Origin of the sequence: Paenibacillus sp. Soil766 (genome assembly GCF_001428105.1) — a bacterium.
Lineage (GTDB): Bacteria > Bacillota > Bacilli > Paenibacillales > NBRC-103111 > Paenibacillus_E.
The window spans coordinates 1-57,671 of sequence record NZ_LMSJ01000028.1 but is presented as its reverse complement, the minus strand read 5'-3'; the positions used below and the strand labels follow the sequence as shown (position 1 = coordinate 57,671).

The 57,671-nt window shown below is 43.1% G+C and carries 50 protein-coding genes and 1 pseudogene (1 of these 51 running past the window's edge); 10 read left to right on the top strand and 41 right to left on the bottom strand.

What is annotated here, in order from left to right; genetic code table 11:
• The 6 genes from ASG89_RS21770 to ASG89_RS21745 all read right to left on the bottom strand — a co-directional run.
• Positions 1 to 1,019, bottom strand: the beginning of a protein-coding gene (locus ASG89_RS21770; RefSeq protein ID WP_235549873.1) for an endo-alpha-N-acetylgalactosaminidase family protein. It extends 7,669 nt beyond the left edge of the window; only the first 1,019 of its 8,688 coding nucleotides appear in the window; the start codon lies at positions 1,017 to 1,019; its stop codon lies beyond the left edge, outside the window.
• Positions 1,020 to 1,466: 447 nt separating this feature from the next.
• On the bottom strand, positions 1,467 to 4,580 hold the full coding sequence (locus ASG89_RS21765) for a glycosyl hydrolase family 95 catalytic domain-containing protein (protein WP_057313175.1): 3,114 nt from the start codon (positions 4,578 to 4,580) through the stop codon (positions 1,467 to 1,469).
• Between the two features lie 41 nt (positions 4,581 to 4,621).
• Entirely contained in the window at positions 4,622 to 5,494 is an 873-nt protein-coding gene (locus ASG89_RS21760) for a carbohydrate ABC transporter permease (RefSeq protein ID WP_057313174.1), read from the bottom strand.
• Positions 5,495 to 5,506: 12 nt separating this feature from the next.
• Positions 5,507 to 6,484, bottom strand: coding sequence for an ABC transporter permease (locus ASG89_RS21755; protein ID WP_082593496.1), 978 nt, complete (start codon positions 6,482 to 6,484; stop codon positions 5,507 to 5,509).
• 86 nt (positions 6,485 to 6,570) lie between these two features.
• Complete coding sequence (locus ASG89_RS21750) at positions 6,571 to 8,211, bottom strand: hypothetical protein (protein WP_057313173.1); 1,641 nt, start codon at positions 8,209 to 8,211, stop codon at positions 6,571 to 6,573.
• A gap of 238 nt (positions 8,212 to 8,449) precedes the next feature.
• Positions 8,450 to 10,804 (bottom strand): helix-turn-helix domain-containing protein, encoded by a 2,355-nt coding sequence (locus ASG89_RS21745; RefSeq protein ID WP_057313195.1) that lies wholly within the window; start codon positions 10,802 to 10,804, stop codon positions 8,450 to 8,452.
• A 212-nt stretch (positions 10,805 to 11,016) separates the two neighbouring features.
• On the opposite strand from ASG89_RS21745, the gene ASG89_RS21740 reads away from it, so the two are divergent.
• The gene (locus ASG89_RS21740; RefSeq protein ID WP_057313172.1) at positions 11,017 to 12,009 is read left to right on the top strand and encodes an aldo/keto reductase; all 993 of its coding nucleotides are present in this window, start codon (positions 11,017 to 11,019) and stop codon (positions 12,007 to 12,009) included.
• A gap of 33 nt (positions 12,010 to 12,042) precedes the next feature.
• Here ASG89_RS21740 and ASG89_RS21735 read toward each other — a convergent pair whose 3' ends face one another.
• From ASG89_RS21735 to ASG89_RS21720, 4 genes are all read right to left on the bottom strand, one after another.
• Entirely contained in the window at positions 12,043 to 12,870 is an 828-nt protein-coding gene (locus tag ASG89_RS21735) for an AraC family transcriptional regulator (RefSeq protein ID WP_057313171.1), read from the bottom strand.
• A 45-nt stretch (positions 12,871 to 12,915) separates the two neighbouring features.
• The gene (locus tag ASG89_RS21730; RefSeq protein WP_057313170.1) at positions 12,916 to 13,524 is read right to left on the bottom strand and encodes a pentapeptide repeat-containing protein; all 609 of its coding nucleotides are present in this window, start codon (positions 13,522 to 13,524) and stop codon (positions 12,916 to 12,918) included.
• A gap of 164 nt (positions 13,525 to 13,688) precedes the next feature.
• Positions 13,689 to 14,516 (bottom strand): AraC family transcriptional regulator, encoded by an 828-nt coding sequence (locus ASG89_RS21725; protein WP_057313169.1) that lies wholly within the window; start codon positions 14,514 to 14,516, stop codon positions 13,689 to 13,691.
• Positions 14,513 to 16,801 (bottom strand): helix-turn-helix domain-containing protein, encoded by a 2,289-nt coding sequence (locus tag ASG89_RS21720; RefSeq protein ID WP_057313168.1) that lies wholly within the window; start codon positions 16,799 to 16,801, stop codon positions 14,513 to 14,515. The genes ASG89_RS21725 and ASG89_RS21720 overlap by 4 nt, the downstream gene beginning before the upstream one ends.
• Before the next feature lie 263 nt (positions 16,802 to 17,064).
• Between ASG89_RS21720 and ASG89_RS21715 the strand changes: the two genes are divergently transcribed.
• The 4 genes from ASG89_RS21715 (at position 17,065) to ASG89_RS37810 (ending at position 20,374) form a co-directional block, all read left to right on the top strand.
• Positions 17,065 to 18,033 (top strand): ABC transporter permease, encoded by a 969-nt coding sequence (locus tag ASG89_RS21715; RefSeq protein ID WP_057313167.1) that lies wholly within the window; start codon positions 17,065 to 17,067, stop codon positions 18,031 to 18,033.
• Positions 18,034 to 18,045: 12 nt separating this feature from the next.
• Positions 18,046 to 18,927, top strand: a complete 882-nt coding sequence (locus ASG89_RS21710) for a carbohydrate ABC transporter permease (RefSeq protein WP_057313166.1) — start codon at positions 18,046 to 18,048, stop codon at positions 18,925 to 18,927.
• Positions 18,928 to 19,011: 84 nt separating this feature from the next.
• Positions 19,012 to 19,773 carry an extracellular solute-binding protein gene (locus ASG89_RS37815; RefSeq protein WP_235549870.1) on the top strand — a complete coding sequence of 254 codons (762 nt, stop codon included), beginning with the start codon at positions 19,012 to 19,014 and terminating at the stop codon, positions 19,771 to 19,773.
• On the top strand, positions 19,760 to 20,374 hold the full coding sequence (locus ASG89_RS37810) for a hypothetical protein (protein ID WP_235549869.1): 615 nt from the start codon (positions 19,760 to 19,762) through the stop codon (positions 20,372 to 20,374). Before ASG89_RS37815 ends, ASG89_RS37810 begins: the two co-directional genes overlap by 14 nt.
• 117 nt (positions 20,375 to 20,491) lie before the next feature.
• On the opposite strand, the gene ASG89_RS21700 is transcribed toward ASG89_RS37810, so the two are convergent.
• Positions 20,492 to 21,373 (bottom strand): SDR family oxidoreductase, encoded by an 882-nt coding sequence (locus tag ASG89_RS21700; RefSeq protein ID WP_057313165.1) that lies wholly within the window; start codon positions 21,371 to 21,373, stop codon positions 20,492 to 20,494.
• A gap of 131 nt (positions 21,374 to 21,504) precedes the next feature.
• Between ASG89_RS21700 and ASG89_RS21695 the strand changes: the two genes are divergently transcribed.
• Positions 21,505 to 22,503 (top strand): helix-turn-helix transcriptional regulator, encoded by a 999-nt coding sequence (locus ASG89_RS21695; RefSeq protein WP_057313164.1) that lies wholly within the window; start codon positions 21,505 to 21,507, stop codon positions 22,501 to 22,503.
• A gap of 35 nt (positions 22,504 to 22,538) precedes the next feature.
• On the opposite strand, the gene ASG89_RS21690 is transcribed toward ASG89_RS21695, so the two are convergent.
• From ASG89_RS21690 to ASG89_RS21650, 9 genes are all read right to left on the bottom strand, one after another.
• Positions 22,539 to 22,787, bottom strand: coding sequence for a hypothetical protein (locus ASG89_RS21690; RefSeq protein WP_057313163.1), 249 nt, complete (start codon positions 22,785 to 22,787; stop codon positions 22,539 to 22,541).
• Positions 22,784 to 23,314, bottom strand: a complete 531-nt coding sequence (locus tag ASG89_RS21685) for a GrpB family protein (RefSeq protein ID WP_235549868.1) — start codon at positions 23,312 to 23,314, stop codon at positions 22,784 to 22,786. The genes ASG89_RS21690 and ASG89_RS21685 overlap by 4 nt, the downstream gene beginning before the upstream one ends.
• Before the next feature lie 217 nt (positions 23,315 to 23,531).
• Positions 23,532 to 24,689 carry an acyltransferase domain-containing protein gene (locus ASG89_RS21680; RefSeq protein WP_057313162.1) on the bottom strand — a complete coding sequence of 386 codons (1,158 nt, stop codon included), beginning with the start codon at positions 24,687 to 24,689 and terminating at the stop codon, positions 23,532 to 23,534.
• A gap of 140 nt (positions 24,690 to 24,829) precedes the next feature.
• The gene (locus ASG89_RS21675; protein ID WP_235549867.1) at positions 24,830 to 26,551 is read right to left on the bottom strand and encodes a sensor histidine kinase; all 1,722 of its coding nucleotides are present in this window, start codon (positions 26,549 to 26,551) and stop codon (positions 24,830 to 24,832) included.
• A gap of 92 nt (positions 26,552 to 26,643) precedes the next feature.
• Positions 26,644 to 28,080 carry a response regulator gene (locus ASG89_RS21670; protein ID WP_057313161.1) on the bottom strand — a complete coding sequence of 479 codons (1,437 nt, stop codon included), beginning with the start codon at positions 28,078 to 28,080 and terminating at the stop codon, positions 26,644 to 26,646.
• Positions 28,081 to 28,234: 154 nt separating this feature from the next.
• Positions 28,235 to 29,827, bottom strand: coding sequence for an extracellular solute-binding protein (locus ASG89_RS21665; protein WP_057313160.1), 1,593 nt, complete (start codon positions 29,825 to 29,827; stop codon positions 28,235 to 28,237).
• Between the two features lie 131 nt (positions 29,828 to 29,958).
• The gene (locus tag ASG89_RS21660) at positions 29,959 to 30,819 is read right to left on the bottom strand and encodes a carbohydrate ABC transporter permease (protein WP_057313192.1); all 861 of its coding nucleotides are present in this window, start codon (positions 30,817 to 30,819) and stop codon (positions 29,959 to 29,961) included.
• A gap of 26 nt (positions 30,820 to 30,845) precedes the next feature.
• Positions 30,846 to 31,805, bottom strand: coding sequence for an ABC transporter permease (locus tag ASG89_RS21655; RefSeq protein WP_057313159.1), 960 nt, complete (start codon positions 31,803 to 31,805; stop codon positions 30,846 to 30,848).
• Between the two features lie 214 nt (positions 31,806 to 32,019).
• Positions 32,020 to 33,012, bottom strand: a complete 993-nt coding sequence (locus ASG89_RS21650) for a helix-turn-helix domain-containing protein (RefSeq protein ID WP_082593495.1) — start codon at positions 33,010 to 33,012, stop codon at positions 32,020 to 32,022.
• A 48-nt stretch (positions 33,013 to 33,060) separates the two neighbouring features.
• Between ASG89_RS21650 and ASG89_RS21645 the strand changes: the two genes are divergently transcribed.
• Together ASG89_RS21645 and ASG89_RS21640 are read left to right on the top strand one after the other, a co-directional pair.
• Positions 33,061 to 35,766, top strand: a complete 2,706-nt coding sequence (locus tag ASG89_RS21645) for an MGH1-like glycoside hydrolase domain-containing protein (protein WP_057313157.1) — start codon at positions 33,061 to 33,063, stop codon at positions 35,764 to 35,766.
• 230 nt (positions 35,767 to 35,996) lie between these two features.
• Positions 35,997 to 37,346, top strand: a complete 1,350-nt coding sequence (locus tag ASG89_RS21640; RefSeq protein WP_057313156.1) for an MATE family efflux transporter — start codon at positions 35,997 to 35,999, stop codon at positions 37,344 to 37,346.
• Positions 37,347 to 37,436: 90 nt separating this feature from the next.
• Here ASG89_RS21640 and ASG89_RS21635 read toward each other — a convergent pair whose 3' ends face one another.
• The 4 genes from ASG89_RS21635 to ASG89_RS21620 form a co-directional block, all read right to left on the bottom strand.
• Positions 37,437 to 38,300 (bottom strand): phosphotransferase family protein, encoded by an 864-nt coding sequence (locus ASG89_RS21635; protein WP_057313155.1) that lies wholly within the window; start codon positions 38,298 to 38,300, stop codon positions 37,437 to 37,439.
• Positions 38,301 to 38,339: 39 nt separating this feature from the next.
• Positions 38,340 to 38,663 (bottom strand): GNAT family N-acetyltransferase, encoded by a 324-nt coding sequence (locus ASG89_RS21630; RefSeq protein ID WP_057313154.1) that lies wholly within the window; start codon positions 38,661 to 38,663, stop codon positions 38,340 to 38,342.
• 164 nt (positions 38,664 to 38,827) lie between these two features.
• Positions 38,828 to 39,205, bottom strand: coding sequence for a hypothetical protein (locus ASG89_RS21625; protein ID WP_057313153.1), 378 nt, complete (start codon positions 39,203 to 39,205; stop codon positions 38,828 to 38,830).
• A 68-nt stretch (positions 39,206 to 39,273) separates the two neighbouring features.
• Positions 39,274 to 40,677: a PLP-dependent aminotransferase family protein gene (locus tag ASG89_RS21620; protein ID WP_057313152.1), complete on the bottom strand. Its 1,404-nt coding sequence runs from the start codon at positions 40,675 to 40,677 to the stop codon at positions 39,274 to 39,276.
• A gap of 120 nt (positions 40,678 to 40,797) precedes the next feature.
• Here ASG89_RS21620 and blaOXA point away from each other — a divergent pair, with 120 nt between their 5' ends.
• On the top strand, positions 40,798 to 41,628 hold the full coding sequence (gene blaOXA / locus ASG89_RS21615) for a class D beta-lactamase (RefSeq protein WP_082593494.1): 831 nt from the start codon (positions 40,798 to 40,800) through the stop codon (positions 41,626 to 41,628).
• Positions 41,629 to 41,675: 47 nt separating this feature from the next.
• Here blaOXA and ASG89_RS21610 read toward each other — a convergent pair whose 3' ends face one another.
• The 13 genes from ASG89_RS21610 to ASG89_RS21560 form a co-directional block, all read right to left on the bottom strand.
• Positions 41,676 to 42,638, bottom strand: coding sequence for a helix-turn-helix transcriptional regulator (locus ASG89_RS21610; protein WP_057313151.1), 963 nt, complete (start codon positions 42,636 to 42,638; stop codon positions 41,676 to 41,678).
• Between the two features lie 78 nt (positions 42,639 to 42,716).
• Positions 42,717 to 43,289 carry a dienelactone hydrolase family protein gene (locus ASG89_RS21605; protein ID WP_057313150.1) on the bottom strand — a complete coding sequence of 191 codons (573 nt, stop codon included), beginning with the start codon at positions 43,287 to 43,289 and terminating at the stop codon, positions 42,717 to 42,719.
• Between the two features lie 107 nt (positions 43,290 to 43,396).
• The gene (locus ASG89_RS21600) at positions 43,397 to 44,512 is read right to left on the bottom strand and encodes a hypothetical protein (protein WP_157276757.1); all 1,116 of its coding nucleotides are present in this window, start codon (positions 44,510 to 44,512) and stop codon (positions 43,397 to 43,399) included.
• 20 nt (positions 44,513 to 44,532) lie between these two features.
• Complete coding sequence (locus ASG89_RS21595; protein ID WP_057313148.1) at positions 44,533 to 44,937, bottom strand: hypothetical protein; 405 nt, start codon at positions 44,935 to 44,937, stop codon at positions 44,533 to 44,535.
• A gap of 706 nt (positions 44,938 to 45,643) precedes the next feature.
• Entirely contained in the window at positions 45,644 to 46,036 is a 393-nt protein-coding gene (locus tag ASG89_RS21590) for a VOC family protein (protein ID WP_057313147.1), read from the bottom strand.
• Positions 46,037 to 46,267: 231 nt separating this feature from the next.
• The gene (locus ASG89_RS21585) at positions 46,268 to 46,453 is read right to left on the bottom strand and encodes a hypothetical protein (RefSeq protein WP_057313146.1); all 186 of its coding nucleotides are present in this window, start codon (positions 46,451 to 46,453) and stop codon (positions 46,268 to 46,270) included.
• A 637-nt stretch (positions 46,454 to 47,090) separates the two neighbouring features.
• The gene (locus ASG89_RS21580; protein ID WP_057313145.1) at positions 47,091 to 47,594 is read right to left on the bottom strand and encodes a hypothetical protein; all 504 of its coding nucleotides are present in this window, start codon (positions 47,592 to 47,594) and stop codon (positions 47,091 to 47,093) included.
• Positions 47,595 to 47,770: 176 nt separating this feature from the next.
• Positions 47,771 to 48,361 carry a hypothetical protein gene (locus tag ASG89_RS21575; RefSeq protein ID WP_057313144.1) on the bottom strand — a complete coding sequence of 197 codons (591 nt, stop codon included), beginning with the start codon at positions 48,359 to 48,361 and terminating at the stop codon, positions 47,771 to 47,773.
• 404 nt (positions 48,362 to 48,765) lie between these two features.
• Positions 48,766 to 48,930, bottom strand: coding sequence for a hypothetical protein (locus ASG89_RS37805; RefSeq protein ID WP_235549865.1), 165 nt, complete (start codon positions 48,928 to 48,930; stop codon positions 48,766 to 48,768).
• Between the two features lie 88 nt (positions 48,931 to 49,018).
• Positions 49,019 to 49,651: a hypothetical protein gene (locus ASG89_RS36575; protein ID WP_157276756.1), complete on the bottom strand. Its 633-nt coding sequence runs from the start codon at positions 49,649 to 49,651 to the stop codon at positions 49,019 to 49,021.
• Between the two features lie 138 nt (positions 49,652 to 49,789).
• Positions 49,790 to 50,011, bottom strand: a complete 222-nt coding sequence (locus ASG89_RS37800; protein ID WP_157276755.1) for a hypothetical protein — start codon at positions 50,009 to 50,011, stop codon at positions 49,790 to 49,792.
• A gap of 132 nt (positions 50,012 to 50,143) precedes the next feature.
• Positions 50,144 to 50,611: a GNAT family N-acetyltransferase gene (locus ASG89_RS21565; RefSeq protein ID WP_235549871.1), complete on the bottom strand. Its 468-nt coding sequence runs from the start codon at positions 50,609 to 50,611 to the stop codon at positions 50,144 to 50,146.
• A 152-nt stretch (positions 50,612 to 50,763) separates the two neighbouring features.
• Complete coding sequence (locus ASG89_RS21560; protein ID WP_057313141.1) at positions 50,764 to 51,264, bottom strand: YcxB family protein; 501 nt, start codon at positions 51,262 to 51,264, stop codon at positions 50,764 to 50,766.
• 360 nt (positions 51,265 to 51,624) lie between these two features.
• Here ASG89_RS21560 and ASG89_RS21555 point away from each other — a divergent pair.
• A pseudogene (locus tag ASG89_RS21555) lies at positions 51,625 to 52,828 on the top strand (IS110 family transposase).
• 222 nt (positions 52,829 to 53,050) lie between these two features.
• Here the strand turns inward: ASG89_RS21555 and ASG89_RS21550 are convergent.
• The 4 genes from ASG89_RS21550 to ASG89_RS21535 form a co-directional block, all read right to left on the bottom strand.
• Complete coding sequence (locus ASG89_RS21550; protein WP_057313140.1) at positions 53,051 to 53,806, bottom strand: hypothetical protein; 756 nt, start codon at positions 53,804 to 53,806, stop codon at positions 53,051 to 53,053.
• Between the two features lie 273 nt (positions 53,807 to 54,079).
• Positions 54,080 to 55,297, bottom strand: a complete 1,218-nt coding sequence (locus tag ASG89_RS21545) for a PIN-like domain-containing protein (protein ID WP_057313139.1) — start codon at positions 55,295 to 55,297, stop codon at positions 54,080 to 54,082.
• Between the two features lie 215 nt (positions 55,298 to 55,512).
• On the bottom strand, positions 55,513 to 55,899 hold the full coding sequence (locus ASG89_RS21540; protein WP_057313138.1) for a VOC family protein: 387 nt from the start codon (positions 55,897 to 55,899) through the stop codon (positions 55,513 to 55,515).
• A gap of 183 nt (positions 55,900 to 56,082) precedes the next feature.
• Entirely contained in the window at positions 56,083 to 56,475 is a 393-nt protein-coding gene (locus ASG89_RS21535) for a VOC family protein (RefSeq protein WP_057313137.1), read from the bottom strand.
• Positions 56,476 to 57,671 lie beyond the last annotated feature (1,196 nt).

Here is a 57,671-nt window from a genome sequence, read left to right as displayed (position 1 = left end):
ACTGTCATTTGTCCACTAGTCAAAACCTCTGGCAGCGTATAGTATGCTTTAGCAGCATTTGCGCTGTTTCTGCCCGCAGCGTACAACCTCAGACTTCCCTTCACGATGCAGAGCACATCAACCTTTCTGTTCAGATTGTTAATTGTGAGCGTGTCAGTGATTTGATTGTTTGCGCCGTCACCGCTCCATTGGTACGCATATCCGGCTTCGAGCACGTCCGGCGGCGATGACATCGCACCCCGGCCTTCGGCGGTAATCACCAGCGTTTTGCCACCGAGAACCACAGCTCCGCTGGCAATGAAGTTGTCGTTGTATTTAGCGATGATCGCCGAGCCATTGGACGCACCTGCATCCTCTGCGCTGAATTCAACCGTGTAGTAGTTGAGCGTTTTGACAGCAATTCCAGATACAGCAACTGTTTCGCCGGTGTCTTCGCTGCCGTCAAAAATGTTATATGTGCCGTCATAAACGTCAAATGTAACCGTGCCTCCAACGTCGGAACCGTTACCAATTATTTCCCCATTCTGCCGCAGCGTGAACGTTTTACTGTGCCCGTTAAACGGCTGATCATCTTTGTTGATGGTAAACGTTACATTGTGAACGCTTACAGAGAGCGGTTGTGTTACGGTTAAATTCACTGTTATATGATAATGTTTTACATCCGATTCATCTTGCGTGGTGACTTTGATGTAAACATCGTTCTCACCCGCATGGAGAGAAATTGCTTGCAGGTCTATAGTGAAATTAGAGTTATCGTACAACTCGACCATCGCAGTGGAAGAAGCAACGATATCATCCGTTGTAATCTGAGGTTTCACAACGCTGACGTTGCCGGTGATCGGATTGCTTTGGTTTCCGTCTCCTCCGCCTGGTTCGAGCGTCACCCCCGCCACGCTGATTAGTTCAGCCTCGGATCCATGCGGGTCGGCAGCAAATGCTGTCAATGGCGCAAGGTTGTTGCCGATTAACGACAGCATCATGACGAAAACCAATACCATGCTCAGAATCCTGCATTTCATTTTGCTCAAAGTTTTTCCCTCCCAATTAATAGTAAACGCGCTGGATCACGTTCAGCTTTGTACGGTACCAACAATTGTTGCCCGAGTACCTGCTCCAAGTATGCTTCACCGGTTAGAGCTTGAATACTGCTTAGTTCTCAGTTCCATTATATTTAAGTATGAAATATTGGCATGCAGAGAATAAATCAGTCCATCTTAGAAATCGTTAGTAGCTATTTCTGAACACCGAAGCCATTTCCCCTGAAAAGGATGCTCTTTTGCATGTCTGCCACCTGTGCACCGAACATAAATCAGGGGTAAGCTTCGCTTACCCCCAAAGATGCTTCCCTTTAAGGATCTGAGCCAGCGCCAAGTTCCTGTCACCAAACACTACTCCTTGATTAACAAGGAATATTAGAATGGTTAATGATTGGGTCCATTTCACTTTCTTTTTAGCAGAAAACCCTTCTACAAATACGTATAATTTTTATTGATAATCAACGCATTCACTCGCCATTGCAAGCCTTCACAGGTGCGAAATCGAATGTTGACATAACCATCCTTTCTCTGTGTGATAGGCAGAATCTCCGTGGCAAATTGCCCTGCTTTCAGCACCCAATCGGGCTTCCACGTAAATTGCCCCACGATTTCAACCTCTGTGTAGGAGGGCTGTTCGTTATCGCCACTTACGAAGAGCACATCATAGCGCCCCTTCGGAAGCTCCACGATGAAGGCAGCATCACTCGTGCCTCCGATGAAATCCCTGCGCAGCTCGTCAGGCTCTCCTCGATCCATCGCAAAGAGATTCTTGCCTTCCCATCCGAGCCCGGCATAAGGGGTAAACCTCATATCCGGCGATATTTCACGGAACGTTTGCCCGAGAACACCGTCCATGTGCACCTGCCTAGGTAGTACTTGGGTGTAGTCCTTGTACAGCGATTCCCCTCCTATGCCAAAATCGAGTCGATAGGCGGCCAACCTGGATTCCCGATAATTACCGGAGTAATAGTCAAAAGTAAAATGATCAAGCGTTCTGTAGTGATGCGTGTCTTGGTTTTTGCCAAGGAATACTCGCCGATGAGTGTGGGCTTCATGAACCAAGGGATAGTTCAACTCACTCGCAAAAGTATCCGAAACTCCTGCATGCAGCTTAGACTCCAAGACTTCCGTGTGCGGATACATGGTGTACTCCCCATCCGGCTCAGTCGCAAATGAAATGCGCTCATTGTCCTGCACAAATTCCACTGCGTGCCACGATGAACCCACTTTACTGGAGACATTCACTTTTACACCCGCTTCAAAAGGATTGCGTACCACCACCTTGTTCCCTGCCTTGCTGCGGATCGTAACCCACGTCGTGCGACCCTTTTTCCGCTCCGCATTCACTTCAAACGCGCCAACAGCCAACAAGCCCTGAAAGGAGCAGTCGCTCCATTTCTCATAATGCTTTACGCTTGAATCCACCGCATGGTCATACAAACCAATCTTTCGTTCCTGCTCAGGCTCGCCGGAAGGCAGCGCTGGGAACACTTCGATCACGCCATCATAGCTGTGCAGCAGCATTTCGTTCACTGCCGCCACCATTTCCCCCGAAGCCTCCATCATGTGGGGATGGTATAACGGTTCGTTCGTGATGTTGCAGTAATTCATCCAACGTTCGGTTTCTTCCGCAAACAGTCCGTTACATCGAAGTGATAAGTCGATCCCTTGCTCATACAGCAGTCGAAGCGCCGTATTGCCCTTGCCCAATCTAGCAGCAGCAGAGGAAAGCCACCCAAACTGAAACATGCCGTATTCCGTCTGATTTTCCGCATAACGGAGCGTATTCTCTGCTCTCAGCCTCCATGCAGCTTCGCTATATTTGTTGATTTCTCCAATCGGATAAATCGGCATAAGCAGCGAAGGATGCCGTAAATGCAAATCAACAGGTGCCCATTCGGAATCCCGCAGGACATCCCCATACCGTTTGGAATCCGCCGTTGGATACGGTGCTAAATGATCTGCAAGCTGCTCCCACTTCAGCTGATCTGCCTCCGCTTCACCAAGCAACCTGTTCGCTTCGATGGCGATCTTCAAGGCATATTTAACCGCAGACAGGCTGCAGGTTGAGTTACGAGTCAAAGGACCCTGCTCCGGCGAAATATCCGGGAAGATTTCATAGCGTCCTGACTCCGGATTCACCTGCAAGTAACCTTCGAAGAATTTGGCAATCTGCTTAAACAGCGGATACGCCTTCTCGCGCAGGAATTCGTGGTCCATACTATAACGATAGTAGTCCCACAGAAATTGCGCGCACCACGGCCAAATGCTCACATACAGCGCATGTGGATAATCTCCTGCTACGCCTTCCAAACCGTAAAACTGCTTCGCCATCTGTGATGCTAGATCCACGTAGGATAACAGCCCATCATTGAACGCTTCGGCAACTTCAAGGTGATTCGCCGTATAAAGCGGCCAAAATGCCGCTTGAATGTTCACATCCCAGTACCACATGCTGCCCCATTTGGTCGGCTGTTTAATATCCCACAGCCCGTTCAATCCGCAGGCTTGCTCGCGCATCCTGCCGCCCTTTCCACTGGAGCAGGCGATTGCGTATAAATTGATATACCACAATTCCTCAATCATTTTATCCGGCAACGTAATGGAGGAATGCGACCAGAAGCTGCGCCAATGTGCTTCATGATGCGCGACCAGAAGCTCTACTTGGGATGACGCCTGGTTCAGTCTACTCAACGCCGTCGGAAGCAGCTCCTTCGTTTCCTCCTCCGTGACGACCGTTGTCAGCAGCGTGATGTTGGCTTCCGCATCCTGAAGCACAATGTGGTGACATTCGTCGTTGGAACCCGCATGGATGCGTCCTTTGGCCCCGATCATCCTCATCATCACAATGAACGTGAACGGTTCATACTGCTCCTGATCCTCCCCATCTGGATAAAAGCTGCCTAGGTAGTAGAAGGTCTTCTCATCCAGTTCGTGATACGTCACCTGCATATCGACATATCGCCGCTGAGGAACAGACATTGTGACAGAGGACAGCAAGGATGAGGCGGTTTGCCAAATCTCGGTGATGACAAAGTCGCCGTCCTGAGCGATTCTCGTCTTCACATCCAGCTGCTGGTGATCCTTGGTCACATGCAGGTGAACTACAGCCCTTTTAACATCAAGACTTAAGGAATATCCATCAGGTTCTACCAGCTCCTCAGAGGGGAAAAGTCCAATCTCTCCCGTCGGATAATGCGATGTTCCGCCTGAAGATTTGCCATATTTCCTATACATACTGTTCGCAGACAACGCATCGCCATATAGCATAACTGGCTCCTGCTCAGGATCTCGATACCGTTCTGCAGCCAATGCGCGCAGCTCCTCAAACGTCCGTCCATATTGCAGCGTGAAATCCTGCCTTTCCCCATTTCGAGCCTTCTGACTGTACCGATGGAGTTTGTGATAATAAACCTCATAATGATTCAACGCTAATGTCAGCTTATGATCCTCAAAATACGCCATACCGCCAAAATGTCCATTGCCAATCGGTAAAGCCTCATTCCAGCTGCTCGGAGCATTCTCGAATGTTACGCCTCTCACACGTATCTCTCCTTCTGTCTTTAGTAGTGATTTAGCGCTGGCTACTCCTTAATGGCCCCAATCATGACACCTTGAACGAAATATTTCTGAAGAAACGGATACAAACAGATGATGGGAAGCGTCGAGACCATGATCGCCGCATACTTAATCGTTTCCCCGATCGCATATTTGTCATCGCCTCCTCCGGCCATCATTGAATCCGTGTTGTTAGAAATTAAAATTTCACGGAGCACAAGCTGGAGGGGGTAAGCTTCCCTATTCCGCAAATAAACCAGCGCACTAAAGTAAGAATTCCAATGCCCTACCGCATACCACAAAATCATAACGGCGATGACCGGCATCGAAAGCGGAAGGATAATTCGGAAAAGGATTTTCCAATCGCCTGCGCCATCCATTCTAGCGGATTCCTCCAGGCTGACTGGGATGCTCTGAAAAGAAGTCCGCATAATAATCATATTAAACGTATTTATGGCCCCAGGAATGAGAACAGCCCACATCGTATTCATCATGCCAAGATCGTTCACAAGCAGGTAACTCGGAATGAGTCCACCATGGAACACCATCGTTACGACGATAAAAAACATGATGATATTTTTAAAATAAAGATTCGGCCGAGACAAGACATAAGCCCCTATCGCTGTCATGAACAGATTGATCGTTGTGCCGAGTACGACATAGAGCAGCGTATTCTGATACCCTTTCACGATCATTGGATTCTTGAACACAGCTTTGTAAGCGTCCAGATCAAAGCCTGCTGGCCCTAGCATAATCCCGCGATGCTGCAGCAAAGATGTCGCATCGCTAATGGAAGCTAGTGCCACGTACAGGAACGGATATAAAGTGACCGCGCAAAGCACGAGCATTATTAATAGGTTAAAGTAGCCAAATGTGCGCTCTCCACGTGTTAGTTTCATGTGCAAATCTCCTTACCACAGTTTGTTCTCGCTGATCCGCTTAACAAAGCTATTGGCTGCCACGATCAGAGCAAAGCTGATCACCGAGTTGAACAGACCGACAGCCGCTGTAAAGCTATAACTTGCTTCCAATACCCCTTTGCGATAGACATAGGTCGATATCACGTCCGCTGTTCCGTAGGTAAGTGGATTGTACAACAGGAGCACTTTCTCACTGCCAACCGTCAGCATATTCCCCATTTGCAAAATAAATAAGATAACGATCGTCGGCATAATGCCCGGAATCGTAATATGCAGCGTCTGCTTCCAGCGGTTAGCGCCATCCATCCTAGCTGCTTCATACAACGTTGGATCGATGGTAGACATCGCCGCCAAATAAACAATGGAGCCCCAGCCGATGCCTTGCCAAATACCGGAGGATACGAACAGAAAGCGGAACCAACCTTCTTTTTGCAGGAAATCAATAGGTTCAATGCCAAAGGTGCCAATAATTTGATTTATAAGACCATTGCGGCTTAGAAAGTCTATCATCATCCCCGCCACAACAACAATCGAAATAAAATGCGGCAAATAGGAGATCGATTGCACGACTCTTTTGAACACGCTTTGACGGATTTCGTTAAGCAATAACGCAAGAATGATAGCTGCCGGGAAGCCGAACAGCAGATCATAAAGGTTAATTAAGATGGTATTCTTGATCAATCGCCAGAAGTAAATACCGTTAAAGAAGCTGTCAAAATGCTTAAATCCCACCCACGTACTTCCCAAAATCCCTTTCGCCGGGGAGAAGTCTTTAAAAGCAATTTGCAATCCGTACATCGGTCCATAATGAAAAATCAAGTAATAGGCAATCACGGGAAGGGCCATTACATAAATGGACCAATGCCGTCTCAAATCCCCGCGTATGGTTTCCAGAACAGTCGGATTCCGATAGGTTTTCTTGGTAATTACGGCCTGTGCGGCCTCAACAGGTGCATGGCTTTGCCTCATCGTCACCCCTACCCTTTCCTTCAAAGTTTCTATATGAGAAAAGGGGATCAACCATCTGCTCTGTTCATCCCCCGCTCTTCTCTCCCTTAGCGTTTATTAAAACGCTCCAAAGCTCCTTGCTGGATTTTGGTCGCATCATCAATCCCCATGCTCTTAATCTTTTTCACATAGGAATCAAAGTTATCAATCGGCTCAACGCCCATGATGAATTTCAAAAGCATTTCATCTTGATACGTTTGGATATCCGTCACGATGGATGCGAATTTGCTGCTTTCATCCTGCGTTGGAGAAACGAGTGGTATTTTACGCTCAGCCGTTGGCTTCGACCACACTTCCAAGGCTTTCTTCTGCTGCGGCAGCGCCAAATATTGCAATTGGAAATTATCGCTGAGCACGAATGGCGCACTCCACGTCGCACGATTATATTTGGCAATCGATTGCTGAATGCTCGTTCCCGCTGGCGGGTTTAAAATTTCTGGCAAGAACGTTGCTTTGCCGTTTTCCATCTTGTAGCTCGTACCTTCTACACCGTAGTTGAACAGCAGATCGCCCTTTTCCCCGTAAGCGTAATCGAGCCATTTCACCGTTTCGATTGGGTTTTTATTCACTGCCGAAATCGCTGCCCCCACACCGTTATAAGCAAAATCCTTTTGCCCCCAGATCGCTTTGTCACCGGCTTTCAATACCGGATATGGAGCCGCTTCCAAATCGAATTTAGGATCTTTGTCCTTCATAAGACCGGCATACTTCCCAATGCCTCCTCCATTAAAGGAAGCCGTTGCACCCAAGAGGCTTGTCGTCATTTTGTTATCAAATAGTTTGTCGTTCGGAGCTGCGAAATCCTTATCCAGCAAGCCTTCTTTATACCACTTGTTCATGGTTGTCAGGAATTCCTTATATTCCGGCTGAATCGGACCGTATTTGACTGTGCCGCCATCTTGATAGAAGCTGTAGTTAATACCCCATGCCCCAAGGAAAGGAGCGTCTGTTGAGAATAGATTTTTATCCAGATAAATTGGAATTTCATCCGCTTTCCCATTGCCATTGGGATCTTTTTCTTTAAAAGCTTTCAGCACGGTGTACCATTCATCGATGGTCGTCGGCATCTTGAGGCCCAATTTATCCAGCCAATCTTGACGGATCGATGGTCCGAAGAACACTCTGACTTTATCGTCACCGCGTAAGAACGGGAACGCATAGATGCTTCCTTCATCTGTTGAGATCTGCTTTTTCCAATCCGGATGAGCGGCAAGCAACTTCTTCAAGTTCGGAGCATATTTGTCGATGAGATCGTTCAGTTTAATAATTTTCTTATCTAAAATCGCTTTTTCCGGTCCGCCAGGGTAACGAATGACCGCCCCGCTTGTTGCCCCCCAACTCGCTTCAATGACATCTGGCAGCTCGTTCGTAGCGATCATTAAGTTAAATTGTTCTTGCGCTTGCGGCACTTCGAGTGGAGGATGCTGGAACTCAACCTTGACCCCAGTAGCTTTTTCGAGTTCCTTATACATGCCCATTTCAGCGTATGTTTTCATTTGACCTGAGGCTGCAGAGTGATTAGCTACCCAATACGATAGCTTCGTCAACTTTGGCGGCTGCGCCTCGCTACTTGCCTGCGGTGCTGCCGATGAGCTCGTGCTTTCCGTATCATTACCACATGCGGTTACTGAAACTACGAGTGCAGAAAGTAATACGACAGATCCTACTTGTTTTAATCTTCTCTTCATTGTTCAAGCCTCCCTTTATAATGAGTAACGCTTCGTTTGATTGGCACCGATTATTGTTTCGTCCTCGTCAGCACCTGTTCCCAAGTATGCTTCTCCAGCCAGCATATGAATACTGTCTAGTTCTCATTTCCATTGTATTTTCCTAAGAAATACGGGCTTTGTGAGAAATCATCAGTCCGTATTAGAAATCGTCAGTAGCTATTTTTGTCAAAAAGAAAGCAGCCCTACAGGCTGCTCTTTAAGTGTTTGAGCTGGTAGTCTCTACTAAGCTCGTTTCACGATATTTTCCTGGTGTTACACCCTCAACCTTCTTGAAAGCCCGGATGAAAACGACGTCATTATTGTAACCGATCTTCTGAGCGATCTGGACGATGGTCAGTTCTTTGTTCTGCATAAGCAGCTTCGATTGCTGAATCCGTTTCGTCGTGATGTAATCGAGCAGATTCTGTCCTTGGTGTTTTTTGAAAAAGGTGGACAAATACTGCGGTGTCATCTGGATACGTTCCGCAATCTGTGCAACCCCTAGACTCGAGTCACCAAGATTATCGTGCACGATACCGACGATTTCTTGAAGTCTACTCAAGCTGTGATCAGAACGGTCAAGATTAAACGAACGGGTAAGTGTCTCGTAAAGCTCCTTCGTTTTCGTATACATGCCCTGTGCAGTTGGATAACTGAATACCTCTTTGATCGGATCAAAGTCTGCACCAAGCACTTCCTCCTGATTCGTATTCGTGGAGTTCATAATTTTCAAGAGCGTACTCGTCACATTGAAAAACAAGGCTTTACCTAGCTCTGGTGTGATCTGATTGGCGTCGAAATTCATCGCATACATTTTATCGAGCAATTTCCCTACATTATCGGCATCGCCGCTGCGAACAAAATTAATCAATTGAATCTCGATTTCCAATGGGTAATAATAATGCTGCTTTACATCGACAATTTCTTGAAAATATATAATGGCATGTTTACCCTGAATAAGTCGATATTCAAGCGCCGCCAGTGCTTCTGGATACGAATCGCGAATGGCTTTAGGGCCTTCATGAATCCCGCCGACGGCAATGGTTAGGCCGATTTGGAACCGTTGCGACGTGATCGTGAAGAGCGATTCGGCGATTTCCTTTATGTCCGATTCCGCGATTTTCTGCCGACCAGCTGAAAGGTTAATGAGAAGTGCAAGTCGATCACGGTCGAGCTCCAGCGAGAATCCTCGATGATGAGCCGCGATGAGATCCGCACCAATATTCGATACGATGAATCTGGCATGGGCCCACTGCTGTTCATCTTCTCCGAAAAGATGGATATCCTCGATTTTTACGATGAGAACCGCGAATTGATCACTTACGAATTTCAGATCCATAAATTGAAGCGAATCTCCATTTGCTGCCGAGATATCCACATCCATGTGACCATTCAGAAGACGGGACAAGTAATTGGCACGAATGAAAGGCGTTTGTTGTGCCAAGGTACTTCGCAGATGCTTCTCCTCATGGATGGAGCCTTCTACGGTTAACCTGATAAACTCGTATTCATTCGAGAAAGGACGCTTGATCAACTCTTTTCCTGACATAATCGCATTTACCGTTTTTTGAAGAGGTTTATACGTACGATATACACCGACACTAACGGCAATGAGTCCAGCAAACAAACAAAGGATGAATAGACCGACTGACCAACTCTTGATTTGATTCACCTGCTGCATGAACACGTCGTTCGGCATAATCGACACGTACTTCCAACCTGCTTTTTGTGAAGCCGAAACCGACACCACTTGATCTACACTCGCCATGCGGTAATCAAATGGTTCTGTGCTGCCATGGATACGATTCAGCAAGTCTGACGGAAACGGTGTCTCACTGTTACTCATAATCGTTTTGCCTGCATCATCAATGATGTAGACTAAGCTATGGCTTGCCGATTCCATCTGTGCAAACAATTGCTTAACCTGATCGACGTCAATCAATACGATAAAGCTTCCCAGATTTTGAGATTGTGAATGCACAGGAAGTGACTGTATATAAGTAATCACATCCTTTGGTGGTTGATCGGCCCCATTGGATACCGAACTGAGCGGCATGTACGACATCCGATGCTCCTGATCCAAAAGCTGACGCCAACCTTCGTACGACATGTTCTTATATGAGTAATAGAGGGAATAGAAGGTACGAGAATCCGTCACCAAATCCGATTTGACAATCGAATCACTGCTTGCGAAATACACATAGTAATCTAAAATGAAGCTGCTGGTCATGCTCTGATACTTACTCATCTTGTCCCGCATGAATTGGATAAACTCGTATTTGTCCGTATCCGTTGAGTTTGCAGGAATTCTAAGCATATAATCCAGCTTCGGATCAAACACGACTTGGCGCATTAACGTATCCACTTCCGATAATTTGTTATCGAGTGACAGTTTCAACTGCTCAAGCATGGCCACATTGGATCTCGTTGAGCTCTTCTCCAGGCTTTGTTCCACCTTCGCGTACAGAAATAGCCCCATTGCAAGCGGTATCAATAAAATAAATAAATTGGAGGCGATGATCGTTGAAAGTGCACTTTTGCGACTATTGAAAAGACGTATAATGAAAGGCATTTTCAAAACAAGCTCACCATCCAGTCCGAGAATGAATTTACTAAAAATTGTAGCCTCTCTTCATCAAAGTTGCAATATAGCATTTATGTTGTAAACAAGTGGTGAGCCCCTGCTATCGGACATTAGGACATAAATAACATCCTTGTGAACATTGTCTTATGAATCAAATCTCTCTAGAATGAAACTTATTCACACCATTAGGAGGTTCAAAGATGAGTTATTCAGCTAGTACATCCAGATATGATTCCATGACTTATAACCGGAGTGGTCGCAGCGGGCTGTTGCTGCCTGCCATTTCGTTAGGACTGTGGCATAATTTTGGCGGGATTAACACGTTTGAGGATGGGAGAACGATGCTCAAGAGTGCGTTTGATTTGGGAATTACGCACTTCGACTTAGCGAATAATTACGGGCCGCCGCCGGGTTCAGCAGAAGAAATGTTCGGGAAGATGATCAAAGGTGATCTTGCAGCCTATCGAGACGAACTTATAGTTTCGACGAAAGCAGGTTACTACATGTGGCCGGGGCCTTATGGGGAATGGGGTTCCAAGAAGAACTTGATTGCCAGCTTGGATCAAAGCTTGAAGCGACTGCAAATGGATTATGTTGATATCTTTTATCATCACCGTCCAGATCCGAATACACCTCTTGAAGAAACGATGGCTGCCCTGCATCAGATCGTTCAACAAGGCAAAGCGCTCTACGTTGGTATTTCTAATTATAAGCCTGAAGAAACGAAAGAAGCCTCCCGTATCTTGAAACGACTTGGGACGCCTTGTGTGATTCATCAACCGAGTTATTCCATGATGAACCGTTGGATTGAGGATGGCCTTCAAGATGTGTTGGAGGAAGAAGGAATCGGTTCGATTGCCTTTTCACCTTTGTTTAAAGGGATTCTTACAGATCGTTATTTGAACGGTATCGCCCCTGATTCACGAGCTGCAAGCTCCAGCGTATTCCTTAAAGAATCCGATATTAATGAAGAAAGAATTTCGAAAGTTAGGCAATTAAACACACTCGCAGCTGAACGTGGCCAGAAAATGTCACAGATGGCACTTGCGTGGGTGCTGCGCGGTGGTCGTGTCACATCAGCTCTTATCGGTGCGAGTAAAGTCAGTCAAATTGAAGATGCAGTTCATGCATTGAAGGCGCCTGCATTTACCCAAGAAGAATTAGATCAGATCGATGGGATATTGAATTCATAAGTTGACGTAAACTTCGGCGAATCAAGCATTCTGTTACTTCTGACTTCGAAATTGTTTAGGGGATACGCCTTTGACCCGCTTAAACATTTTGGAGAAGATCAATTGATCTTGATACCCGACTGAGTTGGCAATTTCCCCAATGGCATAGTTGCTCTTCTCCAGTAATTCACTTGCTTTATTCATCCGATATTGCAGGAGATATTGCTGGGGGGGCAGCCCTGTCGCCTCTTTGAAAATCGCCGAAAAATATTTACGATCCAGCTTAAGAAGTGCAGCTAGCCCCTCGATCGAAATCGGCTCATTATAATGAGCATGAATAAATTCCATCCCTTGGATCATATAACTATCCCATTTATTAGGAAGTACATCCCCAACTGAAGAGGCTGGAGCCGCTTCAAGGAGTGCCGTCATAAATTCATACATAATAACTTTCAACTGTAAGTCAGCACTATGGGTATGGACACTCGCTTCCGTTAATTGATCGAACATCGTCGGCATGACTTTCCGATCCATCGGAAAAACGGGCTGTTCCGGCGATAATCTTGTTCGAGATAAGATGGATTCCACTTGCGCCCCTTGAAAACCAATCCATGAATACGTCCAAGGCTCTGCCTCATCCGCTTCATAATAGCTAATGACATGCGGATAAATAAGAAATCCCTGCCCCGGATTTAGCTGATGTGTTTCATTAGCGATTCGGACAGTACCCTTGCCTTTATGAATCCAATGAATCTTGTACAAATCACGAACCCCTGGCCCTACGGTATGTCCTGGTTTACACTCCTCTTTGCCCCAATACAACACATGTAGATCCGGATCCTTCCGATATGAACGTTCCTGATTGTAATGAAAGATCGCCATTCGTCATCCCCCCTCCTCCTGCACAGACATTATACCATAAAGTGATCATCCATTAATCTTGGCACCATGAGAAAGCGTAAATAAGACAGCTTGCTCTCGATCCATTCGCATGCCTGTGATGGAGAATGTTTTGAAATCTACACCTGCCATTTGGGCACCTCTGACATCAGCGCTTTGCAGATTGGCTTTGGCGAGGATGGCCATAGTCAGATCACTGTCTCTTAAATCCGCCTTTTCCAAGTTGGTTCCAGAGAAGTCGGCTTCATGGAATTTAATCCCGCGTAAATCCTGTCTAACTAAACGACTATGTCTCAAATTCGTGTAGGACCAATCCCCTCGGTAAATCGTAATGCCATCCAAATTCGCGTTCGAGAAATCCGATCCCATCATTTTACAGTTATCGAATTTGGTCACGAACAGATTGGCACCGCTAAAGCTGCAATTTTCAAATGCTGATTCTTTATGTAGGGAGCCGTTTAACGAAGCTCCGCGAAAGTCACATGCAATGAAGCGGCAATGACTGGTATTAATTTCCTCTAAAGAACCGTTCGCGAACGAGCATCCATCAAATGTGCAGCTGAACAGCTCACCGTATCTTAGATCTTGTGTACTAAAGTTAACGCCGGAATACGTCTGATTCATTTGCTGAAACATGAGTTGCCTCCTAGGTGTAGTTTCTTTAATATAGCACATGGCAGTCAAGTACCTGCACACCACCAAATGAAAGTCAATAACTTTATTTTTTCATGAGAAAAAGCGCCATTCTGGCTTCAACATGAAGCTTCCAATGTCGCTCTATTCATTGTGAATCAGCTGCACTATGCGTTTCTGTAGTCACGTGGGTTCATTCCTGTATCTCTCGAGAAAATGCGTGAGAAGTAGAAGGAGTCCGTAAAACCGCAGTCCTCTGCGATTTGTTTAACTGGCAGTTTCGTACTTTTCAGCAAGAATTTCGCCCGATCCAACCTAATTTTGGTTACATATTCTATCAGACTTAATCCCGTATGCTTTTTAAACGTAATGGATAAATAACCTGGAGATAATGAAACATACTCCGCAATTATTTCCCGGGTGATATTTTCTTGATAGTTGGCTCGTATATAAGCTGAAGCTTTCTCAATCATACTCGCTGTTGAACTCTGTTCTAGTTCCCTGCTAGCAAGCTCATTCACGGCCTGCACGTTATTTAGAAACTCTAGCTTAACCAGCCATTCATAGTTCCTGCTTTTGGACTGCCACAGATGGAATGCCTTGCGAAAAGACTCTTCAATATTAATTTGTCCTATTGGGAAAACATCTCCACAAATCGGCAACTTCGCCATCGTGTCTACGGAAAGCATTCTCCCATTTTCCCATCGTACTAATCGGTACAGAAAATGAAACGAAATAAAACAAGAAGGAGACGTGGGATTCGTAGTGATTCGCATGTTTACGCCGGGGCGTACTTGAAACAAATGCCCAGCCTGAAGTTGGTACTTCTCCCCGTCTAGCTCAATTGTTCCTGCACCTTGGTACACGTAGGATAGGGTATGCAGCTTCGTCTTTTCACGATGCAATAGGTAGTTAAAATCCTCCCAATACGCTGGATTCCGCTCTACTACATCAATAATTCTAGGTGTGAATCCTGTCAAAAATTCATCACTCATAGCTGATCCGCCTTTTCGCGGTATTGACCTGGCGTTATACCCTCATATTTCTTGAATAACCGATTGAAATAGGGAGGCTGGTAGCCAACTTGCATCGCAATATCATTAATTTTTTCATCTGTTTCCACTAACAGCTTTTTGGCCTGATTGAGTCTGAACTGGGTTAAATAATCGATGAACGTCTGCCCGGTTACTTGTTTAAAGCCAATACTTAGTTTCTTGGAATACGTACCATGGAGATCAGCGCATCCCTCAAGCGAAATATCTGTGGCATACTTCGTATGAATCGTTTGAAGCACATTCTCAACGAGCTGTTTCAGCTGCATATCTTGCGTGCTGTGCAACCGCGACACATAAGGTTCAATAATATGCTGCTTCATCCAAGCAAGCACCGCTTCCGGCTCCCGCACTTCGGCGAGCTGTTCCCACATATCCAGCCCTTCATTCAACGCAAGCGGATTATAACCAGAAATCATAATCGTATTCAGCATATTGCTGCACAATTGAAGCAGCCCTTGTCGAACACCAAGTTCAATAACAGATTGATCCTTCAATAGGTGAAGAAACTCATCTAACCGCTGTGTTAACTCGTCTTCATTTCCTGAGCGCAAAGCCTTAAGGAGTAGACTCTCTTCTTCGAAAGGGTACAGGATGGCATCATGGCCACCTGGAATGAGTTCATTCACATCGAGAATCTGCTGTTCCTCTCCGATTTTCCGATAATTCAACGCACTGCGAGCGTCATCGAACAGAACTGGAAGTCTTCGTAACTCCGATGTGCGTGTACCAACACTTACAGTCACTTCCAATTTAAGCAAGCTATTCAAGGTATGTGCAAGCTCATCTGCCAAATGAAATAGACTTGACTGCATGCCTTCTACGGACATATTCGCAGGTTGGCGAATGAGTATCCCGAGCGTCATATCATGAAAATTAACCGTGTTCGCCTCCATACCCTTCCCCTTCGTTAACTCCTGGGTAATGTTTACAGCGGCAAACGTCACGAGTTGTTCATCACCTTGCGAGAACTTGCCTTCCGATCGATAAATTCCATGCATCTGTACGGCTAACACGGCAAATACGCGATCTGCCACCTCCCACCCATACTGCGCCATGCGATCTGCTAATTCGCCTTCGCTCAGAAAGGAAAGATGCCCTTGTAACAGTTGGAGGAGGAAATTCTCCCGCAGGGATGGCAGCTGTTGATCAATCCGCTCCTGCAAAATCTGACTCTCGCGCGAAAGATGCTTCCACTCATCCGCGATGGTTGCGAACTCGTCTGTGGTAACGGCTGCCCTGCCTGGTAAAAGCTGCTGCATCAGTCGTTGAACAGGTTGATACATATGGCGGTACGAATACCAAGAAAGGAACAAAGCCATCAGGATTCCGAGGCCGCCAGTCATAATCATAACACGCGACACCGTCTGGACAGGTTTCGTCAATTGTTCTAAAGGTGTCGCGGCGGCTATGATCCACATATTCTCAATACGCTTCATCTGACCGTAGGAAACCGAATACGCTTCGCCATCCCAAGATTCTACAGAGGAAGCATGCTCTTCCTTATGCCCTTTAACCGATTTCATCAATGTTTGATCTAGTGTGGTTGGATGATGAATATCCGTTGCTCCTAACGAAACAATTCCCCCATCTTGCTGCATGAGTAAGGTCGCCCCAGTCCCTTCTGAGTCTAATTCAGCGATTAACGCATTTAAATGTTTAGCGCTTACATCAATGATTAACGCTGCATCCGTTTCTACAAGCCCCCCCGGAATACGGACAACTAACGTATAGGGGACGTTCTCCTTGCGTGGCGATAACCGATTCGTCCAATAAACATCCCGTTGATAGGAAGCCAATGCACGGTACAACTGCTGCTCTTCCTTGGATTCGATGTCCACAATACCTGTACTTTCTTTGATCAGCACTTGCTGCTTGTCCAGATAAAGAGTTACTTCCTGAATGAGTGGGTCTGACGATTTGATCCAGGATAGCGCTTGATAAATCGAACGTGTACTCCGGTAATCTTTGTACAGATCCAAATCCTTATAACTGCTGCTTAAATTTAAATTAAATGACCACTGAGCCATGATCGATTCCAAATGGTTTAAATTTTCATTAATACGCTCCGTTGCGTAGGCAACTTGATTCCAGTGAGTTTTCTGCCCCTCAGCCTCAATCTGCTGTGTACCCACCACATAAAGAATCATCCCGATAATCGCTGCTGGTAGACAAGCACTTATAATGGCGATCAGAAATCCCTTTCGTTGATAATGCTGTCTCCGCATGCTGATTACCCCTCCTTGTCCACATTCGATGAATGTCTTTCATCCGCTGTTCATCCATCATATAAGAAAAAAAAGCCATCTGCAAAAGAAAAAACATCAAAACTAGGCCAAGAATGAATGTGCAAGCGCAGGAAATGACCTTTACTGAAAAGTGAAACGCTAGGAAATATCCAAGAAAAACTGTCTAATTGTCGGAAATTAGCGGCATCCCTATAGTAAAGCCAAGAGACCGAAACTACTTCTATTGGGAAAGGTGAAAAACGATGAAAACTGAAACAACACACGCAGCTCTTTCTCATGAAAGGCAACCCGCATCTCTCTCACAAAGCAGGCGTGTATGGAAGGGCTTAAAACGAGATCGCATGCTATACCTCATCGCTTCTCCCATGTTGGCCTACTTCCTTATCTTTAAGTATCTGCCAATGTGGGGCGTTCTGATCGCCTTCAAAGATTACTCGCCTTATCTGGGTTTCTGGAACAGTCCATGGGTCGGGTTCCAGCATTTCGAACGTTTTTTCTCGAATGACAGCTTCTTCCTTTTATTACGCAATACGCTCGCTATTAATTTATTGAACTTGATCTTCTTCTTCCCCTTACCGATCGTACTCGCACTTATGCTCAATGAGGTACGCAAAGAATGGGTGAAACGCATCATTCAATCCGTTATTTATTTGCCGCATTTCCTATCGTGGGTGGTCATTGTTGGGATAACGTACTTGATGCTCTCAACTTCAAGCGGTTTCGCGAATAAATTTCTGGAATCTCTTGGGTATGATAAAATCAATTTCTTAACAAGTCAGGGCATGTTCTGGGCCTTACTTACCTTGCAGTCCATCTGGAAAGAAGTCGGCTGGGGTACCGTTATTTTCTTGGCTGCCATTGCATCTGTAGATACCCAGCTCTTCGAAGCAGCTCGCATGGATGGAGCAGGGCGACTTCGCCAAATATGGCACGTCACACTTCCAGCAATTCGCAATGTCATTATTATTCTGCTCATTCTGCGTATCGGCCATATGATGGATGTCGGGTTTGAACAGGTTTATCTTATGATGAACGGCGCTGTTTCAGATGTCGCAGATGTGTTCGATACGTATGTGTACCGCAGCGGCATTCAACAAGCACAGTTCAGCTTCAGCACAGCTGTTGGCTTGTTTAAATCCATTGTCGGTGTTATTTTGGTAGTTTTAACGAACCGGCTTGCCAAGAAATTCGGCGATGACGGCATCTTTTAGGAGGGCTCACCTATGAATCAACGTACAACGTCCGACAAGTGGTTTGAGGGAAGTATTTTAGCTGCATTGATCCTAGTAGCTCTAGTCATGTTATTTCCTTTCTACTATATAACTGCTGTCTCCTTCACATCACCGATTGAATACTTACAGAAAACCATCGTCATTTTCCCGGAAAAATGGACACTGGACTCGTATCGCTATCTGTTTTCCAATAATGTATTTATCCAGGCTGCTGGTGTCAGCACCATTCTGGCAACTGTCGGTACCGCGCTAAGCTTGATCGTTACGTCTGCTGGTGCATATGCCTTGTCTAGAAAACGACTTCAAGGTCGAAGAGTGCTGCTCATCTTAATCTTAATGACAACGTTATTCAACCCAGGGATCATTCCCCCTTATCTTGTTGTGAGAGATGTACATCTGATTAATACCATCTGGGCGCTTATTCTACCCGTTTTGACTAGTGGTTGGTATGTCATTTTAATGAAAGGCTTCTTTGACAGCATCCCCGATGAGCTTGAAGAAGCAGCCAAGATCGATGGCGCATCGGATATGGGCGTATGGTTCCGAATTATTTTACCCTTATCCCTTCCCTCTCTTGCAGCCTTTGGACTCTTCTATGCCGTCGCGTATTGGAACACATTTTTCTCTGCCGTGCTGTATATTACGAAGCCTGATCTTCGTCCCTTGCAAATTGTGCTTCAACAGCTCCTTATCGATTCCTCATCCTCTTCATCTGGAGAGATTGCCAATAGCATGGTCGGGGAAATTGCCATTCCGACAGATACGCTGAAGATGGCTGCAGTTGTCATCGCGACAGTTCCTATTCTACTCGTGTACCCGCTGCTTCAGAAACATTTTGCTAAAGGGGTGATGGTCGGTTCTATTAAGGGGTAGAAGATTGCGGGAACGTATCTCGATTTCAGACCGGTTTATAAGTTCAATGAGAAATTGTATGATAACCATGGGAGGTTGATTCATTTGTACACAAACAAACACGTATTTACGAAGGGCACCGTTATCGGCATGATCGCTGCCTTAACTCTTACAGCTTGCAGCGCTGGACAAGAAGCAACAACAGATAAGAAAGCCGAAGCTACTAGTAACGAGCCTGTCAAGATTTCCATGTTCACGAATCAACAGGGTGCTCAGGCTGTTGACCCGTCGAATCCTATTCTGCAAGAGATCGAGAAGAAAACCAATACGAAGTTGAATATCACATGGGTACCCGTAAATACTTACTCGGAGAAAACGAAGGTCATGCTGGCTTCCGGCGACTTATCCGATCTTAGTCTAGTGATGAATGTCTTTGATTCACAGGTTGTCCAAATGGCGACATCCGGCGCTTTCTGGGACATTACGCCATATATTAAAGATTATAAAACCTTAAGTGCGATGCCCGCTGTTGTTTGGGACAATGCCAAAATTAAAGGGAAAAACTACGGAATCCCTCGTCCTCGTCCCTTAGAAAGTTCTTGGGGCGTACATGTCCGTAAAGATTGGTTAGATAAGCTTGGTATGAAAGCACCTGAAACGATGGATGAGATGTATGCTGTGCTGAAAGCTTTCACCGAAAAAGATCCCGATGGCAACGGCAAAAACGATACAATCGGGATTACAGGACAAGTTGATGCGGAAGGCATGGGCTTGTACGGATGGGTTGAAGATGGGTGGCAAGGCTGGTGTACTCGGTTCTGCCCTCAACCCACAGTGGCTCTACACAGATGCTATGCGCAAAATTGATCCGAAAGCAGATTCATTGCCACTTACTTATTTGATGACGCCAGACGGAAATAAATTTGCGGCGCAAGATGTGGGGAACTTCGGTATGTACGTCATTCCGAAAACAGTGTCTGAGGCCAAAATGAAACAACTCTTAGGCTTTATGGATAAACTGTTATCCGATGATGTAGCCGATCTTGCAGCGTATGGCATTCTGGATAAGCATTATACGATTAAAGACGGATTTAAGCAGGCGACTGAACAAGCCAAAGTGGACAACGTACCTGACGTGACCAATAATCTACTGCAAATTGCCCAGAAATACGATAAATACACACGTGCATACTACAACGGTATTCCCAAAGAGTTCTATGATCGCAGTAAGAAGATTATTGATGATCGGTCAGCTTTCAGTAAACCAAATGCCGCTTACGGCCTCATTTCACAAACCAACTTAACGGCCGGTCCAGAATTGAACAAGAAAATTTTGGATATGAAAATCAAAGTCATCATGGGCAAAGAATCCTTAGCCGCTTGGGATGAATTCGTTGCCAAGACGAAAGCAGATCCAACTTATCTGAAAATTGTGCAAGAAATGACGGAAGCTTACAAAAATAAATAAAAGCGCTGAACGTCAAACAGACCTAACATAGGTGCAGTCGCACCTTGTTAGGTCTGTTTTTTGGTTCTGGCGATATTCCCTGGCATGTGTGCGCGAATGGAGAGCGGGCGGGCCGGCTCAGAAGCCATTCTCCTCCGCGTACCTTCCCCAATGTGGACTGCGCCCATCGATATCGATGAAGCCATAATCGTCGGACAAAGACCAAGAGCTAAGCAGTTGCCCGGATTTCTCCGCCACCTTCGGATCTGCAGCGAGTGCGGCTATCCCCTGCGCAACGAAGTAAGGGGTCTCGGACTGCAGGAAATGGATGTCCTGCTTCGCAGCATCCCGCCAATTCTCCTCCTGCACCCCGAAATGCTCCAACATCGCTTCCGAACGAAGGAAACCCGGCGTTACTGCAAGAGCTGTCACACCGTGAGGTTTCAGATCCGCCGCCATCCCTTGCGCCAAATGGGAAACTCCGATTTTGGCCAAACTATAATACAAGTTACCCCGATAGTGATAGCCGACGCCATCTGTAATTTCTACAATGAGCCCGGCCTTGCGTTCGACCATCAATGGAGCTGCATAATAAGCAGTCATAATATGAGAGTGGACAGCTTGTTTCTGAATCAACAACCCGTTTGCAAGCGGGGTCTCCCAGAAGCCTTTTCCCCATTCTGTATGCGGGTCACCTCCCCAGAGATCATTGACTAGAATGTTCAGACGCCCCTGCTGCTCACGCTTTATTTGACTGAACAGCGCCACAACATCCTCTTCTTTTGTATGATCCATGCAGACTGCGATACCTTTGCCCCCTGCTTGCGTGACAAGTTCAGCAGTTTCTTCAATCGTTTCCGGTCGGTTCATCGGCGAACGCTTCCCCCTCGTGGAACGCCCTGTCACATAAACCGTTGCTCCAGCGCGGCCGAGTTCGACCGCAATCGCACGTCCCGCCCCTCGAGTCGCTCCTGCGACTAATGCGATTTGATTGCGCAATGGTTGATTTTTCGTTGTCATAGAATCAACTCCTTCCGATTCAAAGATAGTAAACTGTATGAACTTAACTTTAGTATCATCATACCTTTAGTATCATGTCACCTGTTGTCATATATGTATGCTAAAATCAAATTACATGAGGAGGGACGCAGATGAGAGCGGATCGTTTATTGCAAATTATGATGCTGTTGCAAACTCGCGGCGGCATGACAACTCGAGAGTTAGCCACGAGACTGGAAGTCTCGGAACGGACAATTCATCGGGATATGGAAGCACTAAGCACCGCGGGTGTTCCCGTCTATGCAGAACGTGGAGCTGCAGGTGGATGGCGGCTTATGGAGGGGTATCGAGCGGATTGGGCCGGGTTGCACAAAGATGAGCTACTCGCATTACTGGCCGCTGAGCCCCATCGACATTTAACTGATCTGGGTTTTGGTGATGCTTATGAAGCAGCGGTTTTGAAAGTGCTGGCTTCGCTTTCTCCTTCGTTGCGACGCGATGCCGATTATATGCGACAACGGGTTTATGTGGATGCGGCAGGCTGGCATCACAATGTCGAGGATTTACCGTGGCTGTCTCTCCTACAGGAAGCTGTATGGGAAGACCGAAAACTGCGATTTCGATACGCCTCAGGCGGCGACTCGGCTGCAAGCGAACGCATTGTGAGCCCACTCGGGCTTGTCCTCAAGGGTTCACTCTGGTATCTCATTGCGGCTGGCGTTGATCAGGAACCCCGTACCTATCGTATTTCAAGAATCCAAGATGCTGCCTTATTGGATGAGCCTACGGTCCGCCCAGATCAGTTCAACCTCGCTGCATATTGGCAGCGTTCGGTCGACCTGTTTCGCAGCGGACTTCCTCACTATGCGGCTCATGCACTTGTGCATCCGAGTGTCGCGACTCGGCTCGAAATGACCCGCTTCGTTCGGGTAACAGCATGGCTCGAGGGGCCCGAAGACGAAACCAGCTCGACCAGCGCCACTGTTCCCGTGGTTTGGCGCAAAGCAGAGCTCGAGTTCAACACCTTGAGCTCTGCTTGCGAAATTATGCTTGGATTCGGGACGATGATCCGAGTCTTGGAACCATTAGAGCTCCGAGAAGCATTGCTAGAGGCAGCGAACAACATTGCTTCTATGTATAGCGGCAAGTGAAGTCTCGATATGAGTATGCTTACCGCCTTATGTTCCTATGCTTTTCGCCTAACGTATCGCACGGCCAAGGAAATTGCTGCATAAATAATGAAAGTAATCACAGCAATAACTGTAAACATGACTGGATCTATATGCATAACGGTGAAGTAAGAATCATGATACTGGAAATCTTCTGGTGGCTCTGGCCAACTAATGAGATCGACACTAGCAACCATTGCGAAATACACCAAAATCGGGACAAACAAGGATACAAGAATCCCGGCAACCATGTTTTTCCTACTCATTCCAATCGTTTCCTTTCCTCTTCTCCCCATCGCAGTGCTTTCTCAACCATGTGAGTGATGTGATTTTCTTTCACTTGTTGATACTGATCATTCGAATATGACGCTAGAATGTCCAGCTTGAGTTGACCGTATTTTTCTGCTTCAGTAGGATGTTGCAGCAAATAAGCTTTATAATCCAAATAGGTTAGTATCCTTGAGTCCCCCTGCTGGTAAATATGAACGTGATGTGTTCGCACGAGATCCCCTTTGGAGAAGTATCTTCTATTTGGAATGCCATTCTCCCCTCTGACTCGGTATCCCGCGCTGATCATTTGTTCGTTACACAAACTCACTCGCTCAATATTTTTCACGATGATCAAAATGTCGATAATAGGCTTGGCATAACCGATTGAGGGCACCGAGGTGCTTCCAACATGTTGTATGTCTACAATTTCCGTTTGAAAAATATCCTGTAAAACTTTTAACTCCATCTCAAATTGCAGGTTCCACTCTTTCGTCCAAGGTGAAATTGTCCAATGTCTCTTCAATTCGTTTACTCCTCCCTCACTTGCGTAGTTTTGGCGCTACTATACCAGGGCACAGTGTAGATGCGCGGCATGGGGAGCACATGGGAGTACCGGTATGCACCCGCGAGCACCAGGAATCACCGAACCTCCTTTTTCACCACATGTGATATAAGAACAAAAAGGAGCCATTGCCATGAGGCAAGCTCCTCCACGATCGCTACTCGATAAAGTCCCGAATCTAAACAGTCTTGACTTCCTTTTGATAAGCGACGGTTCCGAAATCTCCACATACATCTAGAAATAGGCCATTCATATCAAATATTTCTTTGTCTTCCTCTAAATAAGTAAGGACTTTTCTCCTTAACGAAGTGTCGGGTTTAGCATCCTTTACCTCGGTCAATTCATTAAATACAAAATTCCATAAAAAACGTACGGAACCCGCTGTTGGATAGAGATAGAACTGCTCCTGGAACCTGACAATATTGCTAGTTGGCGGTAACATCTCCCGAAGTTGAGGCGTAAAGAGCCAGGTATGGCAGGCCATCCCTTTAGATTGGACTTCCGGAAAATAAGCTGCATAAAATGCCTTGGCTTGTAAGTAGGTTTCTTTTATTTGCTCCATATCAAAAGCTGTATCTCTCGGGATATGAATCTCAAGTAACGTATCATCCTTGTCCAGTACTTTTTCCCATTCATCCCTCATAAGCTTCACGGGTTCTTTCAAGCCCTTGCCATCAGGAGTAATTGGATTTCCGAAGAAATAGTCTTCCGTTTCCTCATATTCCGTCACAAAACCATCGGTTGTTTTCTCTTTATTACAAACGCCTTGCTTATCACCATTTGCCCTTAACTCCATCCCTGCACTGCCTAAGAGCAAGAAACGATCTTCTTTTGCGTTATAAAAGCCTTTCACGATCCCAGAGAAATTCGTTGCGATAAACTGCATGCCACCAATCCGGAACATTCTAGCCTCTAGGTGCCTCCAGATCCAACTAAAATTCCGAATGGCATAATATCCGACTAAATTATAAGCATTTTGAACCCATACACCGATATCCCGTAAAGTTTCTACAAATAACTCTTCACTCAGTCCTCTTTCGGCATATCTCTGCTCGGCAAGAGGCAGTCTTTGCAGTGCTGCATGCAGATACAACAGGGAAGCCGAATTTCCGAGAACCTCTTCCACATAAGCATCTATAGCCAGTGGTTCCCATACGGTTGTCCAATAGCCGCTTTCAATATTATTTTTATAAAATTCCTTATAAATACCCAACAGTTTTGGATCATTATGCAGGTGATCAACGATGTTCATCAAGATCTCAGTAGCACCTTCAGGCATCCGTATTTTCCGACAATACTGCTGTGTAATTTCTTTTGATAATAACAAAAATTCCATTCCTATACTCCTTTCAAAATAACCAAGGCCCCAACACTTTGCCATATTGTCTCCAATTATAACCTATTGCCTTGAAAGAATGTAATAGGAAAAAGGTTCATATCCGCTATGTCATGAGGGCACGTTTTATCACTTCCCCATCACATAGACGGGATCTTAACAACCACCGTAGTCCCGGAACCAATCTCACTTTCGATCCCTACCCCATAACCTTCTCCAAACATCAACTGAATTCTATTATTAATATTGGAAATCCCGATACTATTGCCAACAAAGCTATTTTCCACTCGATCCGAAAACGCCATATTCAGTTTGGCTTTCATCCTTTCTAGCTCATCTTTAGCTATCCCTTTACCCGTATCCGATATTTGAAAACAAACATCTCCATTCGTATCGATATGTCCGCTCACACGAAGATGTCCACCGGCGTCCATACTTTCAAGTCCATGATAGACTGAATTTTCAACAATGGGCTGCAAAATCATTTTAGGTGTTTTCATTTCCAATAGCTTGTCATCCACAAGTATTTCCATATCAAACTTGTTTTCATATCGAATTGAGATAATTTTCAGATAGGCTTGGATACATTGAATTTCTTCACTGATCATCACAAGATCGTCTTTTTTAATACTATATCGAAATATTTTGGACATGGCCGAAGTAATCAGCGCTATTTCCTTGCTGCCGTATTCAAGTCCGATACTGCTTATGCAATTCAGTGTATTATACAGGAAATGCGGATTTATTTGACTTTGTAAGGCAGCGAATTCAGCTTGTTTTTTACTGAGCTCTGACTCATATAATCTAGCCTGTGTATGGAAAATATTACTTGTCATCTCTTCCATTTTGTCAATCATACTATTGATATCGTAGGCCAATACGCCGACTTCATTGGTTGAACGTACCTTAACCCTAAAGCCTACATCTCTTTTACCAATTTTCTTCATATCTGCAATAAGCCCCATAACAGGTCGTGTCAGATTATTCAAGAAAAAATATCCCAGAATAAGCATACTTAAAATGATACCAATTCCAGCTATGATACTAATGTTTTTAATGGCATGCATGTCCGTTGTCAACTCTTGCACCGGGATAATACTTACAATACGCCAGCCTTCTGCCTGCTCCAAATCTTTCTCCTGGACGATAACTTCTTCCTCATTAATGGTCGTTTTCACCCCGTTCGTTAAACGGTTCCGATCTACGGGAAGAATATCCTCGTACAAAATACCGCGGAAATTGGCATGATTGGATACAATAACCTCATTTTGGCTATTTAGAATGTACAACGTAGAGTTAGGCGTTAATTCCGTATTTTCAACAAGCTCCTTCAGCTTTTCCGTATTCACGATAATCGAACAATAACCTGTCTTCTGTGAAAATTGAACCCCGCCGATCGCTTCAATAATGGGTGCTATATAAAAGAAATATTCACTTCCTGTTTTTTCGTCTTTTAATAAGTTTGTAAACTGCCCCTTTTTACCAACATCCAAATTATTTTTATATGAACGGATAAACGCTTCGTATTGATTTGTATAAAAAATATCATTGTTTCCATTACTATGAACGCGTCGTCCATAATTATCAGTAATAACGATGCCATTTACATATGAATTAAAGGACCTCATATATTCCATGAGTTCTATGACATAAGTACCTATGTCAAAACTCCGCTTATAATCATCATCCACAATGGTAAACTCTTGTACCTTTTTATTATCTACAGCTATATTGGTACTGACTTTTATATCGTTAAAAACGGAGTTTATTTTTTGGCTTGTTTGTTCAATGATCTTATTCCCATAATTTGCAGCTCTGTTCTGCGTCAGATTATAGAAACTGGAGTAGGAATAAAATTCCATTATTGTAAAAATAATAACCGAAAATAAAAATATCAGTAATATCTGATGTTTTAGTTTCAGTCTACTAATCTGCAAATTCCCCACCCCAACCTTCAACTCTTTCTGAATTTCGTAGGTGTGATCCCACTTTGTTTCTTAAATACTTTGTTGAAATAATAATAATCCATATAGCCTACTTTTGCTGCAATTTCATCAATGGACAATTCTGTATGTTTCAAAAGCTCACAAGCTTTTTTCATCCTCAAATCCGTGACATATTCCGAAAAGGTTTTGCCCAAATTTTTCTTGAATAGTTGACAACAGTAGACTTGGTTGATTAAAAATTTCACAGATAAATCTTTAAGATACAACTCGCTCTGATAGTTATTATCGATGTATTTCACCATTTGAGTAAAATAGGAGTTTTTATCCCCTTCATTTGCAGATTGATAGTTCAGTTGCTTTATATAGGTCAAAATGTCATATAAAAAACTGCATAACGACTCAAAGGTTTCAAAGCGCTCTTTCAGTTCAGAGTAATTTAGGAAATCAAGTTCCATGTATTTTAGCTCTTCGTAATAGCTGCCAACCAAGCTGCTAACCACTTGATTCCATAAATAAACCACTTCACCCATCCCTAAATTATTTTGATTAAAATACAGCATGAGCCTATCCATGATGTCATCCATGTCTTCAAACTTTTTCTCTTGAATAATCGTAGAAATATCATCTATATACGGCTTAACCAAATTAAGCTTCTGTTCATATTCATAAATACCATTTGCTCCATTTAAAAATACGGTTGACGCTGCGATATCTGCTTCTTTAATAAGCTTTGCCATATGGTCATAATGATTGGAAATGCTGCTGATTCCTACTGCTTTTATATCTAAATCAGTAAAAATGGTTGATTCAAAACTAACATCCAAATCTGTCATGCTTTCACTTTTGATAATATAGAGTGTTTTTCTTGATCCCAAATCAACTTCCAATACAGGATTAAAATTGAGCACATTTAGGTCATGATCATGCTTTTTCTCACCTATAGAATACATGATAACTACACGAAAGTAGTAGTCTGTTGAACGATCAAATATGTGAGTTAATCGATTCATTTCACTTTTATCCGATGAGGTTAGTGCCTCTAAGATAAGGTTATTTCGTATACTTCTCTTATTTGAAAAGTGCAAGGCCAGCTTTTCTATTAATGGATCTGCCAACTCAATATCTAATGGTTTTAGGCAATAATCTAGCGCACCATACCTGAGCGCCTCCTGCGCATAAGCAAACTCGGCGAAACCGCTTACAATTACGAACTCTACATCCAATCCTTTGTCTTTGGTCATTTTTATAAGATCAAGGCCTGAAATCTCAGGCATTCTAATGTCTGTAAATACCAGATCAGGACTTTCCTCACAGATGTACTCAAACGCTTTATGGACACTGGTAAATTGGCCCGTAATTTCGAACCCGTATTGACTCCAGTTAAATGCACTCCGGATTCCTTTTATTGCCCATGGTTCGTCATCTACAATAATAACACGATTCATAAGTACCCCCTGTGTCAGCTTAATTGATAGTTACCAGAATTTTAACTCTTTGCTAGTGAGATGACAAGTTGAATCCTAGAGGCGTTCCATGATAAGAGCCTATGGATATAACGACGTTATGTCCATAGGCTTTGTATACTAGAAAGCTAATTTATTACTTCTTATTGGCCTGCATAGCTTTGTAGATTTTCACATTCTCGTCCATCACAGCTTGCCCGCCTGCTGCCATATATTCGGCAACTAGCTTATCGTACAAACTATCGAACTCTGCCGGCTTACAGACGATGAGCTTATCCGTCATTTGTTTGTTCATATCCCCAAGTGTTTTACCAAACTTAATGTTGGATTCACTTGGCGTATCAAAGAAGTAACCCGTGTATGTGTCTGTCGTATTTATTTTGTAAGATTGTTCTGCAACAGCTTCGAGTCCTGGAGCCGACGCAGCTAATGCTTTAATATTCTTCTGCTGATCGCCAAGCTCAACACCATTTACAACTAATGTAAGATCAAGATTTAGATAGCTGGTTTGCATATTATCACCTGTTTGATTAATAACCTGTGGAATGCCATCGACCATCTTATGATTGACCCCTTCAAGACCGTATTGCAGGAAGAATAATACTTTAGGATCGGACATCCAGTTTAGATATTTAATCGCCAATTCTGCATTTTTAGAGCTCTTAGGGATAAATACATTCACGCCATTTTCATTGTACGCAATTTTCTTGTATTTCCCTTCATAATTCTTGAAAACATCAACAGGTACAAAGTTTGCGGTAGGCACATTTGTTTTTAATGGCACACTGATATTTTGACGTAATGGATAATCCCAGTTTGCACTGAAGAATCCGACTTTACCATTGGTAACATCTGCATCCGCTTGTTTGGCTGTTTTGTCTAATGCAAAGTCAGGGCTGATTAATTTTTCATTGTAGAGCTTGTTGAGAAACTTTAGTGCATCCTTATTTCCAGGTTTTAACCAGTTCGGAGTTGTAACGAATTCTTCCTCTGTCTGTTTCCCCCAATAAGATTCACTTAGATTTCCAGTGTTATAATTAAAGCCTGTTGCTGCCAATCCCCATGGAATAACACCGTTCACGCCGCCTGGATTTTTATCACGGAAAGCAATTAGCGTATTATACAATTCATCCTTAGTCGTAGGAACCGGCATCCCTAATTTATCTAGCCAATCCTTTCTAATAAACATACCACCCCATGCTAGTGATGTTCTTTTAGAAGGGATCGCCATTTGTTTTCCATTAAAGAGTCCATAAGAAAGAACAGTCTTACCTAAATAATTCGTTAACTCCTTACCATGCTTAGCCAACAAATCATCCAGTTGAAGGATACCATTCACTTTCGAATATCTGGAGATTGTCGGGCTGTCATACGTAAATGAAATATCAGGTGCCTCATTGGCTGCCATCAATACATTGAGCTTATCAATTTCCTGTGACCTCGGAACCGGAATAAATTTAACAATGGCATTATTTTGCTTGCCAAAGTTATCATTGATATACCTTGTCCACGTATTATTGTTCAGGTCAGGCTGTCCCTGAATACCTCTGTCAAATATTTCAACAGTTAGCGTAGTTGGTGGTCCTGAAGGCTTCGCAGAGGCAGCTCCTGATGTAGTCGCCGTTGACGTAGCTTGGCTTTCATTGTTATTACTGCTGCTACATCCCGCCAATCCACTAGCTAGGAGTGTCAATACTGGCAATATAACCATCATTTTTTTTATTTTCATAGTTCAACCTCACCTTTATCTCATAGTCATTTCGAATCGTGTTCACATCATGATCTAATCCTAGCCTAACGGTAACAGAATCACCACCTTTCATGTTTTTTAGTAAATAACTCGCTTGTGTAACCTATTTCTCAGCCCTTAATTGCCCCCGTCATGACACCTTCAACAAAATATTTTTGAAGCTTAGGGTAAACAACTAAGATAGGAACTGTGGCAAACATAACACTTGCAGCTTTCAATGATTCCGGAACAATATAAGCACCGACACTACCTTCACCTTGCTGGGTATCTAACTGTTGATTGGCCGTAATGATTTGGTACAGCTTTAATTGCATAGGATACAAATTCTTATCGGTTATATAAAAGAGTGCATCCTGGAATCCATTCCATCTGTCTACCGCGTAGAAGAGGCTTAAAGTTGCGATAGACGGCAAAGAAAGCGGAAGAACAATTCGAAAAAGTATCCCTAATTCGTTACAACCATCTATGGATGCCGATTCTTCCAAACTTTCTGGAAGTGATGAAAAAAACGTTTTTAGTATAATTAAATTGAACACGCTCATTGCACCTGGCAAAAGTAAGCTCCATATGGAATTCATCATGCCTAAATTTTTCACCAACATATAACTTGGAATTAATCCACCGCTAAAATACATGGTAATAACCAACAACGATAGAAAAAAGCTTCTACCCTTCAGTCTCTTCTTTGTAAGCGGATACGCTGCACAAATCGTTAGAAACATACAAATGAGTGTATATACAATAGTAAGTACAATGGAATACCCCAGCGTATAGATCATCTCTACATCACTTAAAATTGTCTTATAGGTTTCAAGTGTGAATTCTACCGGCCAAAGAGTGACCTTCTGCGACGTAATGGCATTATTTGAACTTAGAGAAAGCGCAATCATATATAGAAATGGAACAAGACAAGTAATGGATACGCCTATGATGAATACGATAATTCCAATATCAACGAAATTAAATCTCATTTTCTTGCTCAACAAACTCACACTCCCTACCAAATTCCCTGCTCACCAATTTTTTTGGCAATATAATTTGCTGTTAATAAAAATACCAATCCTACAACCGATTGAAACAATCCAACTGCCGTTGCCTGCGAGAAATCCCCAGAACCAATCCCGATCCGATATACAAATGTACTGATAACATCCGAGTATTCACTTACCAAGGAATTCCCCATAACGAATGGTCGATCAAATCCAATCGAGAGCATCCTTCCAATTTGCAAAATAAGTAAAATAATTATGGTCGGCTTGATGCCAGGCAACGTAATATGCCAAATTTTACGAAGTCTGCTGCATCCATCCATATCTGCTGCCTCATATAACTCCTTATTAATGCCAATGATTGAAGCTAAGTAAATGATTGTACCCCATCCTGCACTTTGCCACACCCCAATTGCTAGATACATGATTAACCAGTTCGTTTTTTGAGATAGAAACTCAATGTTACCGATTCCAATACTAGATAAGACACTATTCGCCATGCCGCCTGAAGAAAACATCAGGTAGACCATACCGCCAATAATGACCCAGGATAAGAAGTGGGGTAAATATAGAATGGTTTGAGTTACTTTTTTAAATCTTACATGCCGAATTTCGTTTAGCAAAATGGCTAGAATAATAGGTGCTGGGAAACCCGCAACCAAATCAAGAAAGTTTAAAACAAGTGTGTTCTTAAGTGCACGGTAGAAACTATTTTGTTCAAATATAAATTTAAAAACATCAAGCCCAACCCACTCGCTCCCGTTAATCCCTTCGAAAATGTTATAATCCTGAAAGGCCATCACGACACCGTATATGGGCGCATATCTAAATATGATTAGATAGGACATTGGTAATAGTAAGAGCACGTATAGCAGGAAATCTCTTTTGATATAATGCACGATACCGTTCTTTCTTCTTAGATTGATGTTGTCTTGATACTTCCCTACAACCGCTTTCAATTCGATCATCCCTCCCACTACAAAGTTGTTTTCGTAAGTTAATCTGCGCTACAAATCAGGATATCTCATGTAAAAAATTATACTCGCCAGAATTTTTTATAAAATGTATTAATTTAAATTAATTTTGTAATTAATTAGCTTTAGAAAACTCGTATTAGATAAAAGTCAAACAACCCCCACCATGCCATCATGTTGGGGGTTGTTATATATCGAAATGTCATATTCACGTTTTATTAAACTTTCGTCTCGCAACGAACTGTCTCGGGCTGCAGCCGAAATGCCTTTTAAACAACTGATAAAACTGTGCGGGGCTTGTAAATCCGACTCTACCGCTTATTTCTGTTACCGACCATGTCTCTGTCAACAGGAGCTGTTCGGCTCGTTTCATTCTACGCATTTGCACATAGGACGTAAACGTCATCCCCATTCCTTTCTTAAACAGTTTGGCAAAGTAACTGCTATTATAGTTCAATTTAGAGCTGATATCTGTGATCTGGCAAGGCTCTTCCAGCTGCTGTTCAATATAAGTTAACGCAGGTCGCAATTTCTGAGCTAGTTGATGATCCATCGGTTCAATCATTTGCTCATCGTCAATTTGAATCAGCGTGTAAAGGAGCCTTTTCAAATTGGCATTCACAGCGAGCTCGTAGCCTCTCTTTTTAACTGTAATATCGTTAAGCATCTGATTAAGGAGCTCATGGATGATTTGATTGCTTGACGGATACTTCCGCAATGCTTCATTCAGCAGCGTTAAATTAGCCGATCTCCCAGTAAAAGCTGCCAGATAGGTCAGTAACGAAGGGTCCATGAAAGCGGTCATATCGACATGGCAAACGTTGTAGATTAGATGAGATTGTCCGTATTTGTGAGTTCTGTGAAGCTCATTTGCCCCTAACATCATCACTTCGCCGGCTTGCAATGTGTAGGTTTGATGTGTTGTCTCAATTGTCATCGTGCCCTGTAGAATAGAGATCCACTCCACTTCTTCATGGTAGTGCCAGGGACCATATTGAATGGACGCTTGGATCGGATGAACGATGGTCCATATTTTAATCCGGAAATTCGGGTCTGCATATTCGACTTGTTCGTTATCATAAGGAGTCAAATTCACTGTCATTTCGTTGATATCCTTTCTTCCATATGCTAGTTCTATATTAACACGAATGTCCGTTTTCAAGATAAATTGATCCGCTATCAAGAAGATTGTAAGCTTCATATGTTCTAAAATAAACAGAAAATGAGCCAGTTAAAGGAGCGATACTTCATGCACGAATGCGAGAACCTCCCCACTAACCATGACCTTAGATTGCCTGCTTGGGGGCCCTACACCAAACAATATATGGGCATCTCTCATATCAGTGATCAAGCGAGAGGTTTGCGGTTTGATCTTAGTCTCATGCCGGGGTTTTATCGAAGAAAAATAGATATTCCCAGTGTCCTGTGGGAATCCGGCTATCACCCTTGGGAAGCTACACCCGATTACAGCTTCTTTTCCCACCGTCATGAGCTCGAGTGGAAGGATCGTGTCTACGCCGATATTTCGTTCAGTCGAATTGATGATCAGAGCCGTCTCATCCGCGTAGCTATGTATAATCAAACGGAGCATCCACAGAATCTTGTGCTGCACTGGATGGCATCACTCCAGCCGCCTCGGCTTCCCGGGCACGGTGAAGTGCATGTGTTCGCTGACGCCCATCTTCCTGAAGGTGTTGCGTGGGTGGATGCGCTAGCTTACAGCGAACTGACATTCGCACAACCGCGCCCTTCCGATGGATTGGTCTACGACGGCTTTGTACGCGGAGAGATTCGTGGTCAGCATTTTACAGGTGGATCGGCAATCGGATGCCAATTCGGCGCAAATGCTGGAGACTTGCTTCAATATGAGGTAAATGTCACAACCCCCTTACAGGACGCTGTGTTTCTGTTACGTTATCAAGCTGTGCATGGCGGGACACTTAAGATTCAGCTAGGACATCAGAGCGATAGTCTTGTCTTGGAGCCGTCCAACACTTTGATCGTTGCAGAGCTTCCAATAGGGCAACTTGCTGCTGGCAAGGTCACGCTTAGCCTGCATACTGCAGGGTCATGTCCCATGATCATTGACGGATTCACACTAATTGAGCGCAGCACAAGCGAAGATGTTGCTTTTGTTGATCGTCCTTGGCATATTGAGCCTGAATTGCTGCCAGGTCCCGTTCCAGAAAGTCTTATTCTTCAATATCCGGACAGTCCCTGTTATTATGGCCTCCTGTGGACGTATTCACATGCCCAGATTCGGCAGATCAGAAATGACGAATTGGATCGCTTTGCCCGCCATACCGTGCATAATCATGTCGATGACATTTTACATGGAAATGGTAAGGGACACTACACGAATGTATTTATGCGCCCTATTCAGTTGAACCCAAATTCGTCTAGGATTCTTCACGGTATGGTTTGCTCTGGGACATACGAAGAAGTGCTTGGCTATATGTCCAACTTATCACTTGACTATGAGAAGTGCGAGTCGATTTATCAAGCTGAACGTACCAAGTTGAATCCGCCTCCTTCCTATCCATCAGGTGATCGCTATGCGTTCAGTCAGCAGCTCATGCGTGCTACTTTGCTAACGAATACCGTCTTTCCTGTCTATACGAAACAGAACTATATTCGGCACAGCACGCCTGGACGATGGTGGGATTCGCTCTACACTTGGGATTCTGGGTTTATCGGGCTCGGCTTCTCTGATATCGATACTCAGCGAGCAATGGATTGCTTGAATGCTTATATGACGGAACCTGGTGACCCCCAAGCCGCCTTCATTCATCACGGCAGTCCCGTACCTGTGCAGCATTATGTATTCCAAGAGCTGTGGAATCGCGGACAATCCCCTAAATTTCTGAACCATTTTTACCCGCGATTACGGCAATATTACTTGTTCTTCACAGGAAAAACCAGCAGTTCAACGACCAACCTACTACGTTCTGGCCTGCTAAAAACATGGGATTATTTCTATAACTCAGGGGGCTGGGACGACTATCCACCTCAGAAATATGTACATGAGCACGCATTGGAAGCCACGGTTACTCCCATTATTACAACGAGTCAAGCGATTCGAATAGCCAAAATTCTTAAGATGGCGGCGACAATGTCTGATGATTGGCAAATGGATATCCAGGAGTATGAGGCGGATATTCGGCTGTGGAGCGATGCGTTGGAAGCCCTTGCCTGGGATGAAGAAGCCGGCTGCTACAGCTATGTTGTACATAATCAGCAGGGTGAAGCTGAGGGCCATCTGCGCCATGCCTCGGGTGCTAATTACAATATGGGGATGGATGGCCTCTACCCGCTGGTTGCTGGTGTCTGCGATAACGATCGTGCCACCCGTCTGATTGATCAACTATTTGATGAAACCCGCTTCTGGACACCAATTGGCTTATCAACCGTTGACCAAAGCGCACCTTATTATCGAGCGGATGGGTATTGGAATGGTGCGGTCTGGATGCCGCATCAGTGGTTTTTCTGGAAAACTATGCTCGACTTAGGTTGTCCTGAATATGCGTTCCGCATAGCAAATACCGCTCTAGAATTATGGAAATGCGAGACCGAGGCTACCTACAACTGTTACGAGCATTTTATCGTACAGACAGGACGTGGTGCAGGATGGCATCATTTCGGTGGTTTATCGGCCCCTGTCATCAACTGGTTCGCATCCTATTATCAACTGGGCAAAGTTTCAACTGGCTTCAATGTGTGGATGCTGCATCAACACTTCAATGAAGCATGTACGGAATTCCGTGCGGAATTTCACTATGCAGGGGAAGCCGATCAGCCATTTAGCGTGTTGGTTAATCTAGCTGAAGGAGTACCGTATACAGTTGTTGGTACGGGGTGTACAGTAGAAACATCGCTTCAAACGAGCAGTGGCGTGGCGTTGATAATAACTGACTGCTTGCCGCGTGCGGCGGTCTCGATTCAACCTGTTGCATGAGGAAACCCGAACAATAAGTTCCGCTCACCTGCGAGCCTATCTTATTGTTCGGGTTTTCTTTCTCTTCCTATGCATAACTCATGTTACATGTATAATTAAAAATCCGTTGAAAAAAGATTGGAGTCAATAAAAGCATTCATTTGCCCAAATTATGCAATGAAAACGATTTCGTCATCCCCCATGATAAAGGAAAGATTATATCGAGGAGTATCGAAGGAGTTCCAAACCCCATGACGAATCCTAAGAAGCTAGGTTTGTTTGCTATTACATGGCCTTTATTTATTGAATCGGCACTTCTCGTGTTTATGCGAACCTCTGATACGTTCATCGTCAGTCATGTATCGGATGAAGCGGTTGCCGCTGTAGGCGTTAGTAATCAACTCATTATTTTTTTGTTTTTACTGCTCCAAGTGGTTTCAACCGGTTCGGCCATCGTAATTTCCCAATATTTGGGTGCGGATAAAATCAGAGATGTTAAGAAATTTGCAGCTGGAGCGATTTCGCTTAATTGTATATTCGGCTTCTTCATAAGTGTATGTATCGTTTGTTTCAGTAAACAGCTGCTGCAGCCTTTCGGCTTGGAACCAGAGACACTGGAGCAGGCGCGTATATTCCTATCGATCGTTGGCTGTTCCTTATTTATTCAAGCCATCAATCTGACCATATCGGCCATCACACAGGTGCATGGTTATACGAGATATACAATGGCCGTCAGCTTGGGAATCAATCTCGTCAATTTGTCCGGCAGTATTTTATTTATTTTCGGTCCTTTAGGCTTTCCAAAGCTCGGTATCCCAGGTGTCGCCCTATCAGCAGTATTCAGCCAATTGCTCGGATTGGTCGTGTATAGCATTATTTTAACAAAAATCGTTCGATTGAATTTATCCTTCAAGGACTTTTACAAAGCGAGATTCTCAGATCTAAAAAAAATATTGTCAATCGGTATTCCCACTGCCGGGAGCTCGCTCATCTATTCTGTAAGCCAACTTATGACGACATATTTTATCACTCAACTAGGGGCTGAAATGCTTTCTACCCGGATTTATACTCAAAATATCATGACGTTCATCATGGTGCTGGCAATTTCCTTGGGACGCGGAACTCAAATCATCATTGGTCGACTGGTGGGTGCAGGTGAAAAGGAAGAAGCTTACAAACAGTTGTTTCGTAGTTTATTACTTAGTTTAGTACTTTCACTTACCGCGGTAATACTAACCGTTCTGTTCAGGAAACAATTGATTGGTATGTTTACAGACAACGTTGAAATCATAGCATTAGGAGCTTTATTATTGACCTATGGTTTTCTTCTTGAGCCTGTACGCTGTTTGAATATTGTTATTGGGGAAGCTCTTCGAGCTGCTGGTGACGCAAGATTTCTTCTCCTAGTCGGCTCATGCGCCATTTTGGGACTGTGTGTCCCGCTAACGTATTGGATTGGTGTCCATCTGGGGTACGGCTTGGTAGGTATGTGGTGCGTTTTCATCATCGATGAAGGCATAAGAGGACTTCTATTATTACTACGCTGGCGAAGTAGAGCTTGGGAGAAAAAAGTGTTAGTGAGCAGAGAGGAAATGGCTTAGCTTGGGTTGAAAATATAGGGCTGCCCTGTGGCAGCCTTTATTGGTCATGGAGAGATGCAGGCAGTTGGCCGATTGAACTTGGCTTGCTTATTATAGCAGCACACTTTCATTTAAAAACCGACTATCCCTGACGATTTTTCTTACTTTCTTCATCGTATCTGTGTGTTTGGGCACTCCTGCGGTTCGGTCGAGCAGAAGCCACCTCAGGCAGGCAAGCGCTTCAAAGATCTCCAACTCCTTCGTCGCTATCGGCATTTCCTCTTGATATTTGTACAAAAACGTCAGGCTTTTGCTCTCGCTCACATAGATGCGCAGAAGCAGACAAGCCCATGACAGATCATACCTAGGATCCCCCAGTTGCCCGTTCGTCCAGTCGATCACCGTGTATTGTCCATTCTCTTCTAGCAAATTGCCTAAATGGAAATCACCGTGAATAATCCGGTCCATTTGCATATCCGCGGAACCGACGAGACGGATCAGTTCCTCATTCATCGTTGGAAATGCTTCAATCCCCGGGAAAAAATACGCAGCAAAATCATACTTTGCCAGCTCCATACCCTCCAATCTACCCGGAGGCAGCCGGTGAATGTCGGCTAAAATAGCGGCAATTTTCTTAAAAATGCTTGGACTCACCTTCGTTACTGCAGTTCCGTGATAGCGGGTCAGCAGCACAGCGTCCCCAGTTTCAGTTCGCCCATAGCCGATCGGCTCGGATACGCGGATTCCCTGACGATGAAGAGCTTCTAAAAGGTGATATTGACGCAGGACGTCAGGTTTCGAGCGTTTGTTCCACACCTTCAACACAAAATGATTCTCTCCCAGTGTGATCTTAACCACATCCGCCTCAAGCCCCGGCGTAAGCGCGCTAAGCGCCCCTTCAGCCCCTGAATTAAACAGGTTGTTCAAGATCGGGTTTGTTTCATGCCACTCAATACCCGCCAATGTGTCAATCATTGCATTCCTCCATTTCCACCTCTTGTGTAAAAGCAAAAATCACAGTGTTTTACGCACAAATTCCGTAATATGCTTTTCTTTAAAGCCAAGGCCGTCATACAGACCTATGGCGTAATTCCCGACAACACACCAAAGGTCAACTTTTTCATTGCCGCGCTGATAGATTTCATTACATAAATACATAGTAAATTTCCTTCCGATCCCACAACCCTGAAGGTCTCTACGGACGGAAATACTGCTTAATACATGACCAGACAAATGGCTATATGCGACGATTTCGCCATTTAATTCGTAGACAAAGCGGTCTCCGGCATCCTCTTTCCAATCTCTTGTATAGCGACTGAATGGCAAGATAGTCTTCATCCGAGTACAGCCTCACCGGAAGCTCCTCTAGGGGAAATGGATCACCTATTCGCTGCATAAAATCCGATGAAAAATAGTTTTCATAATTATGCTTGCGCGCAAACACTAGAGACCCTGATGACCAGCCCTTAAAGAGCTCCTTACTATTTATCCACCTGTTTATGCTAGCTTTGCATAGCAGTGATTAGGAAACAAATTGCTGAGAGAAAAGATAATGGTGTCATAACAAGCTTTTCCTTTTTACTTTTGGATATAACATTCATAACGGTATTTACTATCAAATAAATTGCAAAAAAGTAACATACTCCTTTTGCAAGGTTTTCTAAAGCATCAATTGAGATTACATTTCCTGCTTGTAGTAAAAAAATGATTGCAATCAGCTGAATTATTACCGAAATTGCACACGCAACTCTCATTTGTTTTGGCATTATTTTATACTTCCCGCCCATTGCAAAATCTCCATAAGGTAAACCCATAACTAAGAATATGTAAAGTATTGCAACTGCAGAAAAAGTAACACTTCCAATTAATGCCGTTATCACTTTCTCACCTCAATTATATGAATTGTTTGCGGCCAAATCTTTAGTAATAGCATAGCATTAATTAGTTATTACAGGAACGATGGATTATTGCCGCCCCGCTCCACGAACACCACTTCCGTGCGTTGCCGAAGCAGTTCCCTAATTCCGTCAGCAATGACCCGGACACCGGGCTCGATGAGACCTTCCTCCACCTGAGAGACGCTTAGCCGGAGGACACCTTCCTGCCTGAACTCCGGGAGGTACATGCGCTGCGCCGGATCGACGAGCACACCTCGCTGCAGCAGGTAGTCAGCCGCCGCTTGCGCTCGTAGCGGGGCTGGCAGCTCAATCGTGGTATAGAAGCCGGAGAAAGAACCGGTGTAAGTGGTTCCCGGTGGCAGATACTTTCGGTACGATTCCTGCAGCAGCACCGCCTTCCGGCGGTAAATCTCCCGCATTCTGCCAATGTGAGCGGAGAACATACCGCTCTCGAGAAACACCTCGAGCGCCCCCTGTGTCAGCAGTGGCGAATGCACGTCGGCCGCAGCTTTCGCACGCAGGAACTCATCCCGCAGCCCGTCCGGTAGTACGGCCAAACCAAGGCGCAGGCCGGGAAGCATGACTTTGGAGAAGCTTTTGACATAGATGACCCGCCCCGATGGATCGTAAGCGAACATGGGATCGTTCCTCGGATCACCGTCAAGGTCGCCCATATAATCATCCTCGATGATGTACACGTCATACCGCTGCGCCAACTCCACCATGCGCTTACGGGCCTCGTTCGTGTGACTGTAACCGGTTGGGTTGTGAAACCTCGAGACGGTGTAGAAGAACTTGATGTCCCCGTCTCGAAACAACGCCTCCAACTGCCCCAGATCCACACCACCTTCCTCATAACGGATTCCGTGCACTTCACCCCCAAATCCCCGCAGAGATTCGATCATGCCGGCATGCACCGGTTGCTCCACGACAATGTTCAACTTCCCGTTAGGATAAGGCAATCCCACCAGCAAATTCAGCGCCTGCTGAGAGCCAGTCACCACATAAATTCGTTCTGGGACCGTGAACACCTGCAAGTCCCGTAGATGCCGTGCCAGCTGGAGCTGCAAAGAAGCGAGGCCTTGTCCCTCCGAATATGTGAACATGTCCTCACGGTACCGCTCGATGGCCTCATTCATGCAGTGTTGAAAATCACGGTACGGCATTGCGCTCCGGTCTGGGCCCGCCCATACGAAATCGATGATGTTCTGCACTTCCTCTGAGCTTCTCCCGTCCTCCCTGCCTTGGCTGCGATGCGCGACATAATAGCCGCTCTGGGGCACAGCATAGATTCGGTGACTTTGCTCGAGCTCCCCGTACGCGCGAATCACCGTATTTCTGCTACATCCGAACGCTTCGGCCCCTTCTCGAATTGACGGCAGCTTATCCCCCGGCCGCCTCTTCCCGTCTTTCATCTCCTGCAAAAGCTGTTCCACAATCCTTTCATATAGCATGTTCCCATTCACTCCTTCATGCCAACTGTACGGGTACAATCGCCGTAAACGGCACTGTAGCCCAGCCGTAAATTCAACTATACTCAGTGTTGTCGACACGAGCTTTTCTGTTATTCCATTATGAATACGCCTAAGGAGGAATGCAATTTGTTTACCTGGAAAAAGAAATACCAGATCGTCCTGGCATCCGCCGCCCTGCTGTTCGCAGGAACAACGGGTAGTGCAGCACTTTCCGTGAATGCCGCCTCGAAAGATACGAAGCTCCCTTGCGAAGAGATGTTCCAACAGGATCAAGGTACACTGATCATCAAAAACCTGAAGACGGACCGTGTATACGTCTGCAATCCCGATAGGAGCCGGCAGCGGTTCACGCCAGAGTCAACGTTCAAGGTACCGAACGCGCTCATCGGACTCGAAGTGGGAGCAGTGCGGGACGAATATGACGTAAAGAGGTGGGATGGCGTCGTCCGGCCATTCGAGGTATGGAACCGAGACCATACGCTGGCTTCAGCAATGCGGGCATCCGCAATTTGGTATTACCAAGCGATGGCACGGGATATTGGTTCCGAGCGGATGAAGAGCAATATGGAGCGTATTCATTACGGTAATAGGGATATTAGCGGGGGCATCGATACCTTTTGGCTGAATAGCTCGCTGAAGATCTCGGCGGAGGAGCAGATCGACTTCATGGAAGAACTGGTGGAGGAGACGCTGCCATTCCAGGAGCAGACTATGAAAACAGTCAAGCGCATTATGATTGATAACGACCAGGACAACTACACGGTGCATGGCAAGACAGGCACACGGTTATCCGACATGGGCCTCGGTTGGTATGTAGGGTATGTGGAGCGCGGTAAAACCGACTGGGTGTTCGCCACTAACGTTGATAGCAGCGGGACGACTGCCAAGACAGTCACACTTGAAGCCTTGAAGTACCTCCACATTCTGTAAGCATCTCGACGTACGAGGTGTAGGTATACATGGAAGGGCCGGTTGCATCACGGTTCAATCCCATCAGCTGGATAGTTGTAATTATTCGCGATCTGCTCTCCTTGAATTCTAATCTTGTCAGCTACAAAAGCTGGTTCAAGTACGCGAACATCCGGTCCATAGCTCAGGATCATTCCGTACATCCAATGATTATTAGGATAGCTAGTTCTGACGAGTATGGAGCCATCTTCCTGAATTTCAGTATTGTCGAGACCGAAGGCTTCCTCCACCCGTACTCTTAATCGTGACCGAAAATGTAGCAATAGCGGAACGGATGGGCCCGTCTCCTGATTTCCCCAACGCGCGTCTAGTTCACTCATTCGAACACCCTTGTTTGTAAAATGTTCCAAATGGATTCGTAAGCTGTTTACTCTAGAGAGTCGGAACGTCCTGTAGTCATTGCGCAGCCTGCAATACGCGTACAAGTACCATGCGTAACCTTTCCAGGCTATACCAATGGGTTCGACCTCTCTCTGTTCCCCAATACCATCCGTATTGGTATACAAAAATGATACAACCTTCCTGTTCTTGGAGGCTTGACGTAGCGAGACTAGCATGGATTTATCTTTCAATCCTCCACCATGCCAAAGGTTCGTATCGAAGATAAGTGTTTCACCTGAATCTTCCATTTGATTTTGCTCAGACCTCACCACAAGCGCCTTGATTTTGGTCAATAAATCTTCCATCTCCTTATCCTCAAGAGATGCTTGAACACCTTTTAGCGCAACCAGAATCGACTGCAAATCGTCAAACGTCACAATTTGCCGATCAATACGGAACTGCTCCATAATCTCATAACCCCCATCGTATCCAGTGTACGATACGATGGGAATACCTGCGGTATTAATCGTCTCCAAATCACGATAAATCGTCCGGAGGGATACCTCAAACTTATCCGCAAATGTTTGGGCGTTAACCCGCCGCTGACTTAGTAGAAGCATTGTAATGCCAAGCAGTCGCTGAATTTTCAAATCAATCCCTCCTAGATGCAATAAGACTAAATCAATTAACAAGTACTAGGATGCCGTATCATAACCGGCATCCTTCTATCACTGCTGGAGGAATTCAAGTACACGTTGCAACAGCAACGCTGTCGCGTCAGCGTCGTACGACGACAAACTACTGTCGGCGAAGTAGTGTTGATTGCCTGGGTACAAATAGAGCTCGGCATGATTAGCCGAGGCCACGAGCTCTCGTGCTGCCTCCAAGTCCCCTTCATCAACGAAATAGGGATCTGCATCCATGCCATGAATCTGCACCGGCAGATCCGCTGGCCAGGGTGACCCGAACATCGAAGTTGGAACGCAGGAGTAAAAGAATAATGCGCCACGGGTACCTTCACGGGTCTGGGCGAGCTTCTGAGCCGCCAATACACCGAGCGAAAACCCCGCATAAATGATTTCAGACGGTAGTTCACTAGCTACGCGTGCACCGCGCTCCATAATCTCTTCGAACCCAGTTTCTTTGATATAGGCCATACCGTCTTCGATCGTGGTAAACACGCGACCTTCGAAAAGGTCAGGAACGTGTACAGTGTGCCCTCCCACTCTAAGCTCGTCGGCGAAGGAGTAAATCCCCTTAGTAAGTCCCAGTGCGTGGTGAAACAGAAGAACCTCAGCCATCTCTCTTTCTCCTCCCATATGAACCTTATAATTCTGCGTCTCCGGCTTGTTATAGATTCAACAACTTACTATCGTTAGTTCGATAGGTTACCGAATCTGCCGCCCCATTAATCTAGAAAGTATACCTTCCATACATCGGTACCGGCCTGCTTTCGCACTCCAATAGCCATAACTCCCGTTCTATCGTCGCCTTCCTCAGAAGTTACATTATACATTGCACCAATAATTAAACTGCTGGAATCCGTGCTGGGTGATGGAGGATACACGCTGTAAAAAAAGATTTTTCGGTCAGATGCCCACATCCAATCATACCCTTTTATGGATTGATCCCCTAGCCACAAAGTAGCGAGAACCTTGCTGTCATGGTTCTGCCAAGCATCTAGAAATTTTTTAATTACGTTAAGCGCTCCTGGATCACCTTCTAGACCAAGGATGGAGGCCGTATCGAACCGATGCCAGCTGACCCCATTGTCCGTGGTTTCGAAGTATTCCGTTACCATTCCCCCGTCAATATAATAATCAATCCGGACTGTCCCCCGTCTCTGACCGCTCATGTCAGGAAGATAACTCACTACCGAATCGAAACCTTTGGTTAGAGGCAAATTCACCGGCTTCCAATTGGCTCCCATATCCTCTGTCCTGTAAAAAGGAACCACATCCGCCTGCTTTAGGGAGGAGGTGATGAATCCCTTCCCGTCCATTTGGATGGACATACGAAGAACCTCCCCTCCAATCATCTCCGTCAAATCCGCAGCCCGAAACCATCCCGCACCTGTTTCGTTAGAACGGTAAAGCGTTTTACGAACCATGCCATTGCTATCTGGATCCGACTGCAACAAGATCCATGAGTTACCCTCCTGATGAAACGAAGCTTGAATATGGTCCGGCGACACTCTTACCTCCCACTCATTCAGGGTGGGTAAAGCGACTGGACGCCAGTATTTGCCTTGATCATCCGTACGATACACCTGAAGTCCCATTGGGATGGTACGGTCAATCGTCCAACCTGTCAGGTCCCCCTCGTGATAGTAAAATATCCGATTACCGTCAGTCAGAGGCATAGGGAAACCTTCCAACACGACTGGGGTAGGAGAAGGATCATCTGCGAAGTTCTTTACAGAGGTATCCAATGGTATATATGAATCGGTGACGGCTATGGGAGCAGCATCTTTGGATCCCGCTAACAACACCATAATTAATAGAGCGATTAGAAAGACAGTCATGCATCTCATTGTGAACATTTTCATGTCTTTTTAAGAGTAATTCTTGAATATACAAAAGTGATTACTATTACTGACAGTAGTGATAGTACACTTCCAACAAATAAATCATCATTGTATTCTTGTATTTTATTACCTAAAGATAAAGGCTGCCCGTCCTCATTTCCCGTTGGGAGATCGTACATAAAATGGTCTACAATTAAGTCAATTAAACTAAGTACCCAATAAAACAAAAATCCAAATAGGGCAGAGCTGCCTAGAATGTAACTAACCCCACGCTGGCGTTTAGAAAACAAATTATAGCGTATAGATAAAGAACTCAAAGAACCAATGATAATAATTAGCTCTGTCCACTCCACATAAAGCGATTTCGTAACAAAAAGTAAAATCATGGTAACCCCAGCAATTAGAACTGTTATTTTTTTCATGAAATCCCCCCTAATCATACATTATTTAACATTAGACGTCTCATGCTTTATTTAAGTTTCGTTAATCAACTATGCTGCCTATTAGCTAGGCATATATCCAACCCAATCTTTGACCATGGGCATATACTGGTGTAAATCTTATTTTAATAGGAGTGAACCTCGAATTATGGGATATATACAACAAGCGTCACCTTATGCCGTGAATCCCTTAGGTCTGCAACATTGTTTATATCATTTCACTTACATGTGGCTTAGAAATGGAGATAATTTCTGGTTCTTTTTGACCACTGTGGCGGAATCAAGAGCATATGGCTATAGGTTTTTCGGCGGAAGATGGAATCATTATTCAATTGCATTAAGAGAAATTACTTCATTTAATTGTTCTCCAGTTCCAACTCTATATTAAATGATAAATTGTTTCGATTATCGGCAGGAACACCTGGAATTTCTCTGGTACATTGCCGTCCAATGATCGGGTTACACCTGACACTCCCCAGTCGAATTAATCGGCTTCGCATATGCCTCCGCCTAGGCGAGGTTGTTTACTGCTCAGAATTTCATTTATTGCTTGTCTAGTGGAAAATATCAAAAATACGTATTTTTTTCTGACATGAATCGGAGTGTGCGTTTAGATTAAAAAGTAAAAAACCAACCCTACTTGTGTGGTTGGTTTAACCTGCTATTTTCCGCCTACACTTCGAATTTCCTAGTCATTTTTATTCCCCGAACCGAAACCTATAATGTATCCATCCAAGTCTCGAATAGAGAACTCTTTCCAAGAACCCCAGTCTTGTTCGATTACTTTTGGTTCTGAAACAATAATTGCTCCATTTATTTTGAGTTCAAGATATAAAGCATCAAGTTCGTCATGGGTTTTTACATAAGCGTAAGTATTCCAAGTTCCTTTATTCGGTTTAACATCTTCAATGTCTTTTGATTGAATTAATTTAAAGCCTAGACCGAAATTATCTCGAATTGCCCAGTGTTCGTTGACTTCACATCCCAAAGCATCTTTATAGTATTTCATTGATTTTTCTAAATTTGAAACTAACAACACAGTAAGTGAATTTTCAACTTTCGCTTTGACGATCTCCGCCATTACTCAACCACCCCCAACATGGAAAATATACCCATACATATTATAGCGAATACACGTTCGTAGGTAAAGAATGATTTCACCAATAATAACTGTAAAAACCTGCCCGATAGTTGAGCGAATCGCATGAACGAAAACAAGCGATGGATCAGTTCTATTGCCTCTCTATAGTGTTCGTTAGCTCAACGATAACCCGAACACCCTAGCCGAAATGCCGAGCGCGCGGTGCAAGTCCTATTTCGGACTTCTTCGATTTCTTGAAAAGACCACAAGTGCGGCGATTACCATCGCACCGAAACCCATAGTTTTGGCTAACTCGGATTCCATTCCCAGCAACATGCAAAGATTGGTAACCAAGCTTTTCGTTAGGAGTGCAACCACAATCAGCATGATCGGACGAATAATATTGTACTTTTTCATATGTGCCACCCTTTCTTATGTACCCGCTATTTTAATGCTTTTCTTCCATTATTTAGCTTGTACATTTCCATTTGACCCTTTATTAAACACACCTGCCCATTTCTATTATATACAAAAGAGGAGTTGCCGCGAAGCAAGCCCCTCAACTATCGTTTCCAGTTAGGTTAATGATCTTTACGTGTAGTAATATGCAAAAAAATCACCTTGGTTTTGCTCCATTAATGATGATTGTCCTTATTATATTTTAGATCTTTAAGTAACGCTTCAATGTTTTGAAGACTTCGAGTACTCTTTCGGGAGTTAACCACAAGAAATATAATTGAAACGACCAACAACAACCATATAACAACAGATAATACCGGCATAACTAAAGCCCATATTGGAACTTGCATACCTTTATTTCACCACCTTTTTATTAACAAACTCCTTTTCCAATTCTATACATCTTTAAAAAAATGTTCAATAATAAGAAAAATGAATAACCTATCTCTTCTTAACACTACTGCCCGTTCACTTCAGAAAAGGTAACCAATCCACCTGGGCTGGTTGCCCTATACATATTGTTATTGAACTCTCGTTAGTTCAGCAAACGAAAAAGGAGCAGCCCCGAAGCAGCTCCTTAACTATGGTTTTCTCGTTAGCGTAAGGGACGTTTATAGAACCTCAATTTAACTCTCCATATTATTAAGATTACTATTGAAAAAACAAATGCAATTATCAGTAATGATTTATTTTTCCACGCGGGTTCTGTTAATTGGTTGAGAGCGTGAATATCTTTGCTTGCCTCAGTAATCAGTTTATTGCCGTTACAAATACTGGTGGATTCTTTACCTTTAAGATTTTCTGTATAAATTAGATACTTATTTCCTACTTCAAATTCTGTCCCACATATACCATAGAACCCACTAAACACATATCCATCTGTGAGATTGCCTTTCCAAATCTTATCCGCACTAAAAATGTTCCCGCCATCTTTATCTTTGCTTATTAACGTACCTGTGAATACGACACTAGATAGTTCAAATCTTTTTTCGATGCCTGGATTGCCGCAACTACATGCATACGCCGTATTAGGGCGTAGAACACTCAAACCGAATATAATACAAATAAATAAAATAACAGCTAAGTTTTTTTTATTCAAACTCCACCTCACTCCAGTTTGTGCAGTCGAAAATATAGACGCAATTTGGAAATTATTGTTGCACTATCCTCCTGTTCGCCAACGGGCAAAGGCAGCCGATCGTGCGGCTGCCTTCATGTCGTGATTGGACTATAGTTCGCCGTTACTTAAACAATCAACCTCTCCATACTAATTTTTCATTCAAAATGAATTTTTGTTATTAGCTTGTTTATTTTCCTGACCTGCTCCTCTGCATAAAACCCAATTAAAATATCCTGTCCTAACACTGCATAATAATATTTCTTCTCAAGATTTTGTTTCGTAACTACTGAATTTAAAATACCCAAAATGGAAAGGTCAAGCCAATCATCCTCAACTCTAAGGTCATGTTTAACTACTTCGCCATTTATATTGAAGGATATCCAAACCTCTTCGTTATCTATATCGATATAGTCATTAATTTCTGTAATCTTAAGTGATCCCTTAGTTAATTGAACAAGTCTTTGAATTATTCTTTGATAATCTCCATGATCCTCTATACACTCTGTATCTAAGTGCCAGATATCGTCGGAGATGAAATCAAATTTATTATCCATCTCTACTTCAGAACCAAGGGAAACCAGTAGCATAGTATAGGGGTCTTTTTCCATTTCTTCTTGGGAGAAATGCTCAAATAAAAGTTCAATATTAAGTGAAGATTTTAATTTAATTCCTATTTCGTTTAGAGTATTTAATTGCATATCAAATGCAACTATAGTAGTTGTTTTCTTTCTAAACCATTTAAGCAAAATGCGTTCCCCCTGATGAATCATGTGTTCCTGTCCATATTTTTAAATTCGCCACCAAAACTTATCTTCCTTTATTTGTAACTAAACTGCCCGCTCAATCGTTGGACTTTCCAGCTTTTCGTTTTGACTTTCTTCTAATTTAACCTGTTGTTGAGAAAGGTTTTCAATTACGCATAACAATACAAGTTCTTGTCATCATTCGGCAAACGATATATGTTCTTGTCATTGGCCTTTGACAAGAACATATATCGTTAAAACAAAAAAAGCCGCAACTACACGACTTTTAAGCTTATATGTTCTTGTCACCCGACATGTCCAGCGACATTAAAATAGTCCCCTTCCTAATTTAATCCGAATCACCAGGATCTCCTTTAGGGTCTGCTTGACCCCGTCGGTCCAGTTGGTCACAGTACAACACCAATAGCATCCCCTATTTTTGCAACAAACGTATCGTAACCATCGTTAACTGTAACAAAAGCATTTCCGGATGCATCCACCGCTTTTGTTGTTACCTTGAAATTGAAGCCTCCCCCGAGATACTTAGAGTAAAGGATAAACCGATCAATCACCAGAGAGTACCTGGGATCAACCTCCTCCCGAGGTCCTTCCTTGCGCGCTCCATCTAATGAGACGACTCTACTACTGCATCGCGTGTAACTAAGCCCGAAGCTCTCTTTTATAGTTGTAAATCACAAAGATGATAAATCCAGCGAATACAAAAAGTGCTAGATAAAAGAGATTAGTTTGATTAAAAACAATGAAAATCCCTGCAATTGAGTTCGCCGCCAGGAACGTCAATGTGAAAATGACTGATATGTCGCTGAGACGTGGGGATCGATAAATTTCAAAAGACGTGAATCCGAGTCTATTTTGATAAAGAAATAGAGCGATAACTAAATGAATGCAAACAAAATACCAGGAATCCAACGAATAATCATTTTCTAACATTTTTAGTGTTTGATTGATATCAAATTTATGGAACAAATAAGTTGTTCCAAACTCCAAAAGACCGCTAACCGTTACACCTACCGCAATCATGATCAAACTAAATCCCCATCGAATCCCTGTAAGAAGGGTAAAAAATAAAATAGCTAAAACAGGAGGAACAAATGTTATGAATATGATCAAATTAAGATATTGTATAATAGTAGAGATACTTGAGCAAAAAATAGAAACCATCAGGATCTCTTTCCAATAACTAGGAGGCTTAAAGCGAAAAATAACTAATCCATTTATTAATATAGCCATCCATGCAAATGAAGAAACTAGAAAGGAATTGGCAACGCTCATTTTTTCAATAAAACCCCCAAATTTAATTGTTTCATAGAAGTTTACACCTCATCTCATCATACTACAGAGTAACAGGCAATGTTAGTGGTTGGGAATAATTGGTTGCTGAAACTTGATCTTCATCTGAAATGGAGACAGTTAAATTCCTATATAAGGGAAATAAATATGGGCCCACTTAGAAATAAAATCGTTTTTTTCTTCAATAGATGAAGTTTCTAACAAAAATTGATCTATATACTCTTTAACTCTTCCTATGTCAGTAGCGTTGTTGGCATACCCCCAATATTCCTTTAGGACATCATCTGGGTGTCCCGCAAGGGTGTCGACCGTGATTGATATTAAGGCTGCTGTTCGTGGCATCTTGACCGTTACCGGAGAAGGCTACGGATCGGTTTCGATCTGTAGCCTTCTTTTTGTCGTTTATTAACCTATAGTTATCAGTTAGTTCAATACTTTTTACTGTCTAAGATGTCACCATTAGTCTAATCTAAATTACTTTGTAAACTCTTGTGCTGGACCTTTGTTATCTTTTCTCCTGATCTCATGATACTGATTGTTTGTATATTCCTTAATAACTTTTCTCCAGAAGATTTGTGCTGGAGTATTCCAATCGAATTCACTCACTCTCCATTTTCCCATATATAATTTAAATGCCTTTATTGCAGCTTGCTTACCAATATTATTCCTGCGATATTTCCTCAAGACAAAAAAGTGATTGAGGTAGTATATTTCTTCTTCTGATAAATACTTAATGATAACAAACCCTGCTAATTCCCCATCAACTCGAATAAAAAATAAATTATAGATCGGATCTTCAAACCATTCTCTGTAATTGAGATTCGAGATATACGATCCCTTTTCGTTAATATTGGATCTATTAAGCTCTGACAGATCATATGCAGCAAATTCAAAGAGATTTTTTAAAATATCTAATCCTTCTTCCATAATTCTCTCCAACACTACATTCAATTTGTCACTTCCTAACACGATAATTAGATGTTCGCAACCGACTTTTTATCATCGATGATTAGAAATTCGCCAAATGACATAATATCCCCTTTGTCCAACTATCCTGCCGGACAGTGTAAGAAGCTAACATTCGATCCCCTGTTTTACGAAGTGCACTTTGCAAAATAACTTTGAGTTTGATGATAAAACTCTAAGCTTTCTTTTTCAGTTACAAACGACCTCTTCGGTATGATATAAGCCATAATTGTATCAACAAATATGAATATATATTCATCATTTTGATTAATACTTCTAACTCCGCTCCATTTATAACTACTCTTGCTTACTGAACTTAATTGATGTATTCCTATTTCGTTTATTTCAACTCTACACTCTCCTAGTATTCCTTCTTTACTATCTGGAATGTTCATCACTCTTTTTTTCATACTCAAATATGAAAATATACATGCTAAACCTCCTCCAAAGAACCCCCAACATAAAGAGAAAACTAAAGGAAGTTTGAATAACAACAATAGAATAATTACGATGAATGGTAACGATATATTAGTGATAATAAATCTGTTTCTTAGTTTAGGTATATTGAATAAAGCATACTTATTGTATTTCCAGTAATCCGATCTTGTAATATTTACTGTAATCTCCATCTGACTTATCCCCCATAAAATAGTTATCTATTAGAATGATTTCATCACTATGCGCACTTCTATATTAACATATAATGGAATCTTACAAAGAGATATTTTCTCTACTAATCTGCCCTATCGTATTATGAGGTCACCAGATATTTCTGGTAGACCTCATTTTTATGTGGTCTTAAGATATCGGTAGCCGGGGATCGAGCGTATCTGCCCGTGGGACTTTGATCCCGAGAGCTATTCTGTTCATCCCCCCTACTTGTTCAACCATGGTTAGGCTGGTTGGGACATGAATCCCGTATCACATGCGATAGTGTGGAAGACAAGAAGGTTAGGGGTTACCGGTGAAAATACTACAGGAGTGATGTTATGAATCCAGTCATTGGTTTGGATGTTTCAAAGGGGGAGAGCCATGCACAAGCTTTTTTAGACCGTGGAGTACCTCATGGGAAGATCTTTAGGTTTAGTCATGATCTTGAAGGGTTAGCGTCTTTTTCAAATTATATTAGAGGAGTGGAATCAGCTGCAGAGATGCCTCCTTCCATTGTTATGGAAGCAACAGGTCATTATCACAGTCCCGTTGTTCAATTTCTGGACGAGCAAAAGTATCTGTACATCGTAATTAATCCGTTAATATCACACGAAGCCAAGAAGACCAATTTGCGCCGGGTGAAGACAGATGCCGCTGATGCTTATCAGCTTGGGGTACTGTTTTATAAAGAGGAGTTTGAACCCTACAAAAAGCGGGGTCAGCATCTCATGAATTTACGCTATCTAACACGACAATATGAATCTCTAACGGGTATGTATGTTCAAGCAAAACTACAATTCCAGTCAATTCTGGATCAGGTTTTCCCCGAATATCATGGCGTGTTTGGTGATCTTTATTCAAAAGTTTCCCTTCGATTTCTGGCCTTACACCCGACATCTAGAGAGGTCATAGCAATGTCCGACAATGAAATTACAACTGCAATCGGGCAGCTAACTGGGCGCGGTAAATCCACTTCGTGGTGTTTGGAACGTGCGCAAATCCTGGCAGCTGCGGCAAGGCGAAATCCATTTAAGGAGACGGCTTTTCCAAGCCACTTGATCTCCTTGCAGTTGCTCATCAAATTGCTTCTTCAATACCAGGAGCACCTAGCAACCCTTATTAAATCGGTAGATGCCCTGGCAGAAGAGTTACTAGAATATGAATTAATTCAATCGATACCCGGTATTGGCACTAAAATTGCTGCCAACAATTTTGGCTGAGATTGGGGAAATCGATCGGTTTGATCACGCAAAGAAACTGCTGGCCTTTGCTGGCGTTGATCCAAGCGTTTTTTCTTCAGGTAAGTTCACAGCAACCCAGAATAGAATCACTAAGCATGGCTCCAGGAGACTTCGTACTGCCCTGTATCAAGCTGTACGATGTGGTATCCGTAGCAATAGAAATAAGAAATTAAGGGCTTATTATGATAAGAAACGTGCTGAGGGAAAGCTGTTCAAAGTAGCGATAATTGCTTGTGTAAATAAACTCATCCACTGGATTTTTGCTATTTTAACTACTAAGGAAGCGTTCCGTTTAGAGTAAGTCATGAAAATTAGAAATATATGGAATATACTTCCGTGCTTATGGGACGGTTATTTCCCATGCACTTTTTTAAGTATATCACTTCATGAATCCATTATTAATAATTAAATATTGACAAGCTATTAGCTGGAATAGGTGAGCAAAGGCTGCCCTTCATGCCGGCAGCCTCGTCCTAGGTGTTTATTCAACTAAAGTTATCCGTCAGCTGAATGTATAGCCCTTTCATATTTCGATTTTCAAATATCCTTCATTCTCCTTCCCAGTCTGTATAGAGGATTCACTGATTAAATAACTTGCCTTAACTCTTGCAAACCATTTCTCCGTCTCAGATTTATGTTTAGTGTCAGCGTTCGTTTCCTCAACATATTCAAGACCTTCAACCGCCAAATAATCTACTTCCATTTTACCTATTCGATGTATAATCATAGCCCACTCAGCATCAGTGGCTAGTTGTTTAGAATGTTGCAATATTAGCTCACAACTCCTTCTTGACATTGCACACGAACCTGCAGTAACATCTGCTTCTTTTCCTAGTTCCAGAGAAAAAATTTGATTTGTTATTCTTTCAGTTACAATCCATTCAGTCGGATGAGTATAAAGTGCTCTTTCTGTTCTCCCTAAAATTAAGTAATTACGATTAGGGATTTCATACCAGACGATGTGTTTAAGTTCATTACTATGGTTATTACACCATGTAAGTAGACGGTCAAAATCACAGTAGTGAAAGAACTCAATATTGCTGTCCAAGCCAAATTTAAGTACTTCTCTTCTTGCATGTGCCGAACCTTTCTTAGGGATTACCCTTACATTAAATCCATAAGATAGAAGTTCTTCTAAAAGCTCACCACTTGACTCTTCACTCAAAGTAATAAAAATATTTTCATAAATCCTAGACAGATAACGATGATGTTTATTTATTAAAGCAAGATTATTTCCTTCCGGATCATGACTTGTACAGAGCAATCCAATCTTACTCATAAAGCCCTCCTAAATATATCTGATATCCTTATACTATAGATTCTCGACGTGGTTATAAATGGAAATTTATTATTTTGTCATGGATTTTTGTTACTCAGTATACTGCCCGTTAGCACAAAAGGCTGCACGCGGCAGCCCTTTTGATATTGAACTATATTCTCCCTTTAGCTCAATGATTTGGTATTCAAAACTATAAATCTAACCATGAAACTATTGGTTCTATTCTTTCCTACATTCAGAATTCAAAAAAGGTTTTGTCTTCTGTAAAAAATATTAATTGTGGGTGTTACCTAACACTTTTAATAATTGTTGCTGATCAATACGATCATAAAACGCTCTTATATTTTTCGAATGCACAAAAATTTTACGATCTATGAGAACCGCAGCCAGTTTTCCGGCACAATTTATTGTAGGGAAATTTATGGTTACTGTGTCGCGTCTTGAGGTTATTGGGAATGCGTAAAACGATCCATTATCCAACTCATCAATAAGGAGTACCGGGATAACCTTATGATCATATGAACTTTCTATTATGTTATAAATATCACCTGGTTTAGGGGTGAAAATTTCCACCTGTTCTCTTATACGATCCCGATCTTCCTCGTTGATGGCCTTAATTTCCTCCACAGCTTTTGCAGTCTCTGGAAAATCTTTAATTAGTACTGATGCTTGATCGATGAATTCATTATATGTATATATTTGAACGTATTGACCAGACCTTCTGTAGAATTCATCCAATAACTCAGGATGGGGTCTCTTGAATTCATAGTTTCTTTCCCACCAATCAGGTTTTGCATCATCAGTAATAAATATAATAGGTTTGGCTACTTCTTTTGCCCTTTTAATCAGCTCTTTCCATATAACCAAATCACCATATTTCCTGAAATCTTCTTTATTTACAGCATCTTCAAAGCCAGGAGGAATACTAAGATTGTAACGTTTCTCTCCTTCCTCGTAGATCTCCAAGATTTCTTCTGGATTAAAACCGTCACCAATTTTATCACTATATATTTCAAATAATTCTTTAGAAATTGGATCTTCAGCCTTTAACGCCGGACCGTCGAAGTATTCTTTTCTGTAAATTTTATCAGGACATCGATCTATCATTATAGAAATTCTCTCATTTAAATCAATTAGTTCCTTTTGCAAGTCAGTTGCAAGTTGAGCACGAAATCGAATTGCTGATTTTTCTATCCCTGTTGCCAATGTCTCTAGGTTTTTTTTGAAATATAGTTTTGCATTTTGCAATGACTTTAGTTCAGATTCAATAACGAATCGTCGATTGGAGTAGAATTCCTTGCCTACTTGATAAGGCATCCAGAGACGTTCCTTAAAGGTCTGTAAGACGCTTAAAAACTGATTTCGTGCATCAGGGGTCATTTTATAAATATTTAGTAGAGTATTAGTATCAAATGAAATTATAGCTATTGGCCATAACTTACGAGTTACATCATTATCGTAGCCTGAGTATGCGAAAAATTTTGAAGACACTAAGGTCAACTCCTCATTGAAAACTAGTAATAACTGTCCTAGAATGTTGGGTTTTCCAGCTTATGGTATCATAATTTATTGAATGATAGTAGGCATAGCTGATCAAAACTGCCCGTTAACGTAATGAAGCTGCCGGTCTTGCCAGCAGCCTCCCATTGGTATGGTTTATTGCAAAATAGTTCTCCGTCAGTGACAAATACGCTTTTATGTTAGTTTTAAAGCTTCCTCTTATCCTCGCATATCATTAATACGTTGTTGTCAGGATCTTTGAAAGTGAAGAATGATATATTTTCATGTACTTCAATTTCGGTTATGATCTCAATTCCCTTCTCTTTAGCAAATATATATGAAGCCTCTAGGTTTTTCGTTTCAAAGAATAATTGAGTCTTAGTAAAATTACAATTATCTTCTTTACGATTACTATCTAATAGTAAGGATGAGCCTCCATCCATTTCTAAGCTATAAATGGTACCTTCATGACTAGCAGATTGTGCTGGTAATCCAAGTAAATCACTATACCATTGGATCGCTTTCGGCATGTTACTTACATGAATGAACACTGCACCAATTCGATTTGTTATTGGACTACTGGCTTTAGTCATATAATCGCTCCCTAATAATTTGTATAATTAAAGTAATTTCAGCTATCAACCATAATCTACCGTAATATGAAATGAAAATGAGTTATCAATATTACAAAACCGCCAGTTAACAGATTGAAGGCTGCCACGCGGCAGCACTTCACAGTTTAACTTTAGTTCCCAGTTGTAACGATAACCCACTGATTAGTCATTTTTATTTCCCGAACCGAAACCTATAACGTATCCATCCAAGTCTCGAACAGAGAAATCCTTCCATGAACCCCAGTCTTGTTCGCTTACTTTTGGCTCCGAGGCAATAATTGCTCCATTTGTTTTGAGTTCAAGATATAAAGCTTCAAGTTCAGTATGGGTTTTTACATAAGCATAAGTATTCCAAGACCCTTTGTTCGGTCTAACATCTTCAATATCTTTTGCTTGAATTAATTTAAAGCCTAGACCGAAATTATCTCGAACTGCCCAGTGTTCATTGACTTCGCATCCCAAAGCATCTTCATAATATTTCATTGATTTTTCTAAATCTGAAACTAACAACACAGAAAGGGAATTTTCAACTTTCGCTTTGACCTTATCCTCCACTACTTAACCACTCCTAATATGGAAAATATACCCATATACATTATAACGAATACACGTTCGCATGTAAAGGCTAATTTTACCAAAATTACTATAGAAACCTGCTCGATAGCTTAACGAGGCCACCGAATCATACCGGTTGCCAATAGCTTAACAGTATAGTTTCATCTGACCTTAAATAACCTGGTCCTAGTCAATTCAATATTATTATCAACTTCCCTGGTAATCTCAATATCTAGATTGTCTTTATCAAGAAATCTAAGTAATTTACACGTTTCCACTCTTATCTCTTCCCATATCGAATTACCTTTCAATTGATCAAAATCAGTGAAAAAATCCAACTCTTATCCACCGCATTTCTCATCAAGAAATTTATCATAATTATATAGTTCCTGTAGTTGGTTGTCTGAGAAAAGCCCTAAATCGAGATAATGGTGAGTCATGCCGAGATTATAATGGCTTTCGAATTCAAGAAACATATCGTCCCCTACATGTCCTTAGCCCATAATATATTTTTGCTTTTCAGCGGGAGAAGCCAACGTAACTAATGACTTAATCAGCTCATTGTAATGATACTGAACGATATCTCTATCCATATAAAATCGCTCCAATCAAGTATCGTCTTCCTATTGTTTTCGGAGTAGATCCATCAGACCCTAATTTTAACACAAATTGTAAGTATCCTCCCTCTATGAAGAAACGCTTAGCTCTTAAATACTCTCGTTTTCTCAGTTTTTGACCATCAATACTTTTTAACAGATAACATATCAATGGTATGAAGTTGTAGAGGAAGAAATTTATGGATATGCTGAGGGGCAAAAGGCTCTCCACCTAAACCAACCGATGTAAAAAATGGATGGTGTGGTAATGTATGGTTGCACCTTTGGATCTCCACATATGCTCATGGCGGTCAACCCTCCCACATCTCGCAGAGTCTACGCTCCCACATCCCTTCATTCAACCTGTCCATGAGGTGGAGGTCAGATATGCTGCCCGACAGGATCTATTCGTCCGTAAGGATAGTGCCTTTCCGACTCATCCGTGCTTCTTGTTATCGTTCTCTTGCCTTTGGTGAGATCATCAACACTGAGTATCGTTCGTTATTTAAGCGGCTTGCGGTAACTCTGTAAATCGAGGGATATCCTGCATCATTTTTTCTTCACTGAATTCGTAACCTTTTGTTAATATGCCAAAAAAGA

Coding starts and splice junctions, on each gene's coding strand:
- ASG89_RS21760 (WP_057313174.1), bottom strand. CDS start 5,494: ATGAAACTAACACGTGGAGAGCGCACATTTGGCTACTTTAACCTATTA.
- ASG89_RS21755 (WP_082593496.1), bottom strand. CDS start 6,484: ATGAGGCAAAGCCATGCACCTGTTGAGGCCGCACAGGCCGTAATTACC.
- ASG89_RS21750 (WP_057313173.1), bottom strand. CDS start 8,211: ATGAAGAGAAGATTAAAACAAGTAGGATCTGTCGTATTACTTTCTGCA.
- ASG89_RS21745 (WP_057313195.1), bottom strand. CDS start 10,804: ATGCCTTTCATTATACGTCTTTTCAATAGTCGCAAAAGTGCACTTTCA.
- ASG89_RS21740 (WP_057313172.1), top strand. CDS start 11,017: ATGAGTTATTCAGCTAGTACATCCAGATATGATTCCATGACTTATAAC.
- ASG89_RS21735 (WP_057313171.1), bottom strand. CDS start 12,870: ATGGCGATCTTTCATTACAATCAGGAACGTTCATATCGGAAGGATCCG.
- ASG89_RS21730 (WP_057313170.1), bottom strand. CDS start 13,524: ATGTTTCAGCAAATGAATCAGACGTATTCCGGCGTTAACTTTAGTACA.
- ASG89_RS21725 (WP_057313169.1), bottom strand. CDS start 14,516: ATGAGTGATGAATTTTTGACAGGATTCACACCTAGAATTATTGATGTA.
- ASG89_RS21720 (WP_057313168.1), bottom strand. CDS start 16,801: ATGCGGAGACAGCATTATCAACGAAAGGGATTTCTGATCGCCATTATA.
- ASG89_RS21715 (WP_057313167.1), top strand. CDS start 17,065: ATGAAAACTGAAACAACACACGCAGCTCTTTCTCATGAAAGGCAACCC.
- ASG89_RS21710 (WP_057313166.1), top strand. CDS start 18,046: ATGAATCAACGTACAACGTCCGACAAGTGGTTTGAGGGAAGTATTTTA.
- ASG89_RS37810 (WP_235549869.1), top strand. CDS start 19,760: ATGCGCAAAATTGATCCGAAAGCAGATTCATTGCCACTTACTTATTTG.
- ASG89_RS21700 (WP_057313165.1), bottom strand. CDS start 21,373: ATGACAACGAAAAATCAACCATTGCGCAATCAAATCGCATTAGTCGCA.
- ASG89_RS21695 (WP_057313164.1), top strand. CDS start 21,505: ATGAGAGCGGATCGTTTATTGCAAATTATGATGCTGTTGCAAACTCGC.
- ASG89_RS21690 (WP_057313163.1), bottom strand. CDS start 22,787: ATGAGTAGGAAAAACATGGTTGCCGGGATTCTTGTATCCTTGTTTGTC.
- ASG89_RS21680 (WP_057313162.1), bottom strand. CDS start 24,689: ATGGAATTTTTGTTATTATCAAAAGAAATTACACAGCAGTATTGTCGG.
- ASG89_RS21675 (WP_235549867.1), bottom strand. CDS start 26,551: ATGGAATTTTATTCCTACTCCAGTTTCTATAATCTGACGCAGAACAGA.
- ASG89_RS21670 (WP_057313161.1), bottom strand. CDS start 28,080: ATGAATCGTGTTATTATTGTAGATGACGAACCATGGGCAATAAAAGGA.
- ASG89_RS21665 (WP_057313160.1), bottom strand. CDS start 29,827: ATGAAAATAAAAAAAATGATGGTTATATTGCCAGTATTGACACTCCTA.
- ASG89_RS21660 (WP_057313192.1), bottom strand. CDS start 30,819: ATGAGATTTAATTTCGTTGATATTGGAATTATCGTATTCATCATAGGC.
- ASG89_RS21655 (WP_057313159.1), bottom strand. CDS start 31,805: ATGATCGAATTGAAAGCGGTTGTAGGGAAGTATCAAGACAACATCAAT.
- ASG89_RS21650 (WP_082593495.1), bottom strand. CDS start 33,012: ATGAAGCTTACAATCTTCTTGATAGCGGATCAATTTATCTTGAAAACG.
- ASG89_RS21645 (WP_057313157.1), top strand. CDS start 33,061: ATGCACGAATGCGAGAACCTCCCCACTAACCATGACCTTAGATTGCCT.
- ASG89_RS21640 (WP_057313156.1), top strand. CDS start 35,997: ATGACGAATCCTAAGAAGCTAGGTTTGTTTGCTATTACATGGCCTTTA.
- ASG89_RS21635 (WP_057313155.1), bottom strand. CDS start 38,300: ATGATTGACACATTGGCGGGTATTGAGTGGCATGAAACAAACCCGATC.
- ASG89_RS21630 (WP_057313154.1), bottom strand. CDS start 38,663: ATGAAGACTATCTTGCCATTCAGTCGCTATACAAGAGATTGGAAAGAG.
- ASG89_RS21620 (WP_057313152.1), bottom strand. CDS start 40,677: ATGCTATATGAAAGGATTGTGGAACAGCTTTTGCAGGAGATGAAAGAC.
- blaOXA (WP_082593494.1), top strand. CDS start 40,798: ATGAATACGCCTAAGGAGGAATGCAATTTGTTTACCTGGAAAAAGAAA.
- ASG89_RS21605 (WP_057313150.1), bottom strand. CDS start 43,289: ATGGCTGAGGTTCTTCTGTTTCACCACGCACTGGGACTTACTAAGGGG.
- ASG89_RS21600 (WP_157276757.1), bottom strand. CDS start 44,512: ATGACTGTCTTTCTAATCGCTCTATTAATTATGGTGTTGTTAGCGGGA.
- ASG89_RS21595 (WP_057313148.1), bottom strand. CDS start 44,937: ATGAAAAAAATAACAGTTCTAATTGCTGGGGTTACCATGATTTTACTT.
- ASG89_RS21590 (WP_057313147.1), bottom strand. CDS start 46,036: ATGGCGGAGATCGTCAAAGCGAAAGTTGAAAATTCACTTACTGTGTTG.
- ASG89_RS21585 (WP_057313146.1), bottom strand. CDS start 46,453: ATGAAAAAGTACAATATTATTCGTCCGATCATGCTGATTGTGGTTGCA.
- ASG89_RS36575 (WP_157276756.1), bottom strand. CDS start 49,651: ATGAGCGTTGCCAATTCCTTTCTAGTTTCTTCATTTGCATGGATGGCT.
- ASG89_RS37800 (WP_157276755.1), bottom strand. CDS start 50,011: ATGCCACGAACAGCAGCCTTAATATCAATCACGGTCGACACCCTTGCG.
- ASG89_RS21560 (WP_057313141.1), bottom strand. CDS start 51,264: ATGGAGATTACAGTAAATATTACAAGATCGGATTACTGGAAATACAAT.
- ASG89_RS21550 (WP_057313140.1), bottom strand. CDS start 53,806: ATGAGTAAGATTGGATTGCTCTGTACAAGTCATGATCCGGAAGGAAAT.
- ASG89_RS21540 (WP_057313138.1), bottom strand. CDS start 55,899: ATGACTAAAGCCAGTAGTCCAATAACAAATCGAATTGGTGCAGTGTTC.